47 protein-coding genes and 1 tRNA gene (1 of these 48 running past the window's edge) are annotated in these 57,671 nt (G+C 61.5%); 25 read left to right on the top strand and 23 right to left on the bottom strand.

Annotated features, from left to right (window positions below; all coding sequences use genetic code 11):
- The 4 genes from LIY36_RS25820 to LIY36_RS25805 all read right to left on the bottom strand — a co-directional run.
- Window positions 1-151 carry the 5' end (the start) of a class 1 fructose-bisphosphatase gene (locus LIY36_RS25820; RefSeq protein ID WP_033897713.1) on the bottom strand. It extends 860 nt beyond the left edge of the window, so only the first 151 of its 1,011 coding nucleotides appear in the window; it begins with the start codon at window positions 149-151; the stop codon falls past the left edge of the window.
- A 108-nt stretch (window positions 152-259) separates the two neighbouring features.
- Window positions 260-1,609 carry a DUF3999 domain-containing protein gene (locus LIY36_RS25815; protein WP_226457634.1) on the bottom strand — a complete coding sequence of 450 codons (1,350 nt, stop codon included), beginning with the start codon at window positions 1,607-1,609 and terminating at the stop codon, window positions 260-262.
- Window positions 1,609-5,130, bottom strand: a complete 3,522-nt coding sequence (locus LIY36_RS25810) for a DUF2339 domain-containing protein (RefSeq protein ID WP_226457633.1) — start codon at window positions 5,128-5,130, stop codon at window positions 1,609-1,611. The genes LIY36_RS25815 and LIY36_RS25810 overlap by 1 nt, the downstream gene beginning before the upstream one ends.
- Window positions 5,131-5,332: 202 nt before the next feature.
- Complete coding sequence (locus LIY36_RS25805; protein WP_226457632.1) at window positions 5,333-7,783, bottom strand: glycogen/starch/alpha-glucan phosphorylase; 2,451 nt, start codon at window positions 7,781-7,783, stop codon at window positions 5,333-5,335.
- 239 nt (window positions 7,784-8,022) lie between these two features.
- Between LIY36_RS25805 and LIY36_RS25800 the strand changes: the two genes are divergently transcribed.
- Window positions 8,023-8,457: a YkgJ family cysteine cluster protein gene (locus LIY36_RS25800; protein WP_017734855.1), complete on the top strand. Its 435-nt coding sequence runs from the start codon at window positions 8,023-8,025 to the stop codon at window positions 8,455-8,457.
- 203 nt (window positions 8,458-8,660) lie between these two features.
- On the opposite strand, the gene typA is transcribed toward LIY36_RS25800, so the two are convergent.
- Complete coding sequence (gene typA / locus LIY36_RS25795; RefSeq protein WP_181080294.1) at window positions 8,661-10,481, bottom strand: translational GTPase TypA; 1,821 nt, start codon at window positions 10,479-10,481, stop codon at window positions 8,661-8,663.
- Window positions 10,482-10,620: 139 nt separating this feature from the next.
- The gene (gene thiI, locus LIY36_RS25790; protein ID WP_192298395.1) at window positions 10,621-12,075 is read right to left on the bottom strand and encodes a tRNA uracil 4-sulfurtransferase ThiI; all 1,455 of its coding nucleotides are present in this window, start codon (window positions 12,073-12,075) and stop codon (window positions 10,621-10,623) included.
- Window positions 12,076-12,409: 334 nt separating this feature from the next.
- On the opposite strand from thiI, the gene glnA reads away from it, so the two are divergent.
- The 4 genes from glnA to ntrC all read left to right on the top strand — a co-directional run bounded on the left by glnA (window position 12,410) and on the right by ntrC (window position 17,348).
- Window positions 12,410-13,816 (top strand): type I glutamate--ammonia ligase, encoded by a 1,407-nt coding sequence (gene glnA, locus LIY36_RS25785; protein WP_192298396.1) that lies wholly within the window; start codon window positions 12,410-12,412, stop codon window positions 13,814-13,816.
- Between the two features lie 293 nt (window positions 13,817-14,109).
- Window positions 14,110-14,535: a cupin domain-containing protein gene (locus LIY36_RS25780; protein ID WP_226457631.1), complete on the top strand. Its 426-nt coding sequence runs from the start codon at window positions 14,110-14,112 to the stop codon at window positions 14,533-14,535.
- Window positions 14,536-14,829: 294 nt separating this feature from the next.
- Window positions 14,830-15,915 carry a nitrogen regulation protein NR(II) gene (glnL, locus tag LIY36_RS25775; RefSeq protein WP_010213871.1) on the top strand — a complete coding sequence of 362 codons (1,086 nt, stop codon included), beginning with the start codon at window positions 14,830-14,832 and terminating at the stop codon, window positions 15,913-15,915.
- Complete coding sequence (gene ntrC, locus LIY36_RS25770) at window positions 15,912-17,348, top strand: nitrogen regulation protein NR(I) (protein WP_192298398.1); 1,437 nt, start codon at window positions 15,912-15,914, stop codon at window positions 17,346-17,348. Before glnL ends, ntrC begins: the two co-directional genes overlap by 4 nt.
- Window positions 17,349-17,896: 548 nt before the next feature.
- Here the strand turns inward: ntrC and LIY36_RS25765 are convergent.
- On the bottom strand, window positions 17,897-18,337 hold the full coding sequence (locus tag LIY36_RS25765; protein ID WP_192298399.1) for a hypothetical protein: 441 nt from the start codon (window positions 18,335-18,337) through the stop codon (window positions 17,897-17,899).
- Here LIY36_RS25765 and LIY36_RS25760 point away from each other — a divergent pair.
- The gene (locus LIY36_RS25760; protein WP_226457630.1) at window positions 18,336-18,791 is read left to right on the top strand and encodes a tRNA (cytidine(34)-2'-O)-methyltransferase; all 456 of its coding nucleotides are present in this window, start codon (window positions 18,336-18,338) and stop codon (window positions 18,789-18,791) included. The two genes, LIY36_RS25765 and LIY36_RS25760, sit on opposite strands and share 2 nt — an antisense overlap.
- 128 nt (window positions 18,792-18,919) lie before the next feature.
- On the opposite strand, the gene secB is transcribed toward LIY36_RS25760, so the two are convergent.
- The 3 genes from secB to LIY36_RS25745 are packed head-to-tail and all read right to left on the bottom strand — an operon-like array spanning window position 18,920 to window position 20,100.
- On the bottom strand, window positions 18,920-19,399 hold the full coding sequence (gene secB / locus LIY36_RS25755) for a protein-export chaperone SecB (protein WP_226457629.1): 480 nt from the start codon (window positions 19,397-19,399) through the stop codon (window positions 18,920-18,922).
- A 34-nt stretch (window positions 19,400-19,433) separates the two neighbouring features.
- Entirely contained in the window at window positions 19,434-19,685 is a 252-nt protein-coding gene (grxC, locus tag LIY36_RS25750; RefSeq protein WP_192298402.1) for a glutaredoxin 3, read from the bottom strand.
- 1 nt (window position 19,686) lies between these two features.
- The gene (locus LIY36_RS25745; protein WP_192298403.1) at window positions 19,687-20,100 is read right to left on the bottom strand and encodes a rhodanese-like domain-containing protein; all 414 of its coding nucleotides are present in this window, start codon (window positions 20,098-20,100) and stop codon (window positions 19,687-19,689) included.
- Window positions 20,101-20,251: 151 nt separating this feature from the next.
- On the opposite strand from LIY36_RS25745, the gene gpmI reads away from it, so the two are divergent.
- The 6 genes from gpmI to LIY36_RS25715 all read left to right on the top strand — a co-directional run bounded on the left by gpmI (window position 20,252) and on the right by LIY36_RS25715 (window position 28,468).
- The gene (gene gpmI, locus LIY36_RS25740) at window positions 20,252-21,778 is read left to right on the top strand and encodes a 2,3-bisphosphoglycerate-independent phosphoglycerate mutase (protein WP_226457628.1); all 1,527 of its coding nucleotides are present in this window, start codon (window positions 20,252-20,254) and stop codon (window positions 21,776-21,778) included.
- A gap of 259 nt (window positions 21,779-22,037) precedes the next feature.
- Window positions 22,038-23,333, top strand: coding sequence for a murein hydrolase activator EnvC family protein (locus LIY36_RS25735; protein WP_192298405.1), 1,296 nt, complete (start codon window positions 22,038-22,040; stop codon window positions 23,331-23,333).
- Window positions 23,334-23,363: 30 nt separating this feature from the next.
- On the top strand, window positions 23,364-24,680 hold the full coding sequence (locus LIY36_RS25730; protein ID WP_192298406.1) for a S41 family peptidase: 1,317 nt from the start codon (window positions 23,364-23,366) through the stop codon (window positions 24,678-24,680).
- A gap of 1 nt (window position 24,681) precedes the next feature.
- Complete coding sequence (locus LIY36_RS25725; RefSeq protein ID WP_226457627.1) at window positions 24,682-25,467, top strand: divergent polysaccharide deacetylase family protein; 786 nt, start codon at window positions 24,682-24,684, stop codon at window positions 25,465-25,467.
- Window positions 25,468-25,533: 66 nt separating this feature from the next.
- Window positions 25,534-27,123, top strand: coding sequence for a serine protease (locus LIY36_RS25720; protein ID WP_226457626.1), 1,590 nt, complete (start codon window positions 25,534-25,536; stop codon window positions 27,121-27,123).
- A gap of 79 nt (window positions 27,124-27,202) precedes the next feature.
- Window positions 27,203-28,468, top strand: a complete 1,266-nt coding sequence (locus LIY36_RS25715) for a Vps62-related protein (RefSeq protein WP_226457625.1) — start codon at window positions 27,203-27,205, stop codon at window positions 28,466-28,468.
- Here the strand turns inward: LIY36_RS25715 and LIY36_RS25710 are convergent.
- The 7 genes from LIY36_RS25710 to LIY36_RS25680 form a co-directional block, all read right to left on the bottom strand.
- Entirely contained in the window at window positions 28,421-29,176 is a 756-nt protein-coding gene (locus LIY36_RS25710; protein WP_226457624.1) for a substrate-binding periplasmic protein, read from the bottom strand. The genes LIY36_RS25715 and LIY36_RS25710 overlap by 48 nt on opposite strands.
- A 66-nt stretch (window positions 29,177-29,242) precedes the next feature.
- Complete coding sequence (hisF, locus tag LIY36_RS25705) at window positions 29,243-30,013, bottom strand: imidazole glycerol phosphate synthase subunit HisF (RefSeq protein ID WP_003171107.1); 771 nt, start codon at window positions 30,011-30,013, stop codon at window positions 29,243-29,245.
- A gap of 9 nt (window positions 30,014-30,022) precedes the next feature.
- Entirely contained in the window at window positions 30,023-30,760 is a 738-nt protein-coding gene (gene hisA / locus LIY36_RS25700) for a 1-(5-phosphoribosyl)-5-[(5-phosphoribosylamino)methylideneamino]imidazole-4-carboxamide isomerase (RefSeq protein WP_008435688.1), read from the bottom strand.
- 39 nt (window positions 30,761-30,799) lie between these two features.
- Window positions 30,800-31,057, bottom strand: coding sequence for a DUF2164 domain-containing protein (locus tag LIY36_RS25695; protein ID WP_133076491.1), 258 nt, complete (start codon window positions 31,055-31,057; stop codon window positions 30,800-30,802).
- Entirely contained in the window at window positions 31,058-31,696 is a 639-nt protein-coding gene (gene hisH / locus LIY36_RS25690) for an imidazole glycerol phosphate synthase subunit HisH (RefSeq protein WP_226457623.1), read from the bottom strand.
- Complete coding sequence (gene hisB, locus LIY36_RS25685) at window positions 31,696-32,289, bottom strand: imidazoleglycerol-phosphate dehydratase HisB (protein WP_003218037.1); 594 nt, start codon at window positions 32,287-32,289, stop codon at window positions 31,696-31,698. The genes hisH and hisB overlap by 1 nt, the downstream gene beginning before the upstream one ends.
- 221 nt (window positions 32,290-32,510) lie before the next feature.
- Window positions 32,511-34,172, bottom strand: coding sequence for an OFA family MFS transporter (locus tag LIY36_RS25680; protein ID WP_226457622.1), 1,662 nt, complete (start codon window positions 34,170-34,172; stop codon window positions 32,511-32,513).
- Window positions 34,173-34,498: 326 nt separating this feature from the next.
- Here LIY36_RS25680 and LIY36_RS25675 point away from each other — a divergent pair, with 326 nt between their 5' ends.
- The 4 genes from LIY36_RS25675 (at window position 34,499) to LIY36_RS25660 (ending at window position 38,233) form a co-directional block, all read left to right on the top strand.
- Complete coding sequence (locus LIY36_RS25675; RefSeq protein ID WP_226457621.1) at window positions 34,499-36,721, top strand: AsmA family protein; 2,223 nt, start codon at window positions 34,499-34,501, stop codon at window positions 36,719-36,721.
- Window positions 36,718-37,785, top strand: a complete 1,068-nt coding sequence (gene mutY / locus LIY36_RS25670; RefSeq protein WP_192298416.1) for an A/G-specific adenine glycosylase — start codon at window positions 36,718-36,720, stop codon at window positions 37,783-37,785. Before LIY36_RS25675 ends, mutY begins: the two co-directional genes overlap by 4 nt.
- Window positions 37,782-38,054, top strand: coding sequence for an oxidative damage protection protein (locus tag LIY36_RS25665; RefSeq protein ID WP_192298417.1), 273 nt, complete (start codon window positions 37,782-37,784; stop codon window positions 38,052-38,054). The genes mutY and LIY36_RS25665 overlap by 4 nt, the downstream gene beginning before the upstream one ends.
- 103 nt (window positions 38,055-38,157) lie before the next feature.
- Window positions 38,158-38,233 (top strand) — tRNA-Phe (locus LIY36_RS25660).
- Between the two features lie 132 nt (window positions 38,234-38,365).
- Here the strand turns inward: LIY36_RS25660 and LIY36_RS25655 are convergent.
- The gene (locus LIY36_RS25655; protein WP_226457620.1) at window positions 38,366-39,964 is read right to left on the bottom strand and encodes an ArnT family glycosyltransferase; all 1,599 of its coding nucleotides are present in this window, start codon (window positions 39,962-39,964) and stop codon (window positions 38,366-38,368) included.
- A 77-nt stretch (window positions 39,965-40,041) separates the two neighbouring features.
- On the bottom strand, window positions 40,042-41,007 hold the full coding sequence (locus tag LIY36_RS25650) for an arsenic resistance protein (RefSeq protein WP_226457619.1): 966 nt from the start codon (window positions 41,005-41,007) through the stop codon (window positions 40,042-40,044).
- A 303-nt stretch (window positions 41,008-41,310) separates the two neighbouring features.
- On the opposite strand from LIY36_RS25650, the gene LIY36_RS25645 reads away from it, so the two are divergent.
- Window positions 41,311-42,276 carry an alpha/beta hydrolase family protein gene (locus tag LIY36_RS25645; RefSeq protein ID WP_226457618.1) on the top strand — a complete coding sequence of 322 codons (966 nt, stop codon included), beginning with the start codon at window positions 41,311-41,313 and terminating at the stop codon, window positions 42,274-42,276.
- Window positions 42,277-42,295: 19 nt separating this feature from the next.
- Entirely contained in the window at window positions 42,296-42,709 is a 414-nt protein-coding gene (locus LIY36_RS25640) for a hypothetical protein (RefSeq protein WP_226457617.1), read from the top strand.
- A gap of 119 nt (window positions 42,710-42,828) precedes the next feature.
- On the opposite strand, the gene gabP is transcribed toward LIY36_RS25640, so the two are convergent.
- Window positions 42,829-44,220 (bottom strand): GABA permease, encoded by a 1,392-nt coding sequence (gene gabP / locus LIY36_RS25635; protein ID WP_226457616.1) that lies wholly within the window; start codon window positions 44,218-44,220, stop codon window positions 42,829-42,831.
- Between the two features lie 553 nt (window positions 44,221-44,773).
- On the opposite strand from gabP, the gene LIY36_RS25630 reads away from it, so the two are divergent.
- The 5 genes from LIY36_RS25630 (at window position 44,774) to LIY36_RS25610 (ending at window position 48,977) form a co-directional block, all read left to right on the top strand.
- Complete coding sequence (locus LIY36_RS25630; protein WP_010213906.1) at window positions 44,774-45,547, top strand: ABC transporter ATP-binding protein; 774 nt, start codon at window positions 44,774-44,776, stop codon at window positions 45,545-45,547.
- Between the two features lie 13 nt (window positions 45,548-45,560).
- Window positions 45,561-46,313: an ABC transporter substrate-binding protein gene (locus tag LIY36_RS25625; protein WP_226457615.1), complete on the top strand. Its 753-nt coding sequence runs from the start codon at window positions 45,561-45,563 to the stop codon at window positions 46,311-46,313.
- A gap of 72 nt (window positions 46,314-46,385) precedes the next feature.
- Entirely contained in the window at window positions 46,386-47,081 is a 696-nt protein-coding gene (locus LIY36_RS25620) for an ABC transporter permease (RefSeq protein ID WP_017738340.1), read from the top strand.
- Window positions 47,082-47,119: 38 nt separating this feature from the next.
- Complete coding sequence (locus LIY36_RS25615) at window positions 47,120-47,809, top strand: ABC transporter permease (protein WP_226457635.1); 690 nt, start codon at window positions 47,120-47,122, stop codon at window positions 47,807-47,809.
- Window positions 47,790-48,977, top strand: coding sequence for a methyltransferase (locus LIY36_RS25610; protein WP_226457614.1), 1,188 nt, complete (start codon window positions 47,790-47,792; stop codon window positions 48,975-48,977). Before LIY36_RS25615 ends, LIY36_RS25610 begins: the two co-directional genes overlap by 20 nt.
- A gap of 241 nt (window positions 48,978-49,218) precedes the next feature.
- On the opposite strand, the gene bcsQ is transcribed toward LIY36_RS25610, so the two are convergent.
- A complete protein-coding gene (gene bcsQ / locus LIY36_RS25605; protein WP_226457613.1) occupies window positions 49,219-50,178 on the bottom strand; it encodes a cellulose biosynthesis protein BcsQ in 960 nt (319 codons plus the stop codon).
- A gap of 269 nt (window positions 50,179-50,447) precedes the next feature.
- Between bcsQ and lapG the strand changes: the two genes are divergently transcribed.
- On the top strand, window positions 50,448-51,164 hold the full coding sequence (lapG, locus tag LIY36_RS25600; protein ID WP_192298599.1) for a cysteine protease LapG: 717 nt from the start codon (window positions 50,448-50,450) through the stop codon (window positions 51,162-51,164).
- Between the two features lie 11 nt (window positions 51,165-51,175).
- Window positions 51,176-53,122 (top strand): cyclic di-GMP receptor LapD, encoded by a 1,947-nt coding sequence (gene lapD, locus LIY36_RS25595; protein WP_226457612.1) that lies wholly within the window; start codon window positions 51,176-51,178, stop codon window positions 53,120-53,122.
- Between the two features lie 56 nt (window positions 53,123-53,178).
- On the opposite strand, the gene LIY36_RS25590 is transcribed toward lapD, so the two are convergent.
- Entirely contained in the window at window positions 53,179-53,517 is a 339-nt protein-coding gene (locus tag LIY36_RS25590) for a tryptophan synthase subunit beta (RefSeq protein ID WP_226457611.1), read from the bottom strand.
- A 124-nt stretch (window positions 53,518-53,641) separates the two neighbouring features.
- Window positions 53,642-57,671, bottom strand: a 4,030-nt coding sequence (locus LIY36_RS25585; RefSeq protein WP_226457610.1) for a type I secretion C-terminal target domain-containing protein, incomplete at its 5' end; no start/stop codon positions are given.

Here is a 57,671-nt window from a genome sequence, read left to right as displayed (position 1 = left end):
CCAGGACACCACCCAGTGCGCCTTTGGACACGGCGTGGCTGATTTCCTTGCAAGCACGCGCCACCACTTCGATAAGGAAGCGCAGATCGGCAGGCGTGTTGTTGCTGCGGGTCTGCTCGATCAAATAGCGACTCAAGGTAACGCGGGACATGTAAGGCTCCGGAGAATGGGGGGCTAAAAACCCGCGCAGTTTAGCGCGAGTCGGGGCGTATTTCCTCCTATCAGAGGATTTAAACCCAATAGAGTTCATGGACTTTATCTAACGTGCCACCGGCGGCTTGCGCAGCAAACTGTAGGCCATGGCGCCCAGCGCCGCCACGCCAAGCAGCAGCACGGCCCAGAGCCCGAGTTTTTTCCAGTCGGGCCCGCTCTCGACGGCGGCGGCGGCAACAGGCGTGTTGACCACCGCGTCCCCGGCGACCGTGGCCTGGCCCAACGCCCTGAGGCGCTCGGCGCTGTAATCAGGAATCAGTGTCGACAACGGCAAATTCGCCGCCTTCGCCGCAGCATTGCCCAGCGCCAGGGTGAACGGCGGCTCACCCCGCGCCAGGAACACCAACTGCGTGCTGCGCACGGCAAAGTGCAGGGCCGGCGCCTCGACGCCCAGGCCTGCGCCGCGCTCGTCTACCTGCAACTTGAGTTCAGCGACGGCCTGCCCCGGCAGCTGCAACTCATCCTGCACCACCTCCTGGCCGTTACTGGTCAGGCGGTAGAGCAACCCGTTGCTCAACGGTTGCCAGGCCTGCTTGCTGTCGCGACGCCCCGACAAGGTGACGGGCGCCAGGGTATTGGGCTGTTTCAGTTCGATGCGCAAACGCTCGACATTCAGCCCGGTCGGCAACTGCCAGCTGTATTCCCCGGCGCTGAGCCGCGTGCCTGCCAACGGCTGCGACCATACCAACGGCAGTGGCAGGCTGCTGCTGGTGGCACTGACCAGCTTGGCCGAGGTCAGCAACGGCGCTGCCTGGCCTTGCCACACCAGGCGCAGGTAGCGCGCCGATTGCCCCGGCAGGTTTACGTCATGCTGCTCGACCCGCTCGTCGGCAAACGACAGGCGCGCAACCTGCCCGTCGCCCCACGGCGTCCAATGCTGCAAATCATCGCTGGCCTCGATGCTGAAGCGCTGGAAGCCGTCGTGCTCACGACTCCAATCCAGGCTCAGTTGCTGCAACGGTGCCTTGATCGCGCTGGCGTCGAGCACCCAGCCGCGCAGCACCTGCGGCCCCTTGGCGCTGGACGGGCGGATTTCCAGCAGCGTGCCCTCGGTGGTGGATTTCATCACCACGCCGGGCAGCGCCTGCTGGGTATCGGCGGCGTACAGCGGGAACCACTTCACCTCGGTGACAGTGCGGCTTTCGCTGCGCTGCGAGGATTGGCGCGACAACGCGTAGGCCTGCGGTTCACCGGCGGCGTTGAACACACGCACGTCACTGAGGTCTGCCTGGCGCGCACTCAACTGCACGGCCAGCGGCAACTCCAGCCGATACCACGGGCCGTTGCCGCTCACGGCCAATGGCACCCGCACCGAAAAGTCGGCCGGCGTTTCCTGGGCGCAGGCCGCCGAACCCAACAGCCACAGCGCCAACCCACTCAGACTCAGCTTGCCCATCAAGACGATGCTCCTTCAGTTTCAACGCGTTTGGGCGGCAGCGGCGCAAAGTAGCCCACCACCAGCAACAACCCGCCCACGCCGATAAACGACACGATCCGCGCCAGGCCGCCACGGTTACTCAATTCGACAAAGAACAACTTGGCCACCACCACGGCAATCAGCGCCGCACCGATCAACCACACTTCGCGACGATGGCGCAGGTGGCCGCCGATCATCAGCCCAAGGGCGATCAGGGTCCACACGATCGACAGGCCGGCTTGCACCAGCATCGATTCAAGCAACGCCTCCAGCTGGAACGGCACGCCGCCCCAATGGTGCGCGGTGCGCATCACCAGCGCGGTAAAGAACCCAAACAGCGACAGGCCCGCGACACCCTGGGCGAGCAACTCTGCGCGCGGCCCACGCTGTGGCGCGACACTGCGCGCCCACAGGTACACGCCCAACAACGCGAACAACAGGCCCAGGTCCAGCGGGTTGAGCAGCGGCACATACGGCAACGGTTCGGCAGTGCCGTCGCTGAAGATGTTCGCCAACCAGAACCAACCGAGCATCAGCACCGCCAATGGCAACGCCGCGAGCACGCGGTATTCCCGTGGGTATGCCGACACCGGCCACGGCCAGTTGCGTGGCGCAGCGGCCAGCACCAGATACAGGCTTGGCAGAATCGCCCAACCGAGCCAGCGCCAGGCGTTGTACTGATCCGACAGCAACAGCAGGCCGTAACGCAGTTCCAGCGCGAGCACGCCGATCAGCATCCAGCAGCCCAGCACATGGGCCACGCTCAACACCGTGCCAGGCACTGTCGAAGCCAAGCGCCGCAGCGAAATGAAGTGCACGACGAAAACGGCCAACCACGCCAACCAGCCAAATTGCGCCGCCGGGTGGTAATAGGCATCCAGGGACGCCAGCAACACCACGCCCGCCGCCGGCATCAGCAAGGTGCTGAGCACGCCCAGCGACGGCCAGCGCAACCGCTGCGCGCCAAACGCCCAGAGCGCCACGCTTACGGCGGCGATGCCGAGCAAGGACGGGCCTTGCAAAGCGTTCGGGACAAAGCGCAGCACCTCGCTGATCAACGCCAGCGCCCACCACGCGGCGCCCCACACCAACAGCACGTCGGACAGGCGTTGCAGTTTCAGCACCGCAAACACCGGCACATGCCGCTCGCGCTGCAAGCGCCAGGCGCCGACCAGGGCGGCCAGGCCCAGGACCATCGGTGTCCAGAAACCGCTATGCCCCAGCAGGCGCAAGCCTTCGCCGCTCAACGGCCCCAGCAGCTGCGGCACCGACAGCAGGAACGAACCGCCGCCGATCAGTTGCAGCAGCAAGCCAAACACAAAACTCACGCGCTGTTGCAGGTACAGGCTCAACCAGATGATCAACAGACCACTGGCCGCCCACACGCCACTCGCGCTTTGCCATGGCAGTACGAACAGCACCGCAAGGTTGATCAGCACCAGCCCGGCCAGCAACACCACCGACAGCCCGCGCAACAAGCGCACGTCACCGCGCACCATGTCGTCGCGCGCCGCCAGCAACATGCCGCCGATCAGCGCCAGGCCGATCAGCGAAGCGGTGAGCAAACCACTCCAACCCGCACTGAATACCGCCGCGCCCTCGCCACCCTGCAAGCGCAGCAGGAACAACGCGCCGCCGAGCAGTTGCACGGCAAACGCGGTGAACAGGAAGGTGCGCGAGCCGATGCGCAGGCCGACAAACAGCGTCACCAGCCCGGCAATCGCCCAACTGATGGCAGTGCCCTGGGTCTGCAACAGCAACGGCGCCAGCAGGTACACAAAGCTCAAGCCAAGGCTCGCCAGTACCGGCAGGCCTCTACGTTCCCAATCCGCCGCCTGTTCAGCCGGCGCCTTGCGCAGTTGATCAAAGCTGAACAGCAACGCCGCGCCCAGCAGCAACGCCCCCAATGGCGCGCCGTCGAGCAGGCTGTGTTCGCCGATGCGCAACTCGCTGAGGAACGCCATTGCCGAGCCCAGTTGCAGCAGCAGGCCGAAGGCCCGCGCCAACGGCCGCTGTTGACGCAACCCGAGCCAGAAAATCCCCGCGCCCTCCACCGCCCACGCCGCGGCAGTCCAGCGCGCATCGAGCCCAAGGGGAATCGCCAGGCTGGCAAAGATCACACCCAGGGCCAGGCAGGTTTCCGCCAGCAACAAGGCGCGCCCACCACTGAGCAGACGGGCCAGGCCCATGTAGATAATGCCCAGGCCCAACGCACTGAACGCAGCGGCGAACTCCAGGTGCTGCACCAGCGCGAACTGCAAGCCAAAGCCCACCAGGGGCGGGCCGAACAGCATGCTGCCGTCGACATAATCACCCTTGGCCGCCGACCAGCGCAGCAGCGCTCCACGGCTGTCGTCCTCGGGCGCGTCACTCATCTCCAGCAATTTGCGCCGGGTGAACAACAGGCCGATGGCCAGGTACATCAGGAAAAACAGGATCAGGAACGGCTCGGTGCTCCACAGCAGTTCCGGCGTGTAGGAACGCAGGCCCCAGGCGAAGCCGATGCCGAAGGTGCCGACGAAGCCGATCAGGTTGAGCAGGCGCCAGGCCTTGAACCAGGCAATCGCGAGGATGCCCGCGTTAAGCAACGCGAAGTAACTGAACAGCGCCACATGGTTGCCGGCCCCCGTGGAAGTGAGGATCGGCGCGGCGAAACCACCGAGCGCGGCCGCACAGGCCAACCCCAGTGCGTCCTGGGTGATCGCCAGGATCGCCGAGAACACCGTAACCGCCACCAGCAGGCCCAGTGCCGCGCTGGGATCGATCAGCGGATGCAGGCGCATCGCCGCAAACACCGTGAGGTACAACACCGCGATCCCGGTGCCTTGCAGCATTAAGCCGTAATGGCTGTTGCGCAGGCGCAGCCACCAACCCAGGCCCAACAGTCCGACCGCAGCGGCGGCGACACCGGCGTAGCGCAACTCGATCGGCACCACCATGCCTTCGGTGGCATACCGCAGCAGGAACGCCAGGCCAAGGAACAACAGCACCACGCCGACGCGCAGCACGGTGTTGCCGCCAAACAGCCAATTGCGCGCACCGCTGATGGCGCGCTCGATCAGGTTGGGGCCACGCGGGGTTGCCGGTTCTTGCGGACTTGGTGTCGGCATCGGCGCGGGCGCTGGCGCCCAGACATCATCCGGCAGCGGCTGGCTGGCCTCGGCAACCATCGGCACAGGCGCCAACTCGGTCGGCAGCTCCCAGACAAGGTCGGGCGCCTTGGCGACAGGGGTGGGGTCAGGAATGGAGGGTTCGACCCTGGCACTGCCGACCGGCGGCGTGGGCACTTCCAGTAGCCGCAGGCGTTCACCCAGGGCAATCAGCGCCTTTTGCGTGGTTTCCAACTGGCTCGCCTGCTTGTCTGCCTGGGCCGACAGTTGCGACAGGCGAATCGCTTGGCCAAGCCCCAAGCCCAGCAGCGCACCGATGCCGGCGTCACTGAACGACTCGTCGAGTGTCCAGCCGAGCGCGAGGCCAATCAGCATGAAAATCCATTGCATGGTCGATATTCCCTAGGCAAACCGGGGCCTAGTATATCGACGCGAGAGCAATGTGGGAGAAGGCTTATGTGGGAGCGGGTTTGTGTGGGAGCGGGCTTGCTCGCGAAGACGGCGTGTCAGGCAACTCATCTGATACTGACCCACCGCTTTCGCGAGCAAGCCCGCTCCCACACAAGCCCGCTCCCACAACGTAGTGCGGCGTCTAGTCCAACGCTTTCCAGATTTCGGTGGCGTATTCGCGGATGGTCCGGTCGGAACTGAACCAGCCCATCCGCGCCGTATTGAGCACCGCCGAGCGCCACCACGCCTTGGAATCGTGCCAATGCGCTTCGACCCGCGCCTGGGCGTCCCAGTAGGAATCGAAGTCGGCACACACCAGGAAACGGTCGTAGTCGATCAACCCGTCGATCAGGCCCACATAACGCCCCGGATCATCCGGCGAGAACACCCCGCCGCGGATCGCTTGCAGCACATCGTTGAGGCGATGGGAGGCGGCAATATCGGGGCCAGCATTGAACTCCCCGGCATGTTTGCGCGCTTCCACCTGCTGCGCACTGAGGCCGAAGATGAACATGTGTTCGGCGCCGACGCGTTCGTGCATTTCCACGTTGGCGCCGTCCATGGTGCCGATGGTCAGCGCGCCGTTGAGGCCGAACTTCATGTTGCTGGTGCCCGAGGCCTCGAAGCCGGCGGTGGAAATTTGCTCCGACAAGTCCGCCGCCGGAATGATGCTTTCGGCCAGGCTGACGTTGTAGTTGGGCAGGAACACCACCTTGAGCAGCCCACGCACGGTGGGGTCGTTGTTGACCGTGCGGGCGATGTCGTTGGTCAGCTTGATGATCAGCTTGGCCTGGTGATAACTGGCCGCCGCCTTGCCCGAGAAAATCTTCACCCGCGGCACCCAGTCGGTGCCCGGCTCGGCGCGGATCGCCTGGTACAGCGCCACGGTGTGCAGCAGGTTGAGCAGTTGGCGCTTGTACTCGTGGATGCGCTTGACCTGTACGTCGAACATTGCCGCCGGGTTGACCGAAATGCCCAGGCGTTCGTGGATGATTTGCGCCAGCGCCCGCTTACTGTGCAAGCGCTGCTCGGCGAAGGCTTTGCGGAACGTCTGCTTTTCGGCAAAGGTTTCCAATTCGCCCAGGCGGGTTTCCATGTTGTCGAGAATGTCCGGGCCCAATGCCTCCACCAACATTTCGGTGAGCTTGGGGTTGGCCTGGTACAGCCAGCGGCGGAAGGTGATGCCGTTGGTTTTGTTGTTGATGCGTTCGGGGTAGAGCTTGTGCAGCTCAGAGAACACCGTGCTGCGCATCAATTGGGTATGTAAACCAGACACGCCGTTGACGCTGTGGGAGCCGAGGAACGCCAGGTTACCCATGCGCACGCGGCGGCCGTTGTCTTCTTCGATCAGCGATACGGCGCGCAGCACGTCGAAGTCGTGGATGCCCTTGGCGCGCAGCGAATCGATGTGCTGGGCGTTGATCAGGTAGATGATCTGCATGTGCCGGGGCAGCATGCGTTCCATCAAACCCACAGGCCAGGTTTCCAGTGCCTCGGGCAGCAGGGTGTGGTTGGTGTAGGAAAGGGTTTCAACCGTCACATCCCACGCGGCGTCCCACGGAATGTCATGCAGGTCGACCAGTTGGCGCATCAACTCGGCCACGGCGATGGACGGGTGGGTGTCGTTGAGCTGGATCGCGGCGTGTTCGCCCAGGCTGAGCACCGAGCCGTGCATGTTCTTGTGGCGGCGCAACAGGTCTTGCAGGGACGCGGCGACAAAGAAATATTCCTGGCGCAAGCGCAGTTCCTGCCCCGCTTCGGTGCTGTCGGCCGGGTAAAGCACCCGGGAGATGCTTTCGGCACGGGCGACCTCGGCGACGGCGCCAAGGTGATCACCGGCGTTGAAGCGCTCCAGGTGCAGGTCTTCCACCGCACGGGCACGCCACAGACGCAGGGTGTTGACGCTGGCGCCGCGCCAGCCGACAACCGGGGTGTCGTAGGCAATGGCACGGACGGTTTCGTTGGGGGTCCAGATCTGGATCGACTTGCCCGCGCCGTCTACCGTGGTTTCGACGCTGCCGCCAAAGCCGATCGGGTAAACCACCTCAGGGCGCTCGAACTCCCAGGGGTTGCCGAAATCCAGCCAGTGTTCGGTCTGTTCCTGCTGCCAGCCATCGACAATCGCCTGGCGGAACAGGCCGTGTTCATAACGGATGCCATAACCATGGCCGGCAATGCCGAGAGTCGACATGCTTTCCATGAAGCACGCGGCCAGACGGCCCAGGCCGCCGTTGCCAAGCGCCGCGTCGGGCTCCAGCAGACGGATGCGCTCAAGGTCCACGCCCAACTCGGCCAGGGCTTCGCGGGCAATCTCCAGCACGCCGAGGTTGCTCAGGCTGTCGTAGAGCAAACGGCCGATGAGGAACTCCAGGGAAAGGTAATACACGCGTTTCTGACCTTTGCGGTAAATGCGCCGCGTGTGGTCCATCCAGTGGTCGACCATCTGGTCGCGGGCGGCCAGGGCAATGGCTTCGAACCAGTCATGGTCGAAGGCGTGATCCGGGTCCTTGCCCACCGCGTAAGTGAGTTTGGTCAAGACAGCATCGCGAAATGCGGCTACCTCTGCTTCTCGTGCAAGTGGTTCCTGAGACATCAGATGCGACCTCGGGCGAGATAGAAGGAGTTGCTAGAGCCTAGACGGTCTGACAGACGGTGACCGCTCTGGTTCGGCACTTTTTTAACGCATTTACCTTTGGCGGTTTTTGATGCATTGGCCGTGCCTGCTTTGGCCCAGACACGCCTTCCGGCCGAAACCGGCAAAATATTGTTCAAAAAACCACCAATCCCGGTATGATCGCGCGCCCGGATACCGCCCCACCTTTTGGAACCCTGATGAAGCCTCAACTGATCGCCGCCGCGGAACTCGACCGTCTTGAAACATGGCAGAAATACTCCGCACACATGTGCGGTGGCTGCGTGTCCAGCTGCTGTACGCTGCCGGTCGAAGTGAAGGTCAAGGACCTGATCCGCATTGGTCTGGTCGATGAGTTCGAGCTGGGCGACCCGGCGAAGAACATCGCCAAGCGCTTGCAGAAGGAAGGCATCGTCGAGCGCTTCAATTCCAAGTCCGAGATTTTTACCCTGCAGCGCATGAGCAACAACGACTGCCTGTTCCTGGATCGTAAGACGCGCTTCTGCACTATTTATGACAAGCGCCCGGATACTTGCCGCAACCACCCTAAGATCGGGCCGCGGCCGGGGTATTGCGCGTACAAGCCCAAGGAAGTGGTGCGCGAGACCAAGTTCAAGACGCTCGATAAGTTCTGATCCGCATTTTGTATTGCTTGGGCTACCGCTTCCGCGAGCAAGCCCGCTCCCACATTTGACCGAGTTCCAACTTTGGAATGCATTCAAATGTGGGAGCGGGCTTGCTCGCGAAGGGGCCGGCACAGTCATCACATATTTTGCAGGCACAAAAAAACGCCCCCGGCCTTTCGACCGGGGGCGTTTTTCATTCAGCCTGAGTTAACTCAGTTCTTGGCTTTCTTGGCAGCGCGGGTACGCTCGCCTTCGTCCAGGATCTTCTTACGCAGGCGGATCGACTTAGGCGTGACTTCGCACAGCTCGTCGTCCTGGATGAATTCCAGGGCCTGTTCCAGGGTGAAGCGAACAGGTGGAACCAGAGCGATGGTTTCGTCTTTGCCCGAAGCACGCATGTTGTCGAGCTTCTTGCCTTTGGTTGGGTTGACGCCCATGTCGTTGTCACGGCTGTTCAGACCAACGATCTGACCGTTGTAGATCTCTTGACCGTGTTCAACGAACAGCTTGCCACGTGCCTGGAGGGTTTCCAGGGAGTAGGTCAGCGCCTTGCCGGTTTCAACCGATACCAGAACACCGTTCTGACGGCCGGACATGTCGCCGGACTTCATGGTGTCGTAGCGATCAAAGATCGAGGTCAGGATGCCAGCACCGTTGGTCAGGGTCAGGAACTGGTTACGGAAACCGATCAGACCACGAGCAGGGATGTTGTATTCCAGACGCACACGGCCTTTGCCATCCGGCACCATGTTGGTCAGGTCGCCTTTACGCAGACCCATCTCTTCCATCACCTTGCCCTGGGATTCTTCCGGGGTGTCGATGGTGACGTTTTCGAACGGTTCCTGCTTCACGCCGTCAACCTGACGGATGATCACTTCCGGACGACCAACGCCCATTTCGAAGCCTTCGCGACGCATGGTTTCGATCAGTACCGAGAGGTGCAGCTCACCACGGCCGGAAACCTTGAACTTGTCAGCCGAGTCGCCTTCTTCAACACGCAGTGCAACGTTGTACAGCAGCTCTTTGTCCAGACGTTCCTTGATGTTACGGGAAGTCACGAACTTGCCTTCTTTACCGCAGAAAGGCGAGTCGTTTACCTGGAAGGTCATGGAAACGGTTGGCTCGTCAACGGTCAGAGGCTTCATCGCCTCAACGTTGTCCGGCTGGCACAGGGTGTCGGAGATGAACAGGGAGTCCATACCGCTCACGCATACGATGTCGCCTGCGAAAGCTTCTTCAACGTCGATACGGTGCAGACCGTGGTGACCCATCAGCTTCAGGATACGACCGTTACGTTTCTTGCCGTCAGCGCCGATAGCAACAACCGGGGTGTTCGGCTTGACGCTACCACGAGCGATACGGCCAACGCCGATAACACCCAGGAAGCTGTTGTAGTCCAGTGCCGAGATTTGCATCTGGAACGGGCCGTCACGGTCAACTTTTGGCGCCGGTACGTTGTCGACGATCGACTGGTACAGCGGGGTCATGTCTTCAGCCATGTCGTTGTGGTCCAGACCGGCAATGCCGTTCAGGGCCGAGGCGTAGACGACTTTGAAATCCAGCTGTTCTTCGGTGGCACCCAGGTTGTCGAACAGGTCGAAGATCTGGTCCAGAACCCAGTCCGGACGCGCGCCTGGACGGTCAACCTTGTTGATGCACACGATCGGACGCAGGCCGGCTTCGAAAGCCTTCTTGGTCACGAAACGGGTTTGCGGCATAGGGCCGTCCTGGGCATCAACCAGCAGCAGAACGGAGTCAACCATCGACATTACGCGTTCAACTTCGCCGCCGAAGTCGGCGTGGCCCGGGGTATCCACGATGTTGATGTGGTAGCCGTTCCAGTTGATGGCGGTGTTTTTCGCCAGGATGGTAATACCGCGCTCTTTTTCCTGGTCGTTGGAGTCCATCACGCGCTCGTCATTGAGCTCGTTGCGCTCCAGGGTGCCGGACTGACGCAGGAGTTTGTCTACCAGGGTGGTTTTACCATGGTCAACGTGAGCAATGATGGCGATGTTACGTAGATTTTCGATCACTTGTGTATCTCGATCAGAGGATTCGGTGTGCTGACAGGTCGTGGCAGCGATTAACAGTAGAGTCAGGCCTTGCCGTTACAGCTTGACGGCAGAGTCGGGGGGCCGGTGACGCAGGCCACAGGCAAACAGCCCCGGGCTCTTAGCTCGGTCGATAAACGCGCACATTGGCATGCCCCTCACTGAGCAAATGGTGGGCATGCAGGCGACTCATCACGCCTTTGTCGCAATACAGCAGGTACTGACGGCTGTTATCCAGTTCCTTGAAACGCGCGTTCAATGCATAAAACGGCAGCGTTTGTACGTCGATGCCAGGAATCTCCAGCGGCTCATCTTCAGCGGCATCCGGGTGACGGATGTCGATGACGATCTGGCCGGCCAGGGCTTCGCTGACTTCTTCGATCTTCACGTCCTGGCCCAGTTCGTCGATGACACGATCGATAGGGACCAGCTTGGCGTTCTCGAGCGCACGCTCCAGAACCGCCATGTCGAACTGTTGTTCTTCGTACTCCACGCGGTTGCGCTTGGCGTGGGTCTTGGGGTTCACCGAGATGACCCCGCAATATTCAGGCATGTGCTTGGCAAAATCCGCCGTGCCGATTTCTTCGGCCAGGTCGATGATGTCCTGCTTGTGACTGGCGATCAGCGGGCGCAAGACCAGCTTTTCGGTGACGCAATCGATCAGCGACAGGTTCGGCAGCGTTTGGCTGGACACCTGGGAGATTGCTTCACCCGTCACCAGGGCGTCGATCTGCAACTGATCGGCGATCCGGGACGCAGCGCGCAACATCATACGCTTCAATACCACGCCCATATGACTGTTATCGACTTTGCCGAGAATTTCGCCCAGCACTTCTTCGAACGGTACGCTTACAAATAGCACGCGTTGGGAGCTGCCGTACTTCTTCCAGATAAAGTGCGCAACTTCCATCACGCCCAATTCGTGTGCACGCCCGCCCAGGTTAAAGAAGCAGAAATGGCTCATAAGGCCGCGGCGCATGATCTGGTAGGCGGCAACCGTGGAATCGAAACCGCCGGACATCAGGACCAGGGTCTGTTCCAGGGCGCCCAGCGGGTAACCGCCGATGCTGTTGTGCTGGCTGTGGATGACAAACAACCGTTGGTCGCGAATTTCCATGCGCACTTCAATTTGCGGCGCTTTCAGGGAAATTCCGGCAGCGCCGCACTCGCGACGCAGCTTGCTGCCGACGTATTTCTCGACATCCATGGAGCTGAAGGTGTGTTTGCCGGCGCGCTTGCAACGCACCGAAAAGATCTTGCCTTCAAGCTCGCTGCCGTAGTGCTGCTTGCACTTCTCGGTGATGTCGTCGAAGTCGCCCAGCGGGTACTCATCCACCTGCAGGAAATGCGCGATGCCCGGCATGCAGCTCAGGCGTTCGGTCATGTCCTTCAAGGCTTTGGCGTCGGTAATGCGGGTTTCCAGCTCGAGATTGTCCCACACGCCGTTCACCACCACAGCCGGGTCCAGGTCACGGAGCACGGCACGGATGTTCTTGGCCAATTGACGGATGAAACGCGTCCGTACCGGTCGGCTTTTGATGGTGATCTCGGGGAAGACTTTAACGATTAATTTCATGGAAACAGCGCGCGCCGGGCCTGCTGAAAAAGGGGGGCGCGGATTATAGCGGAAATCGCTCAAGGTTTAACCAGTTAATATGCATCGGACTGCAAGCGCACTAAAGCAGTGCATTTTCCAGTGCGTGCGCTACATTGCGGTGCGCCATTTTCGGGCTTTTGTCGCAATGCACCTTTATAGGGGCGTTTTTGGACCAGAAAACCCATGTTGGCGCACTGGCATGCAATTTGCTCTCTTGTGAGGCAGGTTGCCATGGCGGACTATCCGCGCCGGCATCACCCACATTCTAAGGGCTAACTCCACTACCCCAGCCCGAAGCCACCCGGAGGACACTATGTCGAAGTCGGTTCAACTCATCAAAGATCATGACGTTAAATGGATTGATCTGCGCTTCACGGACACCAAAGGCACTCAGCACCACGTGACCATGCCGGCTCGCGACGCGCTGGAAGACGACTTCTTCGAAGTTGGCAAGATGTTCGACGGTTCCTCCATCGCTGGCTGGAAAGGCATCGAAGCCTCCGACATGATCCTGCTGCCGGACGACGACTCTGCCGTACTGGACCCGTTCACCGAAGAGCCGACCCTGATCCTGGTCTGCGACATCATCGAACCTTCGACCATGCAAGGCTACGATCGCGACCCGCGCGCCATCGCCCACCGCGCCGAGGAATACCTGAAGACCACCGGTATCGGTGACACCGTCTTCTGCGGTCCTGAGCCTGAGTTCTTCATCTTCGACGAAGTGAAGTTCAAGTCCGACATCTCCGGCTCCATGTTCAAAATCTTCTCCGAGCAAGGCTCGTGGATGTCCGACCAAGACATCGAAGGCGGCAACAAAGGCCACCGTCCAGGTATCAAAGGCGGCTACTTCCCGGTTCCTCCGTTCGACCACGACCACGAAATCCGTACCTCCATGTGCAACGCACTGGAAGAAATGGGCCAGGTCGTTGAAGTTCACCACCACGAAGTGGCAACTGCCGGCCAGAACGAAATCGGCGTCAAGTTCAACACCCTAGTGAAGAAAGCTGACGAAGTTCAAACCCTGAAATACGTTGTACACAACGTTGCCGATGCATACGGCCGCACCGCGACCTTCATGCCTAAGCCTCTGTACGGCGATAACGGTTCGGGTATGCACGTTCACATGTCCATCGCTAAAGATGGCAAGAACACCTTCGCTGGCGAAGGTTATGCCGGCCTGTCGGAAACTGCCCTGTTCTTCATCGGCGGTATCATCAAGCACGGTAAGGCCCTGAACGGCTTCACCAACCCGGCGACCAACTCCTACAAGCGTCTGGTTCCAGGCTTCGAAGCACCGGTAATGCTGGCCTACTCGGCGCGCAACCGTTCCGCTTCGATCCGTATTCCTTACGTCAACAGCCCACGCGGCCGTCGTATCGAAGCACGTTTCCCGGACCCGGCTGCCAACCCATACCTGGCTTTCGCAGCCCTGCTGATGGCTGGCCTGGACGGTATCCAGAACAAGATCCACCCTGGCGACGCCGCCGACAAAAACTTGTACGACCTGCCGCCTGAAGAGGCCAAAGAGATCCCACAAGTGTGCGGTAGCCTGAAAGAAGCCCTGGAAGAGCTGGACAAGGGCCGTGCGTTCCTGACCAAAGGCGGCGTGTTCAGCGACGACTTTATCGATGCCTACATCGCCCTGAAAAGCGAAGAAGAAATCAAGGTTCGCACCTTCGTACACCCACTGGAATACGAGCTGTACTACAGCTGCTGATCCGGTAGCGCTGCTTAAAGTAGCGTGATGAAAAAGACCTCCTTCGGGAGGTCTTTTTTTGCCCCGGATTCAGTCGCCCGGGGTATCGCGGCCGAGCATCTGCACGCCCGGCGCACTCGGTTGGTGGATGCCCGGACGGCATCGTGAGCCTTGCCTTCCGTCGCTTCAGATACGCTGAACAAAAGGGTGCTGACAATTGTGTACGCGGCCTACTTGATTTGAAGCACCGTCCTGCATCTTCACTTGGATAAGTCGCCATAGCCTGACCGTTCACTTACAGAACAGGATGGACCATGGACACTCTCAAGCTCTTGATTGCAGCAGCGTCGGGCTTATCGTTGCTGGGATGCAACAGCCAGCCAAAGGGCGCCGTACAGATCGAAAAGGAGGTGCTGCTTGAGCGCAGCGAGTCGTGGGACGGCGAGCCTTACAGAGTCTACCCCTCCGGGCCGCCGCAGCTCACGCTGATAAGGCTCAGGATTCCTGCGCACACGCAATTGCCATGGCACACCCACCCAATGCCTAACGCCGCCTATATCGTCTCCGGAGAATTGACCGTTGAAACCCGCCAGAGCGGGGTTACTCGCACATTGAGACAAGGGCAAACCCTCGCCGAGATGATGGGCACCGAACATCGTGGAGTCACCGGCGACACCCCCGTCGAACTTCTGGTCTTTTACGCCGGCACCGCGGGCATGCCGCTTTCCGAGCAACGTTGACCCACCGGCTATCGAGGATCGTTTTCACCACACACAGAAAGCGATCCGCCCACCACTTCCTGAACAACAGGCACAAAACCGCACTATATTGGTGCAACTGGCTGCACCCGTCACACCTGCCAGCCCATTTTGGTTCGAAACTACCCGAGCAAGCTGGCAGAACGCCACAGATTCGCGCCTTAAACCCCTATTCCAGGGCATTTACGCTTCTTTTCGGAGCCTTGGTTTGGTTTTTGCATTTTCCTTGTATCAGCGTGTGCCTCAAGCCCGCGCCTTGCTCCAAAAGAGGTCCTGATGACCATCAGTGATGCACTGCACCGTTTGTTACTCGACAACCTGACCACCGCGACCATCCTGCTCAATGACGACCTGCGCCTTGAGTACATGAACCCGGCGGCGGAGATGCTCCTGGCCATCAGTGGTCAGCGCAGCCATGGGCAGTTCATCAGCGAATTGTTCACCGAGTCGGCCGAAGCCTTGAGCTCACTGCGCCAGGCGGTGGAGCAGGCACACCCATTCACCAAGCGCGAGGCGATGCTCACCGCACTCACCGGCCAGACGCTGACCGTCGACTACGCCGTAACCCCGATCCTCAGCAATGGCGCCACCCTGCTGCTGCTCGAAGTTCACCCCCGCGACCGCCTGCTGCGTATCACCAAGGAAGAAGCGCAACTGTCCAAGCAGGAGACCAGCAAGATGCTGGTGCGCGGCCTGGCCCACGAGATCAAGAACCCCCTGGGCGGCATCCGTGGCGCCGCGCAATTGCTCGCCCGCGAGCTGCCGGACGACAACCTCAAGGACTACACCAACGTCATCATCGAGGAAGCCGACCGCTTGCGTAACCTGGTGGACCGCATGCTCGGCTCCAACAAGCTGCCCTCCCTGGCGATGACCAACGTGCACGAGGTCCTGGAGCGCGTTTGCCAGCTGGTCGAGGCCGAAAGCCAGGGCTGCATCACCTTGGTGCGCGACTACGACCCAAGCATTCCCGACGTATTGATCGACCGCGAACAGATGATCCAGGCGGTGCTCAATATCGTGCGCAACGCCATGCAGGCCATCAGCAGCCAGAACGAGCTGCGCCTGGGCCGCATCAGCCTGCGCACCCGCGCCCTGCGCCAGTTCACCATCGGCCACGTGCGCCATCGCCTGGTGACCAAGGTCGAGATCATCGACAACGGCCCCGGCATTCCTGCGGAACTCCAGGAAACCATCTTCTTTCCCATGGTCAGCGGCCGCCCGGACGGTACCGGGCTGGGCCTGGCCATTACCCAGAACATCATCAGCCAGCACCAGGGTCTGATCGAATGTGAGAGCCATCCTGGCCACACCACGTTCTCGATCTTTCTGCCTCTGGAACAAGGAGCCCCATCGACATGAGCCGTAGTGAAACTGTCTGGATCGTCGATGACGACCGTTCTATCCGCTGGGTCCTCGAGAAAGCCTTGCAACAGGAAGGCATGACCACCCAGAGCTTCGACAGCGCCGACGGCGTGATGAGCCGCCTGGCACGCCAGCAGCCCGACGTGATCATCTCCGACATCCGCATGCCCGGCGCCAGTGGCCTGGACCTGCTGGCGCGCATCCGTGAGCAACACCCGCGCCTGCCGGTGATCATCATGACCGCGCACTCGGACCTGGACAGCGCTGTGGCGTCCTACCAGGGCGGCGCCTTTGAATACCTGCCCAAACCGTTCGACGTGGACGAGGCGGTGGCGCTGGTCAAGCGCGCCAACCAGCACGCCCAGGAACAGCAAAGCCAGGAAGCCCCACCCGCCCTGGCCCGCACCCCGGAAATCATCGGCGAAGCGCCGGCGATGCAGGAAGTGTTTCGCGCCATCGGGCGCTTGAGCCACTCCAACATCACCGTGCTGATCAACGGTGAGTCGGGCACTGGTAAAGAGTTGGTGGCCCACGCCCTGCACCGTCACAGCCCACGGGCGGCCTCGCCGTTCATCGCGCTGAACATGGCGGCGATTCCCAAGGACCTGATGGAGTCCGAGCTGTTCGGCCACGAAAAAGGCGCGTTCACCGGCGCAGCCAACCTGCGCCGCGGGCGTTTTGAACAGGCCGACGGCGGCACGTTGTTCCTCGATGAAATCGGCGACATGCCGGCCGACACCCAGACACGCTTGCTGCGCGTACTGGCCGATGGCGAGTTTTATCGCGTGGGCGGGCACACGCCGGTCAAGGTCGACGTGCGCATCATCGCGGCGACGCACCAGAACCTCGAAACCCTGGTGCATGCGGGCAAATTCCGTGAGGACCTGTTCCACCGTCTCAACGTGATCCGTATCCACATCCCGCGCATGTCGGACCGGCGCGAAGACATCCCGACCCTGGCCCGCCACTTCCTCAGCCGCGCCGCCCAGGAACTGGCCGTCGAGCCGAAGCTGCTGAAAAGCGAGACCGAGGAATACCTGAAGAACCTGCCGTGGCCCGGCAACGTGCGGCAACTGGAAAACACCTGCCGCTGGATCACCGTAATGGCGTCCGGCCGCGAAGTGCACATCAGCGACCTGCCGCCGGAGCTGTTGAGCCTGCCGCAGGACTCGGCGCCGGTGACCAACTGGGAGCAGGCATTGCGCCAATGGGCCGACCAGGCCCTGGCACGCGGCCAGTCGAACCTGCTGGACAGCGCCGTGCCGGCGTTCGAGCGCATCATGATCGAAACCGCCTTGAAGCACACCGCCGGTCGCCGTCGCGATGCCGCGGTGTTGCTGGGTTGGGGGCGTAATACCCTGACGCGCAAGATCAAGGAATTGGGAATGAAGGTTGACGGTGGAGATGATGACGAGGGCGATGACGCCTGATTCTCAGCTCCACTGAAAATCCAATTTGCTAGCGGGCTTGCGTGGGAGCGGGCTTGCTCGCGAATACGGTGTAACAGGCACACATGTTCTGTCTGACCCACCGCTTTCGCGAGCAAGCCCGCTCCCACATTTGGATCGCCATAAACTTCGGGGATGTGCACCGCTTGAATGCACCATGAACCGGCATCGGGCACAGGTTTAGCGCTTCAAATCCTGGCCGCGCTGAAAAAAACAGCAGCCAGAAACCACCAAAGCCCCGTATTCCGGGGCTTTGCGCTTTCTGTAGTAATTTTTTGGCACAACTCGGCCACTCTGGCACGCACCCTGCTATAACCCCTGTACAACCCGGTTTCGGGGACCTTGGTACAGGCAGGCCGAGAATCCCCTCTTTACACCCTGGGGTGCTTGATGCGAACCGCGTCGCGCCCCGCACCCGTTTCGGGAACCTCGGTACAGGCAGGCCGGGGCTTCCCTCTTTAACACCGAAGTCGTTGCGGCTTCAGCCCGTTTTGGGAGCCCTGGTACAGGCAGGCCGGGAACTCCCTCTTTTATTGCTCCTGGAGATGGATCTCCAACCGCCAACGGCCGTCGGCCTTCTCGCCCTTCCACTCCCCGCGCAACGGCCGAGCCGCCACCAGGTTCAGCAGCAAGCCGCCATCGGTCTTGCGCACGCGCCAGTTCACATCCTTGTCATTGACCTTGAGTTGCCCGCCGGCGGCCTTGCCCTTGGCGTCGAACAGCAGCGCCACGGTGCCATCGATCAGCTCGCCATGCAGCTTGGGTTCGCTGTTGAACCACACCACCACACCGTCCGCGGCGGTCTCGACCTGTTGCAGTTCAACCGGGTCCGGCGTGGTCAGGCGGCCAATCATCAGCCCGACCATCATGCCGACAATCGCCAAAGAGCCCATGACCCTCGGCATTAGCTTCGGCCTTGGGTCGTCTTCGGGGGTAGAATGCAGCGCATCTTTACCTTCGGAGCCGTGCATGTTTCACGTCATCCTTTTTCAACCAGAAATTCCGCCGAATACCGGCAACGTTATCAGGCTGTGCGCCAACAGCGGCTGCCACCTGCATTTGATCGAGCCCCTGGGCTTCGACATGGACGATAAACGCCTGCGCCGTGCCGGGCTGGACTACCACGAGTACGCCACGCTCAAGCGCCACGCCGACTTGGCCAGCTGCCTGGAAAGCCTGGGCCACCCACGGTTGTTCGCGTTCACCACCAAGGGCTCGCGGCCGTTCCATGATGCCAGCTTTGCCGAAGGCGACGCCTTCCTGTTCGGCCCGGAAAGCCGTGGCCTGCCGGCCGAGGTGCTGGATGCCTTGCCTGACGGGCATCGCTTGCGTTTGCCGATGCGTGAAGGGTGCCGCAGCCTGAACCTGTCCAACACCGTGGCCGTCGCTGTTTACGAAGGCTGGCGCCAGCTGGGCTTTAGATAGCACCGCATAACAAATGTGGGAGCGGGCTTGCTCGCGAAAGCGGTGTGTCAGTCACTGAAAATATCGACTGATGGACCGCATTCGCGAGCAAGCCCGCTCCCACATTTAGTTCTGCGTCAGGTTCAGGATTACTGAACCGTCGAAGAACCTTCCTGTTGCATGCGCTGCAGCTCTTGCGCGTACAGGGCATCGAAGTTCACCGGAGCCAGCATCAGCGCCGGGAACGAGCCACGGGTGACCAGGCTGTCCAGGGTCTCACGGGCATACGGGAACAGGATGTTCGGGCAGAACGCGCCCAGGGTGTGGCTCATGGAGGCTTCGTCCAGGCCCTGGATCAGGAAGATACCGGCCTGTTGCACTTCAGCGATGAAGGCAACTTCTTCGCCGTTCTTGACGGTGACCGACAGGGTCAGCACGACTTCGTGGAAGTCGCCTTCCAGTGCCTTTTGACGGGTGTTCAGGTCCAGCGCGACGCTTGGGGTCCATTCCTGACGGAAGATGGCCGGGCTTTTCGGCGCTTCGAACGACAGGTCACGCACGTAGATGCGCTGCAGCGAGAACTGTGGGCTTTGGTCTTGCGCAGCTTCGGTGTTCTGTTGGTCAGTCATCGCAGATCCTTGTGATCTTGGGGTCTTTTAGGGGTTAGGCGAGCAGCGCATCAAGCTTGCCGGCGCGCTCCAGGGCAAACAGGTCGTCGCAACCACCGATATGCCGGGTGCCGATCCAGATCTGCGGCACGGACGTGCGCCCCGCTTTCTGGGCCATCTCGGCACGCACCTGGGGTTTGCCGTCGACCTTGATCTCTTCGAAGGCAACGCCCTTCTGCTCCAGCAAGGCCTTGGCCCGCATGCAGTAAGGGCACCAATCGCTGGAATATACGACAACCTGGCTCATATCACTTCACCAGCGGAAGGTTGTCGGCTTTCCAGCTGCCGATACCGCCGGACAGTTTGGCGGCAGTGAAACCGGCCTTGAGCATTTCGCGGGCGTGGGTGCCGGCGTGTTGGCCCTGGGCGTCGACCAGGATAATGGTCTTGGCCTTGTGCTTTTCCAGCTCGGCCATGCGCGCGACCAGCTTGTCCTGTGGAATGTTCAGGGCTCCGACGATATGGCCGGCGGCAAATTCCTTGACCGGGCGGATGTCCACGACAACGGCCTCATCCTTGTTGACCAGCGCGGTCAGCTCCGATGTGCTCAGGCTGCGGCCACCACGGCTCATCTCGTGAGCGATCAGCAGCGCCAGCAGGATGACGAAGGCACCCACGAGCAGATAATGGGCAGTGGCAAATGCAATCAGGTGATCAACCATCAAGGAGGTTCCAGGGCGTTAAAATGGCGGTAAGTATACACAGCCGTCAGGGGGGGCCAACCCCCGTAAAGCGGTGACGCGGTTGGAACTTCGCTTTAAACTGCCACTCCCTTTTCAATCGCCTTCCTTTATTACCGCCACGAGAGGATCTATGACTACTACGCCTAAACCTTTGGTCCTGATAATTCTCGATGGCTTCGGACACAGCGAAAGCCACCACGACAACGCGGTGTACGCGGCCGACAAGCCGGTCCTCGACCGCTTGACCGCCAGCATGCCCAACGGCCTGATTTCGGGTTCCGGCATGGATGTCGGCCTGCCGGACGGCCAGATGGGCAACTCGGAAGTCGGCCACATGAATCTCGGCGCCGGACGAGTGGTCTATCAGGACTTCACCCGCGTCACCAAAGCGATCCGCGACGGCGAGTTCTTCGAGAACCCGACCCTCTGCGCCGCCGTCGATAAAGCTGTCGCTGCCGGCAAGGCCGTGCACTTCATGGGCCTGCTGTCCGATGGCGGCGTGCACAGCCACCAGGACCACCTGGTCGCCATGGCCGAGCTGGCCTTCAAGCGCGGTGCCGACAAGATCTACCTGCACGCCTTCCTCGACGGCCGCGACACCCCGCCGAAAAGCGCGCAATCGTCCATCGAACTGCTCGACGCCGCCTTCGCCGCCCTGGGCAAGGGCCGCATCGCCAGCCTCATCGGCCGCTACTTCGCCATGGACCGCGACAACCGCTGGGACCGCGTGTCCCAGGCCTACAACCTGATCGTCGACGGCCAGGCCGAGTTCAACGCCGCCACCGCCCAGCAAGGCCTGGAAGCCGCCTACGCCCGTGGCGAAAGCGACGAGTTCGTCAAAGCCACCACCATCGGTGAGCCGGTCAAAGTCGAAGACGGCGACGCCGTGGTGTTCATGAACTTCCGCGCCGACCGTGCCCGCGAACTGAGCCGCGTGTTTGTCGAGGATGACTTCAAAGAGTTCGCGCGCGCGCGCCAGCCGAAAGTGCACTACGTCGGCCTGACCCAATACGCCGCCAGCATCCCGGCCCCCGCCGCTTTTGCACCGGGCAGCCTGGAAAACGTGCTGGGCGACTACCTGGCGAAAAACGGCAAGACCCAGCTGCGCATTGCCGAAACCGAAAAATACGCCCACGTGACCTTCTTCTTCTCCGGCGGCCGTGAAGAACCGTTCCCGGGCGAAGAGCGCATCCTGATCCCATCGCCAAAAGTCGCCACCTACGACCTGCAGCCGGAAATGAGCGCACCGGAAGTCACCGACAAGATCGTCGACGCCATCGACAACCAGCGTTACGACGTGATCGTGGTCAACTACGCCAACGGTGACATGGTCGGCCACAGCGGCAACCTCGCCGCCGCGATCAAGGCCGTGGAATGCCTGGACACCTGCGTCGGCCGTATCGTCGAGGCTCTGGAGAAAGTCGGTGGCGAAGCGCTGATCACCGCCGACCATGGCAACTGCGAGCAGATGTCCGACGAATCCACCGGCCAGGCCCACACCGCCCACACCACCGAGCCGGTGCCGTTCATCTATGTGGGCAAGCGCGACCTGAAAGTGCGCGAAGGCGGCGTGCTGGCGGATGTGGCGCCGACCATGCTGAAGCTGATGGGGCTGGAGAAGCCGGTTGAAATGACCGGCACTTCGATTCTGGTCTGATCCACAGCACACCACCAACCCCTTGTGGAAGCGGGCTTGCCCGCGAATGCGTTCGTTCAGTCGACAGCTTCAGTGACTGACACACCGTATTCGCGGGCAAGCCCGCTCCCACATTGGTTTTGCGTCGTTTGGAAGATGTCCTTTTGCCATCTCCCCACCGCTCGGCACCTATCTTGCCCACCAGCCCGAATTGGGCGTTTTTTTTGCAGCGCTTGCCGGGCATACTAGGCCGTCCATTTCCCTGGTGTCGCCCGCCTCTATGCTTCGCGCCCTGATTACCCTTGCCCTTGCCTGCCTGCTCCAACCGGCGTTTGCCGATGAGCGCGCACAAACCCAACAACAGTTGGACGCCACGCGTCAGGACATTACCGAGCTGAAAAAGCTGCTCGGCAAGCTCCAGGAAGAAAAATCCGGGGTGCAGAAAGACCTGCGCGGCACAGAGACCGAGATGGGCAAGCTGGAGAAGCAAGTCCAGGAGCTGCAAAAAGAACTAAAGAAGAGCGAGTCGGAACTGGAGCGACTCGACGCTGAGAAAAAAAAACTCCAGGGCGCCCGCGTTGAACAGCAACGCCTGATCGCGATCCAGGCCCGTGCCGCCTACCAAAGCGGCCGCCAGGAATACCTCAAGCTGCTGCTCAACCAGCAGAATCCGGAAAAATTTGCGCGCACCCTCACCTATTACGACTACCTGAGCCAGGCGCGCCTCGCGCAATTGAAGGGTTTCAACGAAACCCTGCGCCAACTGGCCAACGTCGAACAGGAAATTGCCGACCAGCAATCGCAGCTGCTTGACCAGAAAACCGCCCTGGACACCCAGCGCGACCAACTGGAGCAGGTGCGCAAGGAACGCCAGCTGGCCTTGGCCAAGCTCAATGACGACGTAAAAGCCCGCGACGCCAAGCTGCAGGCCCGCGAGCAGGACCAGGCCGACCTGGCCAAAGTGCTCAAGACCATTGAAGAAACCCTGGCGCGCCAGGCACGCGAGGCTGAAGAAGCGCGGCAAAAAGCGCTGATCGCCCAGCAGGAAGCCGAAAAAAAGCGCCAGCGTGAGGCCGAGCTGGCCGCCAGCTCGGACGCCCCGGCGCCGCGTAAACCGGCGCATGCAGCCCCTGGCCCACTGGTTTCCAGCGCCGGCGAGAACTTCGGCGGTCCTTTTGCTTCAGCCCGCGGCAAACTTCCATGGCCTGTTGATGGTCGATTACTGGCACGCTTTGGGGAAACCCGTGGTGATGACACCCGTGCCAAGTGGGACGGCGTGATGATCAGCGCCTCCGCCGGTAGCCAGGTGCATGCCGTTCACGGTGGGCGCGTGGTGTTTGCCGATTGGCTGCGGGGCGCCGGTTTGTTGGTGATTTTGGATCATGGTAATGGCTATTTGAGCCTTTATGGCCACAATCAGACATTACTCAAGTCGGCAGGTGATGTTGTAAAAGCCGGTGAATCCATCTCCACTGTCGGTAACAGTGGTGGCCAGGACACCCCGGCGCTGTACTTCGCTATTCGTCAGCAGGGTCGCCCGAGCGATCCTGCACAATGGTGCCGTTCCCAAGGATAGGGCCGCACCTACATTAGGAGTTCGTTCGACATGCTGCATTTGTCCCGCCTCACTTCGCTGGCTCTGACGATCGCCCTGGTGATCGGCGCGCCTCTGGCTTTCGCCGACCAGGCCGCACCGGCTGCACCTGCCGCCTCGGCCGCGACCACCAAGGCGCCGTTGCCGCTGGACGAGCTGCGCACCTTCGCCGAGGTCATGGACCGGATCAAGGCAGCCTATGTCGACCCCGTAGACGACAAGACCCTGCTGGAGAATGCCATCAAGGGCATGCTCAGCAACCTCGACCCGCACTCCGCCTACCTGGGCCCGGAAGATTTCGCCGAGCTGCAGGAAAGCACCAGCGGTGAATTCGGCGGCCTGGGCATCGAAGTCGGCGCCGAAGACGGCAACGTCAAGGTCGTCTCGCCCATCGATGACACCCCGGCGTCCAAGGCCGGCATCCAGGCCGGCGACTTCATCGTCAAGATCAATGGCCAGCCTACCCGCGGCCAGACCATGACCGAAGCCGTCGACAAGATGCGCGGCAAGATCGGCCAGAAAATCACCCTGACCCTGGTGCGCGACGGCGGTGCGCCATTCGACGTGACGCTGACCCGCGCGACCATCACGGTCAAGAGCGTGAAGAGCCAGTTGCTGGAGTCGGGCTACGGCTACATCCGCATCACGCAGTTCCAGGTCAAGACCGGCGACGAAGTGGCCAAGGCCCTGGCCAAGCTGCGCAAGGACAACGGCAAGAAGCTCAACGGCATCGTGCTCGACCTGCGCAACAACCCCGGTGGCGTGTTGCAGGCGGCGGTGGAAGTGGTCGACCACTTCATCACCAAGGGCCTGATTGTGTACACCAAGGGCCGTATCGCCAACTCCGAGCTGCGTTTCTCGGCCACGGGCAACGACCTCAGCGAAGGCGTGCCCTTGGCCGTGCTGATCAACGGCGGCAGCGCCTCGGCCTCGGAAATCGTCGCCGGCGCCCTGCAAGACCAGAAGCGCGGCGTGCTGATGGGCACCACCAGCTTCGGCAAGGGCTCGGTGCAAACCGTGTTGCCGCTGAACAACGACCGCGCCCTGAAGATCACCACCGCGCTGTACTACACGCCGAACGGTCGCTCGATCCAGGCCCAGGGCATCGTGCCGGACATCGAAGTACGCAAGGCCAAGATCACCAACGAGGCCGACGGCGAGTACTACAAGGAGGCCGACCTGCAAGGTCACCTGGGCAATGGCAACGGCGGTGCCGACAAGCCTAGTGGCAGCGGCGTCAAAGCCAAGCCGATGCCGCAGGACGATGACTACCAACTGGCCCAGGCGCTGAGCCTGCTCAAGGGCTTGAGCATCACCCGCAGCCGTTGATATGCGTTTTGCCCTGATCATCGCTGTGCTGTGCAGCCTGGCAGGCGTCGCGCAAGCGGCCCCTGCCGGCGCGCCGCACAAAGCCTACCTGACCCTCATCATCGACGACCTTGGGCAAAACCTGCCCAGGGATCGCCGTGTATTGGCCCTGCCCGGCCCGGTAACCACCGCGATCATGCCCGACACGCCCCACGCCGCCGAATTCGCCCGCGAGGCGCACAAGGCCGGCAAGATCGTTATCCTGCACATGCCCATGGACCCGGCCACCGGCCCGTTCGCCTGGCACCCCGAGCTGCCCATCGAAGAGCTTGGCAAGCGCCTGGACGCCGCGTTCAAGGCCGTACCCTACACCGCCGGCATCAACAACCACATGGGTAGCCGCATGACCGCGCAACCGGCAGCCATGGCCTGGTTGATGGATGAGCTGCAACGGCGCAACAAGTTCTTTGTCGACAGCCGTACCAGCGCGCAGACGGTGGCCGCCGCCCAAGCGCAGAAGATCGGCCTGGCCAGCGTTTCCCGCGACGTGTTCCTGGATGACGAGCGCACCGAAGCGGCGATCACCGCGCAACTGCAGACCGCAATCAAGCTGGCCCACAAACAAGGCTCGGCAGTGATGATCGGCCACCCGTACCCGCAGACCCTGGCGGTACTCGAGCGTGAATTGCCCAAGCTCAAGGCCCAGGGCGTGGACTGGATCGACATCAAGCTGATGATCAGCCTACGCAGCAACCAGGCGATGGCCGGGCATGGCAAGGACGGCACCTACCGTCCCGCAGCTAGGTAAGTACCACCCACCCCCAACCCCGGTCCTGAATAGTGCGCCTTTAGGTTCACGCTTACAGGACACTTCATGAACATCACCCACCTCACACTCTGCGCCCTGCTGCTCGGCAGCCTCACCGGATCACTCACAGCTGCACCGCGGGATTTCGGCGAAGGCCTGCCGAACAGCAGCCCCGCACGCATGCTCAGCAACGCGCGCCATGAACACGACCACTGGAATGGCGTCGGCCGTATTCGCAACGAAGCCCAGACCCTGTGTACGGCTACGTTGCTGGACACCCGCGACGCCGCCGGAAAATCCGGCCCGGCCTACGTACTCACCAGCAGCCATTGCCTGCACCGCCTCAACGGCGCAGTGCAAAAGGACCTGCCGATCAAAGGCAGCATCAGCTTCAACTACTTCGACGACACCCTGGAGTCGATCAAGACCTATTCGCTCAAGACCCTGAAATGGGGCAGTAGCCAAGGCATGGACCTGGCCATTATCGAATTGCAGACTTCACTGGCGGCCTTGCTCAAGGCCGGAATCAACCCACTCAAACTCGCCGAAGAAGTCCCTGCCGATGGCAATGACATCCTTGCCCTGACCGCTCCGGAATGGGACACCCTGCACCTCGGCGCATGCGTCCAGCAAAGCTCCCAAGAGCTGGTGGAGCAACCGTTCGTATGGCGCGTCACCCTGAAAAACCAATGCCCGGGCATCATGCGCGGCAGCTTTGGCGGGCCTCTGCTCGACCGTGCAACCAACACCGTGTTCGGCATTCTCAGCACCAGCACCAGCGGCCAACCCGAGGAGCGCAAATGCCAGCGGGACGCGCCGTGCGAAGTCAACCAAGGCCAAGCCTCCTGGCACGCCGAGACCAACTATGGCAGCCCGGTGACGTTCCTCAACCGCTGCTTCGCGGCCGGGGTATTGAAACCCGACAGCGAGCACTGCGACCTCTTCCCGACAACCACGATCACCTTCAAAAATCCGGAGCCGATCCAGCAGTACTTCATCAAGCAGCCTGGCACCAAAGGCAAGGACATCGTGCCGCGCTGGAACCTGGCCTTCACCACCAACACCCCGTTCTACCGCTACAAGACCACACGCCGTGCGATTGACTGCGAAAACCCGGTGCACTACAGCTCGCCCATCAACGCCGAAAACGCCCACATCAACGATGCCATCGGCCCACAGACCGGCATGCAGATGCTGTGCATCGTCGGCGTAGCTTCCGCCGAACAACCTGTGACCAACGGCATGATGCGCAACGCGTTGACCCTGGCCGTCGAACTCGCCGAACCCGGGCCGGCGCGCACGCCCAACCTGACGATCAGCCTCGACAAACATGGGCTGGGGGCCTACACCGTGATCTGGAACCTGGCCTCGCCATTCATGCATCGCTACACCTACAAATATGGCCCGGCCGCGACCACCGATTGCCTGCGTCCTGCCGCCTACTTGCCAATCCCACCCCCGCCATTGCTCACCGAAGTGGACGAGGACGAGCCCATTGACCTGGTGCGGCCCCTCAATGACTTCCCTGGGATGCAGACGGAAAAGTTCGCCCAACTGATCAGCGTCAGAAACACGCCAATCAAGATTTGCACGTATGCATTCGACCAGGCCGACCAACCTTCAACCCTGCGGGTCGATCTGCTCAAGCCGCGCTGAATGCACCCTACATAGCTACCGCTGGACGCCGCCGGGATTGACCGATAGTGCCCCCTCCAATCAACTGGAGAGATTCCCCATGAATCCGCTGCAATTCAACGACCTGCTCATCAGCTTTACCTGCGAGTTCCTGCCGCTGTGGAACGACAAGGGGTCAGGCGCCCACCGCGCCATCGGCCTGTGGCGGCCCAGCACGACATCCGACGCCCTCAGTCAGTTTTTCCCACTGGGTGACATCGCCACCGGCAGCTATCGCAACATCAATCAACGCAAGATCGTCGCCGTGGTCAGCGATGCCAACAAGGTCAATGGCACCGCACTGCGCCCGCCGGCAGACTATGAGCAAGTGTGGAAGGATGCAGGCTCGGGTGCACGAAACGATTTTTCCATCTGGCGGCCGCTGCCACCTGAAGGCTATGTAGCTATGGGCCTGGTGTGCGGCGTAGGTTATGAAAAACCTTCGAGCAATGCCGTACGCTGCGTGCGCGCCGACCTGGTGACGAGCGCCCAGCCCGGCGATTTGATCTGGAGCGACGAAGGCAGTGGCGCCTCTCGGGACTTCAGCGCCTGGTCGATCAGAGTGCCGGACGCAGCGCCCGGCGAGATCAACCTGGCGCCCGGGACGTTCGTCGCCAACGCACGCTACACCCGGCCCACCGAGCCGACCTACGCACTGCGCCTGCCCCTCAGCGCGCCACTGCGCGAACCCCCGCCACCGCCGGTCCTCACCAGTTACGCCGGCCCCGACGAGGCGGCAACCACGCCCACGACCCATGTGTGCCTGCTGCCGTGGTTCAGCGTCAAAGACCCGGAGTTGAATGCCATCGAACAGCTGCTGTCCTCACCGACCTACCGCCTGGAACGCACCGACCGCCATCTGTTCGCCGGCTTCGGCCACAACACCACCGACACCAGCCAACCGTTCATGTGGACCGCCAACAAGGGCGAAACAGGCAACCATTCCAGGGCCCTGGCCGCGACAACCTGCGTCGATCTGTGCAGCGAATGGCCTCCCAAATACCGTGTATTCGAATTGAATTTCTCGGCGCATCTGGAACAGGACTTCACCCACACCCAACGTTCGGCCAAGGGCTGGAATCAAGCCTCGTCGCTGGACATCATCACCTACGTTCCCGCCAACAAGGCCGTCGCCGCTTACCTGATCCAGAGCGAATACCGCTTGCTGCGCCAGGACGGCAGCCAGGTGTCGACCACCGTCAGCTACACCAGCGGCGATCAAATCTATATGAGTGAATTTCCCCGCGAAGAATCGCCGCCGGCGGTGACGCAAGCCGCGCTAGAGGTAGCGGGCCATGATCTCGTCGATGAGACCGTCGCGCCGTAGCTGATCGAGCGTCGCCTGCAGCTTGAGCACCACCTCGTCCGGCACTTGCTTGTTGAGCGCCAGGTACAACTGCGCACTGTTGAAGCGCAGCACGGTCTTGAGGCCGGTGACGCCCACCTGGCGGGCGAGGTAGCGCCCGGCGGGATCGCCGGTGGCCCACAGGTCGATCTGACCATCCAGCAGCTTTTGCGCATTGTCCTGGTCGCGCAATACCACTACCGGGTTGAGGCCCTGCTTCTCCAGGGTCTGGGCAATGGCATCGCCCTTGTATGCGCCGATCCTGTAACGGCGCGCATGTTCGAGGTCAGTCAGTTGGATCGTGCTGTCGGCCTTGGCCAGCAGCACCCAATCGTCCGGGCCGATGGGGCCGACCCATTTGAACAGGGACTCGCGGTCCGGCAGGCGAGCCATCACGAATACGCCGTAGCCGGGTTTTTCCAGGGCGAGCTTGTAGATGCGCTCCCAAGGAAAACGCAGGGTCAGGTTGTAGGAAATGCCGGCACGCTTGAAGGTCTCGCGGACGATGTCCACGGCAATGCCTTCGATGTTCTCTTCCTTGGCGAAGTTCTTGCCGTTCTTCGCCATGTTGTACGGCGGGAAGTTTTCCGTCAGCAGCACCAGGGAGGTGTCGGACGGCTCCTCGGCGTGGACAGAACCCGCCAAAAGAATGGAGGTACTGGCGAGGACGAGCAGAAGATCTTTGAACATGAAGGTTACCGGAATCCATGGCAAGCGCAGAGAGTGCCCCGCGCCTGCCATGGTGTCCAGCAGCGTTTAGCGAACGACGATACCGCGCGCCGCCATGTAGGCCTTGGCCTCGGGAACGGTGTATTCGCCAAAGTGGAAAATACTCGCCGCCAGTACCGCACTGGCATGGCCTTCGATGACACCGTCGGCCAGATGTTGCAGGTTGCCGACACCGCCGGAGGCGATCACCGGGATACCCAACGCATCGCTGATGGCGCGGGTTACGCCCAGGTCGAAGCCGTTTTTCATGCCGTCCTGGTCCATGCTGGTCAGCAGGATTTCACCGGCGCCCAGGCCTTCCATTTTCATCGCCCACTCCACCGCGTCCAGGCCGGTCGGCTTGCGACCGCCGTGGGTGAAGATCTCCCAGCGCGGGGTTTCACCCGGGCCGGAGACTTTCTTGGCGTCGATGGCCACCACGATGCATTGCGAGCCGAAGTGCTGCGCGGCTTCGCCGACGAACTCCGGGTTGAACACGGCGGCGGTGTTGATCGAAACCTTGTCCGCACCAGCATTGAGCAGGTTGCGGATGTCTTGCACGGTACGCACGCCACCGCCCACGGTCAGCGGGATGAACACCTGGCTGGCCATGCGCTCGACGGTATGCAACGTGGTGTCGCGACCGTCGACGCTGGCGGTGATGTCGAGAAAGGTAATCTCGTCGGCACCTTGCTCATCGTAGCGACGGGCGATTTCCACCGGGTCGCCGGCGTCACGGATGTTTTCGAACTTGACGCCCTTGACCACGCGACCGTTGTCGACGTCCAGGCAAGGGATGATGCGTTTGGCCAGCGCCATGGTCAGTCCTCAGCCGTTATAGGCGTCGCAGTAAGCCTGGGCTTCGGCGACGTCCAGGGTACCTTCATAAATCGCGCGGCCGGTGATGGCGCCGATGATGCCGGGCGCCTTGGCGTCCAGCAGCGACTTGATGTCACCCAGGTTGTGAATGCCGCCCGAAGCGATCACCGGGATTCTGGTCGCCGCAGCCAGCGCCGCAGTGAACGGCACGTTGCAGCCCTGCATCATGCCGTCTTTGGCGATGTCGGTATAAACGATGGCAGAAACGCCGTCGGCTTCGAACTGCTTGGCCAGGTCGATCACCTGCACCGTGCTGATTTCAGCCCAGCCGTCGGTGGCGACGAAACCGTCCTTGGCGTCCAGGCCCACGATCACTTTGCCCGGGAACGCGCGGCAGGCTTCGGCGACGAAGGCCGGGTCTTTGACGGCCTTGGTGCCGATGATCACGTAGCTCACGCCGGCCTTGACGTAGTGCTCGATGGTTTCCAGGGAACGGATACCGCCACCGATCTGGATCGGCAGGTTCGGGTAGCGCTTGGCGATCGCCGTGACCACTTCACCGTTCACCGGCTGGCCTTCAAAGGCGCCGTTCAGGTCCACCAGATGCAGACGACGGCAGCCCCCTTCCACCCATTTGGCAGCCATGCTCACCGGATCATCGGAGAACACGGTGGAGTCTTCCATGCGGCCTTGGCGCAGACGTACGCAGGCGCCGTCCTTGAGATCGATAGCGGGGATAATCAGCATCTGGCAAACCTTATTCGATATTCAGCAATGCTTGGGAAATCAGGGTTTCTCAAGCGACCACAGGTCGCTTTCGATGCTTTCGAAGCGCTCTTTGAGCAGCGTCTGTGCGTCGAAAATCGCCCTGTTGTAATAGTGCGGAGCAACTTCGGTGGTGAACAGTTCGAGGATCTCGGCGACCTCGAACGAACCCAGCTTCAGCTCGAAGCGATCTTCCATGAACCGCTTGATCTTGAGGGTAGCCTCACTCTCCTGTTCGGGCGTGAGGTTCAAGAGCGGCAACTTCGGCTTCTTGGCCATTTACCAGCTTCCGTTCCAGGTGGCGAAGTTCTGCAGCAATTGCAGGCCATGGGTATGGCTTTTCTCCGGGTGGAACTGCACGGCAAAGCGCGAACCTTCGGCCAGCGCGGCGGCGAAGTCGACGCCGTAGTGCCCGCCACCCACCACCTGGCCCGGGTTACCGGCGGCGATGTAGTAGCTGTGCACGAAGTAGAAACGCGCCAGGTCCGGGATGTCGTGCCACAGCGGGTGGTCGACGGTCTGGCTGACCTCGTTCCAGCCCATGTGCGGCACTTTGAGGTGTGCGCCGTCTTCATGCAGGTCCTTGCCGAAGAACTTCACCTGGCCCGGGAACAGCCCGATGCAGTCGACGCCATCGTTCTCTTCACTGCGATCGAGCAAGGCTTGCATGCCCACACAGATGCCGAGGAACGGACGGTCCTGGCTGACTTCACGCACCAGGCTGTCGAAGCCCAGGCGGCGGATCTCGGCCATGCAATCGCGAATCGCGCCAACGCCGGGGAATACCACCCGGTCGGCTTCGCGAATCACGTCTGCATCGCTGGTGATCAGCACCTTGCCGGCACCTACGTGTTCGAGGGCCTTGGCCACCGAGTGCAGGTTACCCATGCCGTAATCGATAACCGCGACCGTCTGCATTACAGGACGCCCTTGGTCGAGGGCATTTGCCCGGCCATGCGATCATCCAGCTCCACGGCCATGCGCAGGGCGCGGCCGAAAGCCTTGAACACGGTTTCGATCTGGTGGTGGGTGTTGGTGCCGCGCAGGTTGTCGATGTGCAGGCTGACAAGTGCGTGGTTGACGAAACCCTGGAAGAATTCCTGGAACAGGTCGACGTCAAAACCGCCCACGGTGGCGCGGGTGTAGGGCACGTGCATCTGCAGGCCTGGGCGGCCGGAGAAGTCGATGACCACACGCGACAGCGCTTCGTCCAGCGGGACATAGGCGTGGCCGTAGCGACGGATGCCTTTCTTGTCGCCGATGGCCTTGGCAAATGCCTGGCCGAGGGTGATGCCAACGTCTTCCACCGTGTGGTGGTCGTCGATGTGCAGGTCGCCCTTACTGACGATATCCAGGTCGATCAGCCCATGACGGGCGATCTGGTCCAGCATGTGCTCAAGAAAAGGTACACCGATATCAAATCGGGCCTTTCCGGTGCCATCCAGGTTGATCGAGGCTTTGATCTGGGTTTCCAGAGTGTCGCGCTCGACGGACGCCTTACGTTCGGCCATCACCAGCTCCGCAAAATCATTGGGCGAAAAAGGCAGCCATTATAGGGGCGCGGGCGCCAAACAGAAACATCGGAGGGGATAAGACTGATGGAGTGTCGAGGATAGACATGTGCATACAACTGTGGGAGCTGGCTTGCCTGCGATGCGGGCACCTCGGTCACTCAGACAGACCGAGGTGATGCTATCGCGGGCGAGCCAGCTCCCACAGGGTTTTTGCGGTATTAGTGGAACAGTACCGCCGTCTTCTGCAGGGTCACCCACACACCCCACGCCAACGGAATACCGACCACCAGCCACGCGGCAATCGCCAATGGCACGGTGCCGGGCGCCGCTTTCCATTCCAGGGAAGTGGTGGCGTCCGCACCTTTGTCATGCCCCAGCGCCTGCTCGGCCGCCAGTTCGGCATCGGTCATGAAGTACTTGTCCGCCACCGGGCGGACCAGCATGTTGCAGACGAACCCCAGCACCAGCAGGCCAGCGAGGATATACAAGGTGATGTCGTAGGCCGCGGCACGTTCAACGCCGATGCTCAGTTGATATTCACGCAGGTAGTTCACCAGCACCGGGCCCAATACGCCCGCCGCAGCCCATGCGGTCAGCAGGCGACCGTGGATCGCGCCGACCATCTGCGTACCGAACAAGTCGGCCAGGTAAGCCGGAACCGTCGCAAAGCCACCGCCGTACATCGACAGGATGATGCAGAACGCCGCCACAAACAGCGCCACGTTGCCCAGGTGCCCCAGGTTCGGGATCAGCGCGTACAGGGCAAAGCCCAGGGCGAAAAACACGAAGTAGGTATTTTTACGGCCCAGGTAGTCGGAGAACGATGCCCAGAAGAACCGGCCACCGATGTTGAACAAGCTCAGCAGCCCGGTGAAGCCCGCCGCGATGGCGGCGATGGACGCCAGTTGACCCGCATCCAGCTGGCCGAACGGCACATCCACGCCCAGCAATTTGCCGCCGAACACTTCCTGCAGCAGTGGCGAAGCCATGCCAAGGATACCGATACCGGCAGACACGTTCAGGCACAGCACCAGCCACACCAGACGGAATTGCGGGGTCTTCCACGCCACATTCACGTGCACGTGACGGTGGGTGATCATCGCATTGCTGGCTTTTTTCGCCGGCGCGGTCCAGCCCTCAGGCTTCCAGCCGGTCGGCGGTACGCGGTAGGACAAGGCGCCGCCGATCATGAACACGAAATAGATCGCGGCCATCACCAGGAAGCTCTGCCATACCCCCACGCTGTCGGGCGTGGCGAAGTGGCCCATCAAGGCTGCCGCCAACGGGGCGCCCACCATCGCGCCGCCGCCGAAGCCCATGATCGCCATGCCGGTCGCCATGCCGCGCTTGTCCGGGAACCACTTGATCAGGGTCGACACGGGCGAGATGTAGCCCAGGCCCAGGCCAATGCCGCCAATCACGCCGGAACCGATCCACATCAGCCAGATCTGGTGGGTGTAGATACCCAACGCCGAGATCAGCAGGCCGCCACACCAGCACAGCGCCGATACGACACCGGCCTTGCGAGGCCCGGCATGTTCCAGCCAGCCGCCCCAGATCGCTGCCGAGCAGCCCAGGAAAATGAAGAACAGGGTGTAGATCCAGCCCAGCATGGAAATGGGCCAGTCGCATTGGGACGAGAAGACTTGTGCGATAAAGCTCATGTCCGGCGCGCAGGCCAACGGCTTGGTGATCCCCAGCGCCTTCGACAACGGCAGCCAGAACACCGAAAAACCGTAGGCCATGCCGATGCACAGGTGGATAGCCAGCGCGGCCGGCGGGACCAGCCAGCGATTGAAGCCCGGCTTGGCGATGATGCGCTCCTTGGACAGGAACGCAGGCTGTGCGGCAGTTAAAGCTGCCGCAGTGCTTGTGCTCATTGGTGTTTCCCCCAGTTGTTAGTATGTGTTCGTCAGGCGCTCTCTCCCTCGGCCTTGCACGCAAAGCGTTGGCCGTTGTTTTGAGTCAAGCTCCATTTGATGCGCGACGTTGTGTCGCAGAAGGCAGACGAACCCGCGCAGATTAGCACCTGTGAATGCCAGAAAAACCAAACTGACATCACCTTTTTCGGGTTATCTGTTTTATTTGACGCCAAAATCCCGTTTTGCTGGGCGTGGATACAATGTAACGATCGGCGAACTGACGTACGGTTACCGGCGGTATACTCTTCGGCTAAATTTTAATCTCGACATACAAGGACTCGCCCATGAAAGCGTTCGGCAAAATCCTGGGTCTGGTACTTCTCGGGCTGTTGCTGATCATTGTGGCGCTGGGCTTTGCCCTGACCCACCTCTTCGATCCCAACGACTATAAAGACGAGATCCGCCAGATTGCCCGCGACAAGGCCCACATTGAGCTGACGCTCAATGGCGACATCGGCTGGAGCCTGTTCCCCTGGCTCGGCCTTGAGCTGCACGAAGCCAGCGTGGCGACCCTGACCACTCCGACACAACCGTTCGCCGACCTGCAAATGCTCGGCCTGTCGGTGCGCGTGCTGCCGCTGCTGCGCCGCGAAGTGCAGATGAGCGATGTGCGCGTCGAAGGCCTGAACCTGCGCCTCAACCGCGACAAGCAGGGCCACGGCAACTGGGAAGACATCGGCAAGACCGTACCGGTCGCCAGCACCGAAGCGCCTGCCACTGCGCCCGCGCCTGCCGAGCCGGCTGCCGAGGCCAAGCCGGAGAAGCCGCCGCAGCCGATCCGTCTGGACATCGACAGCCTGACCATCAACAACGCCCGCGTGGAATACAACGACGAGCAGACCGGCAAGCAATTCAGTGCTGAAAGTATCCAGCTGAGCGCCGGTGCGATTCACGATGGCGCGAGCATTCCGGTGAAGCTCACCGCATTCTTCGGCAGCAACCAGCCAGTGATGCGCGTCAAGACCGAGCTCAATGGCAACCTGCGCATCCAACGTGCGCTCAAACGCTACCAGTTCGAAGACATGCGCCTGAGCGGCGAGGCCACCGGCGAGCCACTGCAAGGCAAGACCGTGACGTTCTCCACCCAAGGGCAGATTTTGGTGGACTTGGCGGCGAACATCGCCGAATGGACCAACTTGAAACTGTCGGCCAACCAATTGCGCGCCCTGGGCGAGCTGAAGGTCAACGACCTGGACAAGACAGCCCAACTGAACGGCGCCCTGTCCATCGCCCAATTTGACCTGGCCAAGTTTCTCGACAGCGTGGGCAACCCATTGCCAGCGATGGCCGAGGGCAGCCTGAGCAAGGTCGAGCTGGTCAGCCGCCTGGCGGGTACGCCCACCAGCGTGGTCCTCGACGACCTGAACCTGAAGGTCGATGGCAGCACCTTCACCGGGCGCATTGCCGTGGAAGACTTCGCCAAGCAATCGCTGCGGGTCCAGCTCAAGGGCGATACGTTCAACGTCGACAATTACCTGCCGGCCAAGTCCGAAGCCGCCAAAGGCGCAACCGCCGCACGCCAGGCCGAAGTGCAGAACAGCGAAGCCGGGGCCATGGCCGCCGGTGGTACCACGCCGCTGCCGGACGCACCCACCAAAGGCGCCTGGAGTACCGACAAGCTGCTGCCCGTGGCACGCCTGCGCGCGCTGGACGTGAATGCCGACCTGGCCTTCGGCCAATTGACCTTGAGCAAGCTGCCGATCCAGAACGCGGTGCTCAAAGCCACCGGCATCGACGGCCAACTCAAGCTCAGCACCCTGAGCGGCAGCCTCTACAACGGCTCCTTCCAGGCAACCGGCAACCTTGACGTGCGCCAGGATATTCCTGTGTTGGCGCTGCAAAGCCAGATCAGGCAAGTGCCGGTCGAGCGCATCCTGCAAGCCCAGGGGCAAACGCCGCCGGTGAAGGGCCAGGTCACCCTCGACAGCAACCTCAGCGGCCGCGGCAACAGCCAGAAAGCCCTGATCGACAGCCTCAACGGCACCGCCAGCTTTGTGATCAACAACGGCGTGCTGCTCAACGCCAACCTCGAACAACAGCTGTGCACCGGCATCGCCCTGCTCAACCGCAAGACCCTGAGCAGCGCACCGCAAGGCAAGGACACGCCGTTCCAGGAACTGCGTGGCAACCTGACCTTCCGTAACGGCGTCGCCAGCAACCCGGACCTGAAAGTGCGCATCCCGGGCCTGACGGTCAACGGCAACGGTGACATCGACCTGCGCGTGCTGGGCATGGACTACCGCGTGGGCATCCTCGTCGAAGGCGACCAGCGCGAAGTACCGGACCCGGCCTGCCAGGTGGGCGCCAACTTCCAGGGGATCGAAGTGCCGCTGCGCTGCCGTGGCCCGCTGGAACTCGGCGCCAAGGCTTGCCGCCTGGACAAGGACGGCCTCGGCCAGGTCGCTATCAAGGCCGCCGGCAACAAGCTCAGCGACAAACTTGAAGAGAAGCTCGACAAGGTCAACCCGCAGCTCAAAGACGCGCTCAAAGGTCTGTTCAAACGATGAGAAACGAGCAGTTTTCAACGGCGGTGCTGGATTGGTACGACCGCCACGGTCGCCACGACCTGCCCTGGCAACAGGGCATCACGCCTTATCGGGTGTGGGTCTCGGAGATCATGCTGCAACAGACCCAGGTCAGCACCGTGCTGAATTATTTCGACCGTTTCATGGCCTCGCTGCCGACGGTCGAAGCCCTGGCCGCCGCACCGGAAGACGAGGTGCTGCATTTGTGGACCGGCCTGGGCTACTACACCCGCGCACGCAACCTGCAAAAGACCGCGAAGATTGTGGTGGCCGACTATGGCGGCGAGTTTCCCCGGGACGTGGAAAAACTCACTGAGCTGCCGGGCATCGGCCTGTCTACCGCCGGCGCAATCGCGAGCCTGAGCATGGGCCTGCGCGCACCGATCCTCGACGGCAACGTCAAGCGCGTGCTGGCACGCTTTACCGCGCAAGAGGGCTACCCGGGCGAACCCAAGGTCGCCAAGCAGCTGTGGGCCACGGCAGAGCGCTTCACACCCCATGATCGCGTCAACGCCTACACCCAGGCGATGATGGACATGGGCGCCACCCTCTGCACCCGCAGCAAACCCAGCTGCCTGCTGTGCCCGCTGGAAAAAGGCTGCGAAGCCCACATGCTCGGCCTGGAGACCCGCTACCCGATCCCCAAGCCGCGCAAGACCATCCCGCAGAAGCGCACGCTGATGCCGATGCTGGCGAACGCCGAGGGCGCGATCCTGCTTTACCGCCGCCCATCGACAGGGCTCTGGGGTGGGCTGTGGAGCTTGCCGGAACTGGACGACCTGCAAGACCTGGAACACCTCGCCCACCAGCACGCGCTCGAACTGGGCAAGCAACAGGAACTGCCGGGGCTGGTCCACACCTTCAGCCATTTCCAACTGGCCATCGAACCCTGGCTGGTACGGGTCGAGGAATCCGCCCATCACGTGGCCGAGGCCGACTGGCTCTGGTATAACCTCGCCACCCCGCCGCGCCTGGGCCTTGCCGCCCCGGTCAAGAAACTGCTGAAGCGCGCGGCCGATGTTTTGAATGCAGGAGTGTCGTCATGACCCGCACCGTAATGTGCCGCAAGTACAAAGAAGAACTGCCAGGCCTTGAACGCCCTCCGTACCCAGGCGCCAAGGGCCAGGACATTTACGAGCATGTCTCTGCCAACGCCTGGGGCGACTGGTTGAAACACCAGACCCTGCTGATCAACGAAAAACGCCTGAACATGATGAACGCCGAAGACCGCAAGTACCTGGCAGGCGAGATGGACAAGTTCTTTTCCGGCGAGGATTACGCCAAGGCCGACGGCTACGTGCCACCTGCTCAATAATTGATCAAAAACCGGGGTCGGCACGTAAGCGACGGTAATAATTAAATATTTTTTGAAAACTTGCTTGACGACCCCCTGAAAAACCCGTTTAATGCGCCCCGTTGCCCAGATAGCTCAGTCGGTAGAGCAGGGGATTGAAAATCCCCGTGTCGGCGGTTCGATTCCGTCTCTGGGCACCACTAATTAGTTTTAGGTGGTGCGAACATCATCTGAAACACACAAGAAACCCGCCTAGTGCGGGTTTTTTGTTGCCCGGGATTTATTGAGCTGCATCGGAGCAACCTCTGTCGCCCCGAAGCCCGTCATCTCAATCACTCAAGCAAAAACACCATCAACGGATTGTCATTCAACCGCCCGCTGTACACCGGCGCCTGATGTTCCAGCGGCGTCCCCGCCAGCAGCTTGGTTTCCTTGCGTGCCACGATCACCCATGCCGGCTTTGGCAACGTAGCCAACCGCTCGACCTCGCTCCCCGCGACAAACAACGGCTGCTCATCATGATCCAGGTTCATCATGTAGCGCACCGCCCAGGTATCCCGGCCGAGATTGACAAACACCAACGGCCCCGGCTGCTTCACCCGTAGCGCTTCCACCTCGCCAACAAAGGTGCGGGTGTCGAATTGCAGATCCTTGGCCGGACCGATCACGGCCACCAGCAACAGCCATTGCGCCGCCAATGCGATCGCGCTGAGCCCCACCAGACGACGCCAGGCGATCACTGCCGCCACTTGCAGGACCAGCAGCGCGCCTATCAGCAGCGGCAACGAAACGTCCGGCCAATAACCGTGCTTCTGCCACCCATGCCGACAGACAAAGACTACAACCACGCACAACGCCGGTAGCGCCACGACAAGCCATTCGTAACACCTGCGCACGCCAACGAGCCAGCCTTGCGCCTGGAGCAGCCCATAGGCGGCGACAGCGGCAAACATCGGCACCATGGGCAGGATGTAATAAGCGCGCTTGAAGTGCGGCACCGATAGCCCGAGCAGGATCATCAAGCCGCAGGTGCCCAGGCGCACCACCATCTGCACGTCGTCATTCACAAACCGTTCAGACCAGCGATGGCGCAGCGCGATCAACGTTGCCAGCGCCAGCGGCACCACCGGGAGGTAGCGGTACACACTCAACTGGAAGTAGAAGTAGAACGGCTCGCCACTTTCATCGAGGCGCCCGCCGACCTGCATCTTGAACACTTCGTCGGCAAAGGCATCGCCACCGCTGATCCGCGCCAGCTTCACCAACAGCCACCAGCACGCCGCCAACAGCAGCACGCCAACCACACCATGGATCAGCACCTGCCTGACCCGCTGCCCGGGGCGGCTCAACACCCAGTACACGCACACCACACCACAGACTTCGATCAACCCCAGCGGCCCGCGAATCGCAAAGCCGAGGACGAACAACGGGAACACGGCGAGTTGGCGCCAGCGCGATCCCAAACGCTCCCCCGTGTGCAACAGGTAGAAACTGCCGACACAGAGCAGCGACACCATCTGATCCAGGCACACCGAACGCGACTTATCGAGCAACTGCGCAGTGAGCAACGTCAGCAGCACCGTGAGCAGCGCCCATTGCCGGCTCGACGGCACCAGCAGGCGATAGATCAGGGCAACGGTGCCGGCAGACGCGAGGGCGGTGGGCAGGATATTTGCCAGGTGGTTGGGCGCACCAAACAGCCGGGCAAACACAAAACTGAAGAAGGTCGCGGTGCCAGGATAGTCCGCGTAGGGCTGACCGTAGGTGGTCGGGAAAAAACTCGCGCCGTGGCGAAACATTTCCTGCAGGAACAACGCCCAGCGCCCGTCAAAACCCTGAGGCTGCTGATCCCAGATCCCCAGGGTAAACAGCAGAGAGGCGAGCAAGAAAATGCCCAGGGACTCCAGGCGAAAACGATTGTGGTGATCCATCGGTTGACCCGTCAGGTAAAGAGTGCCGACTTATGGTGCCGGCCACCCTGCTGAATAGCGCCTGAACAGACTCACATTTACCGACGCACGGGCCATACCAACGCCGGGATCAGACGCACATAGATCAATTCACCGACCAACTCGATCAGGGTTTGCAGGATCACCGCCGTCGCCGCCAACCCGCGTACACCCTCGGGCAGGGCCAGCGCCAAGGGCAACACCACCAACGAGTTGCGTGTCGATGCGCTGAACGTCACCGCACGCGCCGTCAACGCCGGCAACGCACAGACACGCGCCGCCAAAGCGCCCATCAGCGGCGCAAGCAACAGGAAGCCCAGGTAGACCGGAATCACCGGCAGCAACAGGCTGAAATCACGCACCACCGCAGTGATCTGCGAGGCGATCACCACAAACAACACCAGCGCCATGGCCGGCACCGGCAACCAGGCCCAGGCGTTGTTCCACGCATTGATAACGGTCGAGCTGCGCGCCAGCGCCGTGGTGCCCACCGCCAACACCATCGGCACCACAATCAACATCAGGAACGCCTCGACGAAAGGCCCCGCCTCGACCACCACCCCAGACTGCGGCCCCAGCATCAACCCCAGGTACACCGGCAACAGCGCCAACTGCACCAGCAACAACACCGGCGTCGCCGCCAGCATCAGCCGCGAGTCGCCCTTACCCATATGGGTAAACACCACCACGTAATCGATGCACGGCGTCAGCAACACCAGCAACGCACCCAGCAATAGCGCCGGGTGCGCGACCAAGCCACGGGTCAACGCCCACACCAGCAACGGCACCAGGATGAAATTGACCAGCAGCAAAGCCGACAGGAAGCGTTTGTTGCCCCAGCCCTGGCGCAGCTCCAGAAACGGGATTTGCAGGAACATCGCGTACATCAGCACGGCGATGGCAGGTGTGACCAGTGCGCCAAGGCCATTGGCCGATGAGGGCGCGAGCAGGCCGAAGGTGGCTGCCAGGAGGACCGTGATGAAGTAGAGGGGGATCTGATGGTGTTCGAGGGTGTCGCGGGTCATGAAAGCGCCCTGGCTGATCGCAAAGGCAACAAGCCTATGGATCTATTGGCAAAACGGTCGTAGCTGGCAGCCGGCTCTTCTGTTTCAAACTCTGAAACGATGGGAGAAAGTGGGATGCTCATAAGAGACCTCCAAAGTGGGTGCCTGCCAGTCTAATCGGACCATGATCGGGTGTCGTTCCTCTAGGATATATGGCTCTATCAGTGAGCGCCGAGATTAGTGGGGCCGCCGAATGGCACACACGTACTGGCAAGCTGGCCAACTGTTGCTAAAAAAATAAAAACCGACATAGGCAGAAAACCAATGAACTTGAATGACGCCTCTTCGCGAATACCACTCGCAACACGCAACCCAGGGCACAGCACGCCCTTCAAGGAACCCGCTGCCGACAACCACCTCATCGGCGGCTTCACCTGGCGCCATCTGCGCACCGACTTCGGCCGCCCCGTCGTCATCATCAACGCCGCCACGTCCCTGCGCTGCCGCTATTACTCGCGTTTCGCCGACTACCTGTTTGCCAACGGCCTCGACGTCATCACCTACGACTACCGTGGCATCGGCGAATCCCGCCACGGCTCGCTAAAGGGCTTCAAAGCCTCGTGGTCGGACTGGGGCGTGCTGGATTTCGAAGCGATCTTGCAGCGCGCGCAACGGGAGTTTCCAGTCCAGCCGATCGACGTCGTCGGCCACAGCTTCGGCGGCTGTGCGGCGGGGCTGGGAGCCTCAGGCGCGGCGATCCGCCGGATTGTTACCGTGGGCGCCCAATTTGCGTACTGGCGCGACTACGCAGCGAGTGAACGCTGGAAGATGTTTGCCAAATGGCATGTGGCAATGCCGCTGATGACCGCGCTGTGCGGATATTTCCCCGGCAAGCGCCTGGGCTGGATGGAGGACACGCCGGCAGGCGTGGTACGCGACTGGAGCACCCCCACACCCCGCTACGAAACACGCCCCAGCGGGCGCGGCTTGCGTGAGTTGCCCTTCAGCCAGGTGCAAGCGCAGATACTGGCCATCAGCATCACCGATGACCCATTCGGGACCGTAGCAGCCATCGAGCGGTTACTGGGTTACTTCGACAACAGCGAACGCACCCATCTGCGGATAGCGCCTGAGGACATCGGCGAGAAACAGGTCGGGCATTTCGCATTTTTCCGTAGCGAGTATCAGGACCGCTTGTGGCCGATTGCACTGGCTTGGCTGCAAAACGGCCAATTAGCAGCGGATACCCTTGGGATTTCCCGCAACCTGCGCTTCAATAGCCCACTCTGAACCCTAGGACGTCACACCCATGGCCTCGCCAAACAAGCAGCAAAAACGCGCCCACCGGGCAAAGGCCAAGGCCAAGCAGAACCGCACCCAACGCGCCGTTGCGAGCAAGCCGGACGCCTTTGCCGGCGATGACAGCCGCATTGACCTTGAGTCGGTGGACTTGACCGAGCTGTTCGTAGAGATGCGCACCGCGGGAGAAATCGACCAGCAGGCATTGTGCGCCGCGTTCCTGTCGCACCCGCTGCTGGCGGTCGTGCTGGAACAGGAAGGCGAAGAAGAAGCCACCGACTTTATCCTCGCGGCACTGATCGAATATCGCCAATGGGCCACAGATAGCGATGATGAAGCGGCCGCCTTGGCGTGGATCGAATCGCCGCAGTTCCAGGCGGATTACGTGGCGGCGTCCCAGGCACTGGCCAACTCAGCAGACTGACGCAGAACCAAATGTGGGAGCGGGCTTGCTCGCGAATACGGTGTATCAGCCAACTGATTCAGTGACTGACACTCCGTATTCGCGAGCAAGCCCGCTCCCACATTTTTGAACGCATTCCGTCAGCTAGTGACTGCTGCGCCTACTCTCTGCGCCTTGCGACGACTGGCCACCAACAGCCCCGCCGCCACCACCAGCAAGCTCAGCACGCCAGTCGCAATGATCTCGACCCGGTGCGCTTCCTGGAACAGCATGATGGTCAACGTACCGACGATGAACACCATCACCGCGTAGGTCAGGCCCGGGAACAACCACATCTTGAAGACAATCTTCTCACCCGCCGCCGTACGCTTCTGGCGCATGCGCAATTGCGACACCGCGATCACCAGGTACACCAGCAGCGCGATCGCGCCGGAGCTGGCCAGCAGGAATTCGAACACCGCCGCCGGAGCGACATAGTTGGCAAACACCGCCAGGAACGCAGCGCCGGTAGACAGCATCACCGCCCAGTAAGGCGTGCCACTGCTGTTGGTGCGCTTGGCCACGGCCGGTGCATCACCGCGACGACCCAGGGAGAACAGCATGCGCGACGCGGTATACAGGGCCGAATTCAGGCAGCTGGTCACGGCAACCAGGACCACGATGTCAACGATCATCTTGGCGTTCGGGATGCCCATGCGCTCCAGCACGGTCTGGTAGGAACCTACGGCTGCCAGGGTCGGATCGTTCCATGGCACCAGGGACACCACGATGAAGATCGACAGCAGGTAGAACAAACCAATCCGCCAGATCACCGAGTTGGTAGCCTTGGTGATTTGCTGGCCAGGGTTCTTCGATTCAGCGGCAGCGATGGTAACGATCTCGGTACCCATGAAGGAGAACATGGTGGTCAGGATCGCGGCCAATACCGCGCCCATGCCGTTAGGCATGAAGCCTTGGGTGTCGAACAGGTGCGAAACACCGCTGACCTGACTGGTCGGCAGGAAGCCAAAAATTGCCGCCAGGCCGAGGATCACGAAGCCCACGATCGCGACCACCTTGATCAGCGCAAACCAGAACTCGAACTCGCCGTAGTTCTTCACGCTGAACAGGTTGGTCGCCGTCAGCAGCAAGGTGATGACCAAGGTAAACGCCCAGATCGCAATGTCCGGGAACCAGGCATGCAGGATGGTCGCGGCGGCGTTGGCTTCCAGTGGAATCACCAGCACCCAGAACCACCAGTACAGCCAACCGATGGTGAAACCGGCCCAGTGACCGATGGCGCGGTCGGCGTAAGTCGAGAACGAACCGGTGTCCGGTGACGCCACGGCCATTTCGGCCAGCATGCGCATCACCAATACCACCAGCGTACCGGCGGCCGCATAAGCCAGCAGCACAGCAGGGCCGGCGGCAGCAATCGCGTGGCCGGAGCCAACAAACAAACCGGCACCAATAACGCCGGCAATCGACAGCATGGTGACGTGACGCGGTTTGAGCCCCTGTTCGAGGTCATTGGAGCTTTGCGTACTACTCATTGACACACCTTTGCGAGGAATTGCGAAAACGGTCCGCCCGGCCTGGGCTCTTTCTCGTGAAAAGAAACCAACAGGGCGTTCTTTATTTTTTACGCAATATTTGCGCCAAAATGTTACAAACCCGCAATTGACGCGGGCTGTAGGACAATTCAACAGCCGTCGCAACTCATTGAGAACACTGAGATTCCGCTATAGCGTTACCGTGCGACTCACTTTTAAACGAACGCGAGCACCAAAAACACACACAAAAAGTACGTGACGCTCCATAACAGGGCTGATAAGCACCGTTTGCCCGATTGACCCTTCCAACACCCGGCCAAAGCTGGCACCATCGCGCCCTTTTTTACGCGAAGCCTGCGGGTTTTCCGGTTCAAACGGCTGTTCGGTTGTAGATGGCGCGACACGCCGCTGTGCCGATGCGACACCCTGCCGCACACAGCCCGTCAACCGTCCGCAGCGTTGTTGGCTGCCATCCAGACGCTATGCTAGCTTGGCGCCTCGCCAGGAAGGCGGCCCAACAGCAAGCACGCAACGAACACAATGAGGACCGCACATGGCCGAGGCCACGCCCGCGCTTGAAATCCGCAACTTGCATAAACGCTATGGTGAGCTGGAGGTACTCAAAGGTATCTCGCTGACCGCTCGCGACGGCGACGTGATCTCGATCCTGGGTTCTTCCGGTTCCGGCAAGTCCACCTTCCTGCGCTGCATCAACCTGCTGGAAAACCCGCACCAGGGCCAGATCCTGGTGGCCGGCGAAGAGCTCAAGCTCAAGGCCGCAAAAAACGGCGAGCTGATGGCCGCCGACGGCAAGCAGATCAACCGCCTGCGCAGCGAAATCGGTTTTGTGTTTCAAAACTTTAACCTGTGGCCGCACATGAGCATCCTCGACAACATCATCGAGGCCCCGCGCCGTGTGCTCGGCCAGAGCAAGGCCGAAGCCATCGAAGTGGCCGAAGCGCTGCTGGCCAAGGTCGGCATCGCCGACAAACGCCACGCCTACCCTGCGCAACTGTCCGGCGGCCAGCAACAACGGGCGGCCATCGCGCGCACCCTGGCGATGCAGCCTAAAGTCATCCTGTTCGACGAGCCCACATCCGCCCTTGACCCGGAAATGGTCCAGGAAGTACTTAATGTGATCCGCGCGCTGGCCGAGGAAGGCCGCACCATGCTGCTGGTCACCCATGAAATGGGCTTCGCCCGCCAGGTCTCCAGTGAAGTGGTGTTCCTGCACCAGGGCCTGGTCGAGGAGCAAGGATCGCCACAGCAGGTGTTTGAAAACCCGCTTTCGGCGCGCTGCAAACAATTCATGTCCAGCAACCGCTAACGGAGCAACATGCATGCAGAACTATAAAAAATTCCTTCTGGCCGCCGCCGTCTCGATGGCGTTCAGCGCCACGGCCATGGCAGAAACCTTGAAGATGGGGATCGAAGCGGCTTACCCGCCCTTCAACAATAAAGACGCCAGCGGCAACGTCGTGGGCTTCGACAAGGACATCGGCGACGCCCTGTGCGCCAAGATGAAAATCGAGAAGTGTGAAGTGTACGTGTCCGACTGGGACGGCATCATCCCGGCCCTGAACGCCAAGAAGTTCGACTTCCTGGTGTCCTCGCTGTCCATCACCGATGAGCGCAAGCAGGCCGTCGACTTCACCGACCCGTACTACTCCAACAAGCTGCAGTTCATCGCGCCGAAAGCCACCAAAGACTTCAAGACCGACGCCGGTTACCTCAAAGGCAAGATCATCGGTGCACAACGCGCGACCCTGGCCGGTACGTACCTGGAAGACGAGCTGCCGGACACCACCTCCAAGCTCTACGACACCCAGGAAAACGCCTACCTCGACCTGATCTCGGGCCGCCTCGACGGCATCCTCGCCGACAAGTACGTGCAGTACGAATGGCTCAAGAGCAAAGACGGTTCCGCCTATGAGTTCAAAGGCGACCCGGTTGTGGAAAGCGACAAGATCGGCATCGCCGTCCGCAAGGGCGACCCACTGCGCGAGCGCCTGAACAAAGCCCTGGCAGAGATCAAGGCCGACGGCACCTACAAGAAGATCAACGACAAGTACTTCCCTTTCAGCATCGAATGATCTGAACGGTATGCCCGGCGCGCTCACTAGAGCGCGTCGGCTTTTAGCAATGCCTTGCGATATGAAAACACCATGAATTTCGACCTCTACGGATTCGGCCCGGCGCTTGCCGCTGGCGCGCTGATGACCGTCAAACTGGCGCTCACGGCCCTGTGCCTGGGGCTGGTGCTCGGCCTGGCCGGCGCCTTGGCCAAGACGTCCCCGTACAAGCCGCTGCAATGGCTTGGCGGCGCTTACTCGACCCTCGTTCGCGGCATTCCCGAGCTGTTGTGGGTACTGCTGATCTATTTCGGCACGGTCAACCTGATGCGCGCCCTGGGCGAGTTCTTCGGCAACCCCGACCTGTCCCTCAGCGCCTTTGCCGCCGGGGTGATCGCCCTGGGCCTGTGCTTTGGCGCCTACGCCACCGAAGTGTTCCGTGGCGCAATCCTCGCCATTCCCAAGGGCCACCGCGAAGCCGGCGTGGCACTGGGCCTGTCGAAGTTTCGGATCTTCACCCGCCTGATCATGCCGCAGATGTGGCGTATTGCCCTGCCGGGGCTGGGCAACCTGTTCATGATCCTGATGAAGGACACCGCGCTGGTCTCGGTGATCGGCCTTGAAGAAATCATGCGCCACGCGCAGATCGGCGTGACCGTCACCAAGCAGCCCTTCACCTTCTTCATGGTCGCGGCCTTCATGTACCTGGGCCTCACCGTTCTGGCGATGACCGCCATGCACTTCCTGGAAAAACGCGCCGCCCGCGGCTTTGCAAGGAGCACCCAATGAGCGGCGACTACAGCTGGCTGGCGCATTTCGGCCTGGGCCTGAACTGGGCCGTGATCATCAAATGGCTGCCCAAACTGGTCCAGGGCGCAACCCTGACCCTGGAACTGGTGGCCATCGCCGTGATCGCCGGCCTGCTGCTGGCGATCCCGCTGGGCATCGCCCGTTCCTCGCGACGCTGGTACGTCAGCGCCCTGCCCTACGCCTACATTTTCTTCTTCCGTGGCACGCCGCTTCTGGTGCAGCTGTTCCTGGTCTACTACGGCCTGGCGCAGTTCGATGCGGTACGCGAGAGCTTCATGTGGCCGTACCTGCGCGACCCTTTCTGGTGTGCCACGGCCACCATGACCCTGCACACCGCCGCCTATATCGCCGAGATCCTGCGCGGTGCGATCCAGGCGATCCCGCCGGGCGAGATCGAAGCGGCACGCGCCCTGGGCATGTCCAAGCCCAAGACGCTGTTCTACATCATCCTGCCGCGCGCCTCGCGCATCGGCCTGCCGGCGTACAGCAACGAAGTAATCCTGATGCTCAAGGCCAGCGCCCTGGCCAGTACCGTAACCTTGCTGGAACTGACCGGCATGGCGCGCACGATCATCGCCCGCACCTACTTGCCGGTAGAGATCTTCTTCGCCGCCGGGCTGTTCTACCTGTTGATGGCCTACATCCTGGTGCGCGGTTTCAAACTGCTGGAACGCTGGCTGCGCGTCGATGCGTGCCAAGGACGTTGAAGCGCGCTTCGCGGCGCTCGATGCATTCCTGATCGAACACCAAGGGCTGTGGCGACCACGGCCCTTCACCCACCGGCAATTACCCTGGGAAGCCGAACACCCCGCGCTCTCCCAGTGGCTGCGCCAACGTTCGCTGGCTGACGCCGAAACCGCCCACAACCAGCCCCACGACCTGCCCGCCCCGGCCCCTTTTCCACAGCTTGCCGCCCAGGCTCTCGCGCTCAGCGCTGTGGATAACTTGCCGAGGGTGCCCCTTGAACCGGCTCATCCGCGCCTGCATGTCGACGTGCCCGGGCGCAAGTGGCAACAGATCGAAGCCTTCGGCGCGGCCCTGTCATTTGCGGCAACGCCAACGCACTGGCTGGACTGGTGCGCCGGCAAGGGCCACCTCGGCCGCCGCCTGCTGCACACAGGGCAACAGTTGACCTGCCTGGAATATGACCCGGCCTTGATCGCCGCCGGCCAAGCCTTGAGCGATCACCACGGCTTGCCCGTGACCCATCGCCTGCAAGACGTGATGGCCGACGTGCCGCTCAGCGCCGAACACACCCCCGTCGCCCTGCACGCTTGCGGCGACCTGCACATACGCCTGCTGCAAGCCGCCAGCGCGGCTGGCTGCAAGCAACTGGCACTGGCGCCATGCTGCTACAACCGCATCAGCGCAGACCGCTATCAAGCCCTGTCGGGCCTGGGCCGCGCTTCGGCGTTGCAGCTGTCGATCGACGACCTTGGCCTGCCCCTCAGCGAAACCGTGACCGCCGGCGCCCGCGTGCGCCGCCAGCGCGACAGCTCCATGGCGCGGCGCCTGGGCTTCGACCGACTGCAACGTGAACTGCGCGGCTGCGACGACTACCTGCCCACGCCGTCATTGCCCAGCGCCTGGCTGGACAAACCCTTCGCCGACTATTGCCGGGAGCTGGCGACCCTCAAAGGGTTATCCACAGGCGCACAGGATTGGGCGGCACTGGAAGCCCACGGCTGGCAGCGCCTGGCCGAGGTCAGGAACCTGGAATTGCTGCGTGGTCTGTTTCGGCGCCCGCTGGAGCTGTGGCTGGTGCTGGATCGGGCACTGTTTCTCAGCGAAAACCGCTACCGGGTTGAAGTAGGCAGTTTCTGCGAACCGGCACTGACGCCGCGCAACTTGATGGTGCTTGCCGAGCGCGATTAAAGGGCAAAATTGTCGCAGCCCAGCCTGTGGATAACTCTGTTGATGAATTCTTTTCAGCGCCTGTCGCGGCCTACGCTGAAGGCAAAAAGCCACGCTGGTCATTTTTTGTGCACAGAATAAAAAGCACGCAAAACAGGCAGTTGCGGCGTGTTGAGAACAGCTCCACAAAATCGCTGTTTACCCCCGACCGCAACCTACCGATTGTGCATAAGCATCTGGCGTCATGCGTCTAACAAGCGGTTCAGGGCGTGGTTTTCGGGCGGATCAGCAACTGACAGAGTTCGTTGAGATCGTCGCTCGCCAGGCTCTGGCCCAGGTTATCCAGCGGGTCCGAACCAAAGGCCAGGGCTTCGCTGATGGACGGATCGCGGTGCACGACCTCCAACAGGCTGTCACCCAGACGCAGCTTGAAGGCTTCGAGCATGTCCAGGCTGAACGCCGAGTGCTCGTCCAACTGGTTGATCACGAAGTGACAACGCGGCGGGAAATTGCGCGCCAGATAGGGCGCCAGCAACGCATCCATCTGATCCAAAGTGCCCAGGCACGCGGCGTCCGGCTGGACCACGACCAGCACAATGTCGGCCACGTTCAACGCTTGATGCAGGTACACATTATTGCCGGCCGGGGTATCGACGATCACCGTGTGGCGCTCGCTCAAGCCCAGCACCGACAGGCGCTGCGCCAGCCACTTGGGTTCACGTGTGAGCCAGTGCTGCAGGTTGTCCTGCTGCTGGGGGTCGGTGTCACCAAAGGGCATCACCTCACAACCGGCGAACCCGGTGCGCAGCACGTTCTGCCAGGGTCCGTTGACCAGGCTGGTGCGGCCGATGCCGGGCAATTCATGATCCACACCGAAGTGCTGGCGCAAGGCGTTCTGCGGGTCGAGGTCGAGTGCCACCACCGACTCCCCCAAACGCTGCAGGCCGCTGCTCAGGGCCGTGACCAGGGTACTGCGGCCGACGCCGCCGTTGACGGACACCACAGCGACCACGTTCGGGCGCGGTGCGGTTTCGTCAAAGGCCAGGGGTTGTTCGTGAGCATATGGCGTGTTGGGGCTGAAACGTGAACCGTCTTTCATGTTCACGCGAGTGCCATCATCGAACGGAACGGTGCCGAAAAAGTGCAGCCGAGCATTGCGCCCTTTCGGGTCGCGGGACACGCTCTTGCCGAACAGGGCAAGCAGATCATCAGTGCGGCTCATGGCCGGAGCTCCTTCACGGCGCGAATAAAGACGTGGGAGGTCGGCAAGAAAACAAGGGGGCTTACCGCAGTCTTTTTGTAGGCGCTTTCGTTGAGACATTTTGTGACAGCGCTCGGCGAGTGTCATTATTTTGATGATATTCGCGCAACCCTTTCAGACGAGCGGAAAATAGTCACTTTAATGACGCCTGGTTCGCGTAAATTCAGCCCCGTGATTCCACCGTGCCATTGTTTTTTACCCGCCAGCACCGCACCATTGCCGCACCTTCAATGCTGCAAGCTTGGATATTCGCAGTGGCGATACGCTTTAAATTCCCTCGGTTTCTCTACGGCCTTGCCATCACCCTGCTGCTGGGTGGCGGCCTGCTGGGCAATTTGCTTGCCGATTGGGATTTCAGCCAGATCAGCCGCCGCGCCGAGTCGCTTTACGGCCCATTGGGTGCCGGGCGTCAACGCATCGATGCCTGGCAACAATTACTCTCGACGCAAAAGCAGATCGGCGAGCTTGAGCAACTCAAAGTGGTCAACTTGTTCTTCAACCGCCAGTTGCACTACGAGGAAGACATCGACCTGTGGCACGAGATTGATTACTGGGCGACGCCCATTCAATCCCTGTGGAAAGGTGCCGGTGACTGTGAAGACTATGCCATCGCCAAATACTTCAGCCTGCGTAACCTCGGTATCCCCGCGGAAAAGCTGCGGATCACCTACGTTAAGGCCTTGCGCCAGAACCGCGCGCACATGGTGCTGACCTACTATGCCAGCCCCAACGCGATGCCACTGGTACTGGACAGCCTGATGGACCCGATCCTGCCCGCCAGCCAGCGTACGGACTTGTTGCCCGTCTACGCGTTCAACGGTGAAGGGCTGTGGCTGACGGGCGCTGCGGGCAACAAAAAAGTCGGTGACACCAAGCGCCTCTCGCGTTGGCAGGATGTCTTGAAGAAAATGACCGCCGAAGGGTTTCCGGCCAGTTCGGATAATTAACAGGAGCTACGATGTCACTGTTCAAACAATTGCTGATCGCTATCTGTGTGTTTCTCGTGGTCGCCTTCAGCGGTAGCTTCGTGGTCAGCCTGGAAAGCTCGCGCTCGCAGTACGTCAACCAGTTGCGCTCCCACGCCCAGGACGCGGCCACCGCGCTGGCGCTGTCGCTGACGCCAAACATCGATGACCCGGCGATGACCGAGCTGATGGTCAGCTCGATCTTTGACAGTGGCTACTACGCCAGCATCCGTGTGATCGACCTGAGCAACGACCAGGTACTGGTGGAACGCGCCGCCGAGCCCGACGCCAGTGGTGTACCCGCCTGGTTCGTGAAGATGATCGGCCTTGCGCCAGCCGGCGGTGATGCCATCGTCAGCCGCGGCTGGCAGCAGGCGGCGCGCGTGGAGGTGGTCAGCCACCCGATGTTCGCCCTCGCCAAACTGTGGCAGAGCGCCTTGGGCAGCCTGGGCTGGCTGCTGCTCTGTGGTGCGGCGAGCGCGATCCTCGGCGCATTGCTGCTGCGTCGCCAACTCAAGCCGTTGGACTACATGGTCGAACAATCCCACGCCATCGCCCGACGCGAGTTCCTCAGCCTGCCCGACCTGCCGCGCACCCCGGAACTGCGCCGTGTGGTGCAGGCGATGAACCAGATGGTGGAGAAGCTCAAGGCACTGTTCCACGAACAGACCGAGCGCAGCGAGAAGCTGCGGGTGGAGTCCTACCAGGACAGCCTGACCGGGCTGGCCAACCGACGCTATTTCGAGATGCAACTCAACTCCCGGGTCAGCAACCTGGAGGAGCACAGCTCGGGCTACCTGCTGATCCTGCGGGTCAACGACCTCGCCGGCCTCAACCAGCGCTTCGGCGGGCAACGCACCGACCAACTGCTGCAAGCCGTCAGCCAGCTACTGGTGCGCACCTGCGCCAAGTACCCGGAGACCCACAACCTGATCACCCGCAGCCGTGGCGGTGAGTTCGCGGTACTCGCACCGGGCCTGGTGCGTGACGAAGCCCTGCAACTGGCCCAGGAACTGGAAGCCACCCTGCAAAGCCTGCACGAAACCGGCGCCACCGACATGCAGACCGTGGCCTACATCGGCCTGGCCCCCTACAACGCCGGCGACGCCTCGGCCGACCTGTTGATGCTGGCCGACCAGGCCCTCACTCAAGCCGAAGCCAACAGCGGCCAGAGCTGGGTCTGCCTCGAACACCACACCGCCGGCACCGTCAGCGATGACCCGCACAGCTGGCATACCCTGCTTGACGATGCCCTCAAGCAAGGACGTTTCCGCCTGTTCTTCCAGCCAGTGGTGAGCAGCGCCGATACCCAGCGGGTGCTGCACTACAAGGTGTTGTCGCGTTTGCTGGACAACCAGGACCAGACCATCGCCGCCGGCCACTTCCTGCCGTGGCTGGAGCGCTTTGGCTGGACCGCGCGCCTGGACCAAGTGATGCTCGACCTGGTGATCAAGCAACTGGCCCAGCACAACCAGTCGGTGGCCCTGAACCTCTCGGCCGCGACCCTGAACGAACCGCAGGCCCTGGAACGCATCTTCGAACGCCTGGCCCAGCACCCGACCCTGGGGCCGCGCCTGATCCTGGAGATCGGCGAAGAACAAGTGCCCGAGCAAACCCAGCTGGAGTTGATGATCCGGCGCATGCGCAACCTCGGCTACAGCCTTGGCCTGCAGCGTTTCGGCGGGCGCTTCAGCATGATCGGCAACCTGGCGCACCTGGGCCTGGCCTACCTGAAAATCGACGGCAGCTACATCCGCGCCATTGATCAGGAGAGCCACAAACGGATCTTTATCGAAGCGATCCAGCGGGCCGCCCACAGCATTGATTTGCCGTTGATTGCCGAGCGCGTGGAAACCGAGGGTGAATTGCGGGTGATCCGCGAGATGGGCGTGGAAGGGGTGCAAGGCCAACTGGTCGGTGAACCGGCGCCCTGGAAGTAAAACGTTGAAGCCTCATGCCTCCTTGACGCTGATGCCGTGAAGGAGGTGTGCCCGGTTCAGATCAAACCGGTTTCGTCATCATTGATCAGCTCGCTCAAACCGCCCAGCGCCGCCCGTGCCTGGGTCCGTTCCAGGAACTTGGCCTGTGCCGCCGGTGGCAAGTCAGTGATGCGAATCACGCCTTTGGACGTCAGCACCTGAATCAAGTCATCCAGCACTCGAATCATCTCAAGGTCACTGCTCTTGAGCTGCTTGAGGCTGTTTTCGATCTCGTCCCCGGCAAACCACGCCTGGATATCATGGTGATCCGCCGGTAGCGTCTCGGTGGCTTCCGCGTAGGCCTGCGCCTCGACGCGCACCAAAGCGTTGTTTTGATCGCGTTGCACGTAGAACATCAGCGTTCTCCCAATAAAAAATCCCTGCAGGCGCCGCGTACGACACCCACAGAGATTACACACTTTTTCCCGCAGCCGATGCCAAGGGGGCGCCAATCCCGAAAGATTGGCGCCCCCGTGGTGATCAGTCGTGGTGCTTGACGGTCAGGTCGCCACCGGCGATCAGGTTGTTGATCGCGGTGCTGCCACTGCCCCAGTTCGCGCCATCGACCTTGATCGTCACATCGGCCGTGCCGCCGCTGGCGGTGAACGAACCGGTGCTGCTCACGCTCAGCGTCGAGTTGCCCGCCGAGTCGGTGGTCAACTTCAGGTAGTTCGCCAAGTTGGTGTCGTTGTTGCCTTGCAGCAAGTCGGACAGGTCCAGCTTGTCGCCTTCGCTGTGCTTGAAGTCCTTGATCTGATCAAAGCCGCCGTTGGTGTTGGTGTCGCCTTTGAGCCAGACGAAGGTATCGGCACCCGCGCCGCCGGTGAGGATGTCGTTACCCTTGCCGCCGACCAGGATGTCGTTGCCTGCGCCGCCATTCAAGGTGTCGTTGCCGCCTTGGCCGAACAGGATGTCGTTGCCGGCATTACCGATCAGGCTGTCGTTGCCATCATTGGTGTTGTAGATGTTCGACGCGTTGGCCAACGCCCCCACGTCCTGCACGTGCTCAGTGATGTACTGGTGCAGGGTGCGGTCATCGATCTGGTCGACGGTAGTGGACAGCTTCTCGGCGGCGAACGCCTTGAGTGCCGCACTGCCTTCCTGGCCTTTGTAGCTGATCAGGTCGCCGAACAGGATGTCGTTGCCCGAACCACCGGAAATGCTGTCGGAACCCGCATCGGCGGTGTGGCCGGTGATGGCATCCGCCAGCTTCGCGGTATCAATGTTGGCAACCACTTTGTCGGTATCGAACTGCTTGAGCACGGTGCTATCGATGTCCGAACCCAGGCCGATCGCCTCGACCACTACTTTGCCGGTGACCGCGTTGACCAAGTCGTTGTAGGCGGTCTTGGCGTTCGCCAGTGCGGTGCTGGAGCTCTGGTAGACCGACGCAACGTCGAAGCCGCCATTGCTGTTGGCCACGACCGTGCCCTCGAAGTAGCGGCTGCCACGGCTGTCGTAGGAGTAAACGTTACCGCTACCGTCGACGATCATCTGCGACTTGCCATTGATCGTCGTATAGAGCGCGTTGCTCTGGCCCAAGACGTAATTGGAGTTATTCACAACGCTGTCAAAGTAGACGGTCGAACCCCAGAAGCTGGTCGTGCCCAGGTTCGGGTTGCCCTGCACGTCGGTGTACACGTTCGGCGAACCGTCGGTGATGAAGTACGTGAGGTTTTTCGCGCCGGTGTTGCTGGTCGCGTCGCTGCTCTTGAACCAATCGGAGGCCGCTTTGAACGCGTCCTGGTAGTTGGTCATGTCGCTGGAATTGGACACCATCTGGTTCAACACAGCCTGCAAGGCAGCCTTGGCAGCCGTCTTGTCGGCCAGGTTGACCGAGACCTGCGACTCGACACGGGTGTCGAAGTCCACCAGCAGCACTTTCACCACACCCGAGTCTTTATTGCCGGCATTGGCAATCAAGGTATCGAAGATGCCCGAGAGTTGGTCCTTGATCGACTTCATGGCCGAGGAGCCGATACTGCCCGAGGTGTCGACCAGGAACGCGATGTTGTAGTTGGTGCCCGCAGTGGTGATACCACCCTTGTCGCCGACCACAACGTTATTCGCCGAGCTCGAACCCAGGTCGATGGTGTCGGCAGCAGCGCCGCCTTCGGTGACCGGGGTGTAGACCTGCGGCTGAACGGTAATGGTGCTGGTAGCGACCAACGAACTCAGGCTGTTGCCGCCTTCGTTGTCCGTCACCGAGATCTCGACCGTACGATCGCCCAGGGTCGGGTACTTGCTGGTGCTGGAGTATTGGAACGATTCCAGCAGTGCCTTGTAAGTCGCCGAATCCGCGGTGCCCGAGAGGGTCAGCACGATTTTGCCGCTGACGTCGGTGCCGACGCTGGTCAGGGTGATGCCTTTGTACGTACCGCCCACCGAAACCAGGCTCGAGCTGAGCTGATCGCCGGCACTCGCGTTCTTCAGGGTGATGGTCGCGTTTTGCATCTGGGTACTGTCGACGTCGCCGATAGCGACGACGCCAGTGATCGCCACACCCGCGGCGGCACGTTCGGTGTACGCCGTGTTGTAGCCGGTGGCGACAGCACCGTCCGCAGTGCTGAGGTCCAGGGTCGGCGCGTCGTTGACCGCGGTGATCACGATGCTCACTTTGCCGGTCGTTACCGCTTCAACCCCAGTGCTCAACTCTTTGGCGGTCGCTTTCACGGTCAGGTCGAAGCTGGCGGTCGAATCCTTGAACGGAGTGACCGTCAGGGTTTTCAGGTTCCAGGTGCTGACGTCGTACAGCGTGGTACTGCCGGTCGAGGTGATGCTGTTGCCAGTGGTGCCATCGGTGATCACGGTGCCTTTGGGCAGACCGCTGATTTCCACCTTGTGGGATTCCGAGCCGTCATTGTCGACAAACGTCGTGGTGATCGGGCTGACCTTGATCGCGGTGTCTTCCAGGCCACGGTTGTAGACGTAGCCGGTGTAATAGCCTTCGCCATTGACCACGTGGCTGTCGCCGAGCACCGCACCGGCGGCTTTCAACGCATCCACGCTGGTGTAGGTCTGCACGCCGCTGTTGCCCAGGGACATCGACGGGCCGTTGTTGATCGACACGTTGACGTCGTAGTTGCCCCCGCCGGCCTGGTTGTAGTGGTAGATGTCGAGGGTGTAGTAGCCCGACTCGGTCGGCGTGTAAGCCGTGCCGGTAATCGCGCTGCCCTTGCTCCAGGTCTCGGTCGCAACCAACTTGCCGCCCACGGTGATAGCCAGGCTGTCATCGGCTGTACCCGTGAAGGTATAGCTCTTGCCGGCTTCCAGGTAGATCAGGCCAGAGACCTTGGTCGCGGTGCCTTCCACTACGTTGCTGTTGCTCACGTTGCTGGTCACGCCAGTGGACGCGGCGCTGGCAGCGGTTTTGGCGTCGATGACCTTGATCAGGTCGTCGGCTTTGGCCACGCCATTACCGTTGGTGCCCAATGCGCTCGGCAGGTTGCCGCCGGTCCAGGTCTGGATGACCAAGCCGGTTGGTACCGCGTTGAACGCATTGATCGTGACGACAGGCACGTCCGTCACCGGGTGGATGTCCACGGTGATGGTTTTGGTGTCGCTGTAAGTGTTGCCATCGGTGGCCTGGAACTTCAGCTCGGTGTAATCACCTTGCTTGTTACCCACGCCGGTGCCGCCGAAGCTGTTGTCACCCGACTCGTTGGCCGCCGGGCTGTAACGCACGTTGTGGTTGTCGAAGTCAGCCTGGCTGAACGACTTGCCGGCCGAGGTATCGGTCTTGAGGTCAGCGGTGGTGAGCGCAACCCACACGCCGTTGACTTTGTACTCGATGGAACCGGCAGGCAGGCTGGTGAACACCACTTTCGGGCTCGCCGAGTCTTCATCCTTGACGCCAAAGGTCGCCCAGGTCAGTTCGACCGGGGTGTCTTCGTCGCTCTGGATGTAGCCGTTGGTAGCGGTTGGCGTGTCGTCGACCAGGGTGACCGTCGGCTGGCCAGTGCTGTGGGAGCTGGCGTTGTCGGCGTCGGTCACGGTCAGGTCGATCTTCGGCAATTGGTTGCCGGCGTTGACCCAATCGGCGCCCTTCTGCGTCAGCACGACGTTGCTACCGGACAGGCTGTAGTAGCCGTCGGTGTTGGTGCCAGTGGTGAAGGTGATCTTCAGCTGGGCAACAGGAGTTTCTTCGTCGCTCGCGGAGAACGTACCGGCCACGGTGCCGACTTTAGCGGTGTCTTCAACGATGGTGGTCGCCGTGATGGCGATCACTGGCACGTCGTTGTGCAGGTTGACCACTGGCTGCGCGTTGTTGCTGGAGTGCAGGCCTTCTGGATCGGTGACGGTCAGGTCGATTTTCGGCAGCTGGTTGCCGGCGTTGACGAAGTCCGCGCCTTTCTGGGTCAGCACAACGTTGTTGCCGGAGATGCTGTAGTAGCCGTCGGCGTTGCTGGTGCCGGTGAAGGTGATGGTCAGGCCAGCACGTGGGGTTTCTTCGTCGGTCGCGGTGAAGGTACCGGCGACGGTGCCCGCAGTGGCCGAGTTTTCTTCCAGG

It is taken from the genome of Pseudomonas sp. AF03-9 (assembly GCF_020515815.1).
Lineage (GTDB): Bacteria > Pseudomonadota > Gammaproteobacteria > Pseudomonadales > Pseudomonadaceae > Aquipseudomonas.
The sequence above is the reverse complement of the archived record's forward strand: the minus strand, read 5'-3'. Positions and strand labels throughout refer to the sequence as shown.

Coding starts and splice junctions, on each gene's coding strand:
- LIY36_RS25655 (WP_226457620.1), bottom strand. CDS start 39,964: ATGGATCACCACAATCGTTTTCGCCTGGAGTCCCTGGGCATTTTCTTG.
- hisH (WP_226457623.1), bottom strand. CDS start 31,696: ATGCAGACGGTCGCGGTTATCGATTACGGCATGGGTAACCTGCACTCG.
- LIY36_RS25625 (WP_226457615.1), top strand. CDS start 45,561: ATGCAGAACTATAAAAAATTCCTTCTGGCCGCCGCCGTCTCGATGGCG.
- LIY36_RS25665 (WP_192298417.1), top strand. CDS start 37,782: ATGACCCGCACCGTAATGTGCCGCAAGTACAAAGAAGAACTGCCAGGC.
- glnA (WP_192298396.1), top strand. CDS start 12,410: ATGTCGAAGTCGGTTCAACTCATCAAAGATCATGACGTTAAATGGATT.
- LIY36_RS25640 (WP_226457617.1), top strand. CDS start 42,296: ATGGCCTCGCCAAACAAGCAGCAAAAACGCGCCCACCGGGCAAAGGCC.
- LIY36_RS25805 (WP_226457632.1), bottom strand. CDS start 7,783: ATGTCTCAGGAACCACTTGCACGAGAAGCAGAGGTAGCCGCATTTCGC.
- gabP (WP_226457616.1), bottom strand. CDS start 44,220: ATGAGTAGTACGCAAAGCTCCAATGACCTCGAACAGGGGCTCAAACCG.
- LIY36_RS25720 (WP_226457626.1), top strand. CDS start 25,534: ATGAACATCACCCACCTCACACTCTGCGCCCTGCTGCTCGGCAGCCTC.
- LIY36_RS25735 (WP_192298405.1), top strand. CDS start 22,038: ATGCTTCGCGCCCTGATTACCCTTGCCCTTGCCTGCCTGCTCCAACCG.
- LIY36_RS25610 (WP_226457614.1), top strand. CDS start 47,790: ATGCGTGCCAAGGACGTTGAAGCGCGCTTCGCGGCGCTCGATGCATTC.
- bcsQ (WP_226457613.1), bottom strand. CDS start 50,178: ATGAGCCGCACTGATGATCTGCTTGCCCTGTTCGGCAAGAGCGTGTCC.
- hisB (WP_003218037.1), bottom strand. CDS start 32,289: ATGGCCGAACGTAAGGCGTCCGTCGAGCGCGACACTCTGGAAACCCAG.
- mutY (WP_192298416.1), top strand. CDS start 36,718: ATGAGAAACGAGCAGTTTTCAACGGCGGTGCTGGATTGGTACGACCGC.
- LIY36_RS25620 (WP_017738340.1), top strand. CDS start 46,386: ATGAATTTCGACCTCTACGGATTCGGCCCGGCGCTTGCCGCTGGCGCG.
- ntrC (WP_192298398.1), top strand. CDS start 15,912: ATGAGCCGTAGTGAAACTGTCTGGATCGTCGATGACGACCGTTCTATC.
- LIY36_RS25680 (WP_226457622.1), bottom strand. CDS start 34,172: ATGAGCACAAGCACTGCGGCAGCTTTAACTGCCGCACAGCCTGCGTTC.
- LIY36_RS25780 (WP_226457631.1), top strand. CDS start 14,110: ATGGACACTCTCAAGCTCTTGATTGCAGCAGCGTCGGGCTTATCGTTG.
- LIY36_RS25730 (WP_192298406.1), top strand. CDS start 23,364: ATGCTGCATTTGTCCCGCCTCACTTCGCTGGCTCTGACGATCGCCCTG.
- lapD (WP_226457612.1), top strand. CDS start 51,176: ATGTCACTGTTCAAACAATTGCTGATCGCTATCTGTGTGTTTCTCGTG.
- gpmI (WP_226457628.1), top strand. CDS start 20,252: ATGACTACTACGCCTAAACCTTTGGTCCTGATAATTCTCGATGGCTTC.
- LIY36_RS25745 (WP_192298403.1), bottom strand. CDS start 20,100: ATGGTTGATCACCTGATTGCATTTGCCACTGCCCATTATCTGCTCGTG.
- LIY36_RS25710 (WP_226457624.1), bottom strand. CDS start 29,176: ATGTTCAAAGATCTTCTGCTCGTCCTCGCCAGTACCTCCATTCTTTTG.
- LIY36_RS25630 (WP_010213906.1), top strand. CDS start 44,774: ATGGCCGAGGCCACGCCCGCGCTTGAAATCCGCAACTTGCATAAACGC.
- LIY36_RS25715 (WP_226457625.1), top strand. CDS start 27,203: ATGAATCCGCTGCAATTCAACGACCTGCTCATCAGCTTTACCTGCGAG.
- LIY36_RS25725 (WP_226457627.1), top strand. CDS start 24,682: ATGCGTTTTGCCCTGATCATCGCTGTGCTGTGCAGCCTGGCAGGCGTC.
- hisF (WP_003171107.1), bottom strand. CDS start 30,013: ATGGCGCTGGCCAAACGCATCATCCCTTGCCTGGACGTCGACAACGGT.
- secB (WP_226457629.1), bottom strand. CDS start 19,399: ATGACTGACCAACAGAACACCGAAGCTGCGCAAGACCAAAGCCCACAG.
- LIY36_RS25645 (WP_226457618.1), top strand. CDS start 41,311: ATGAACTTGAATGACGCCTCTTCGCGAATACCACTCGCAACACGCAAC.
- LIY36_RS25650 (WP_226457619.1), bottom strand. CDS start 41,007: ATGACCCGCGACACCCTCGAACACCATCAGATCCCCCTCTACTTCATC.
- hisA (WP_008435688.1), bottom strand. CDS start 30,760: ATGCTGATTATCCCCGCTATCGATCTCAAGGACGGCGCCTGCGTACGT.
- LIY36_RS25760 (WP_226457630.1), top strand. CDS start 18,336: ATGTTTCACGTCATCCTTTTTCAACCAGAAATTCCGCCGAATACCGGC.
- LIY36_RS25590 (WP_226457611.1), bottom strand. CDS start 53,517: ATGTTCTACGTGCAACGCGATCAAAACAACGCTTTGGTGCGCGTCGAG.
- grxC (WP_192298402.1), bottom strand. CDS start 19,685: ATGAGCCAGGTTGTCGTATATTCCAGCGATTGGTGCCCTTACTGCATG.
- LIY36_RS25765 (WP_192298399.1), bottom strand. CDS start 18,337: ATGCACGGCTCCGAAGGTAAAGATGCGCTGCATTCTACCCCCGAAGAC.
- LIY36_RS25815 (WP_226457634.1), bottom strand. CDS start 1,609: ATGGGCAAGCTGAGTCTGAGTGGGTTGGCGCTGTGGCTGTTGGGTTCG.
- thiI (WP_192298395.1), bottom strand. CDS start 12,075: ATGAAATTAATCGTTAAAGTCTTCCCCGAGATCACCATCAAAAGCCGA.
- glnL (WP_010213871.1), top strand. CDS start 14,830: ATGACCATCAGTGATGCACTGCACCGTTTGTTACTCGACAACCTGACC.
- LIY36_RS25810 (WP_226457633.1), bottom strand. CDS start 5,130: ATGCAATGGATTTTCATGCTGATTGGCCTCGCGCTCGGCTGGACACTC.
- LIY36_RS25695 (WP_133076491.1), bottom strand. CDS start 31,057: ATGGCCAAGAAGCCGAAGTTGCCGCTCTTGAACCTCACGCCCGAACAG.
- LIY36_RS25675 (WP_226457621.1), top strand. CDS start 34,499: ATGAAAGCGTTCGGCAAAATCCTGGGTCTGGTACTTCTCGGGCTGTTG.
- LIY36_RS25800 (WP_017734855.1), top strand. CDS start 8,023: ATGAAGCCTCAACTGATCGCCGCCGCGGAACTCGACCGTCTTGAAACA.
- lapG (WP_192298599.1), top strand. CDS start 50,448: ATGCTGCAAGCTTGGATATTCGCAGTGGCGATACGCTTTAAATTCCCT.